This window comes from Salmonella sp. K21076 (genome assembly GCF_039650795.1).
In the GTDB taxonomy this organism is placed as follows: domain Bacteria; phylum Pseudomonadota; class Gammaproteobacteria; order Enterobacterales; family Enterobacteriaceae; genus Salmonella; species Salmonella enterica.
Genome location: NZ_JBCLYA010000051.1, coordinates 288358 through 343808, shown reverse-complemented (window position 1 = coordinate 343808; position 55451 = coordinate 288358). Strand labels below are relative to the sequence as shown.

At 51.5% G+C, this 55451-nt stretch carries 59 protein-coding genes, 3 tRNA genes and 6 pseudogenes (2 of these 68 only partly in view); 32 read left to right on the top strand and 36 right to left on the bottom strand.

All coding sequences use genetic code 11. The features are described from left to right. The 5 genes from cheA to flhD form a co-directional block, all read right to left on the bottom strand. A protein-coding gene (gene cheA, locus AAYN39_RS22495; protein WP_000061308.1) for a chemotaxis protein CheA crosses the window boundary here: on the bottom strand, nt 1-1810 show its 5' portion. Its footprint begins 206 nt before the window's first position; the window shows 1810 of its 2016 coding nt (coding positions 1-1810); it begins with the start codon at nt 1808-1810; its stop codon lies off the left edge, out of view. A gap of 4 nt (nt 1811-1814) precedes the next feature. After that, the gene (gene motB, locus AAYN39_RS22490) at nt 1815-2744 is read right to left on the bottom strand and encodes a flagellar motor protein MotB (RefSeq protein WP_000795656.1); all 930 of its coding nucleotides are present in this window, start codon (nt 2742-2744) and stop codon (nt 1815-1817) included. Next, nucleotides 2741-3628: a flagellar motor stator protein MotA gene (gene motA / locus AAYN39_RS22485; RefSeq protein WP_000906317.1), complete on the bottom strand. Its 888-nt coding sequence runs from the start codon at nt 3626-3628 to the stop codon at nt 2741-2743. Before motA ends, motB begins: the two co-directional genes overlap by 4 nt. A 127-nt stretch (nt 3629-3755) precedes the next feature. Further along, on the bottom strand, nt 3756-4340 hold the full coding sequence (gene flhC, locus AAYN39_RS22480) for a flagellar transcriptional regulator FlhC (RefSeq protein ID WP_000605989.1): 585 nt from the start codon (nt 4338-4340) through the stop codon (nt 3756-3758). Further along, nucleotides 4337-4678 carry a flagellar transcriptional regulator FlhD gene (gene flhD / locus AAYN39_RS22475; protein WP_001518146.1) on the bottom strand — a complete coding sequence of 114 codons (342 nt, stop codon included), beginning with the start codon at nt 4676-4678 and terminating at the stop codon, nt 4337-4339. Before flhD ends, flhC begins: the two co-directional genes overlap by 4 nt. 682 nt (nt 4679-5360) lie before the next feature. Here flhD and AAYN39_RS22470 point away from each other — a divergent pair. Together AAYN39_RS22470 and uspC are read left to right on the top strand one after the other, a co-directional pair. Continuing rightward, nucleotides 5361-5477, top strand: coding sequence for a hypothetical protein (locus AAYN39_RS22470; protein ID WP_001617301.1), 117 nt, complete (start codon nt 5361-5363; stop codon nt 5475-5477). After that, a pseudogene (gene uspC, locus AAYN39_RS22465) lies at nt 5474-5901 on the top strand (universal stress protein UspC). Before AAYN39_RS22470 ends, uspC begins: the two are co-directional and overlap by 4 nt. Nucleotides 5902-5918: 17 nt before the next feature. Here uspC and otsA read toward each other — a convergent pair. The 4 genes and pseudogenes from otsA to AAYN39_RS22445 all read right to left on the bottom strand — a co-directional run bounded on the left by otsA (nt 5919) and on the right by AAYN39_RS22445 (nt 9309). Further along, the gene (otsA, locus tag AAYN39_RS22460; RefSeq protein WP_000089042.1) at nt 5919-7340 is read right to left on the bottom strand and encodes an alpha,alpha-trehalose-phosphate synthase; all 1422 of its coding nucleotides are present in this window, start codon (nt 7338-7340) and stop codon (nt 5919-5921) included. Beyond that, complete coding sequence (gene otsB, locus AAYN39_RS22455) at nt 7315-8118, bottom strand: trehalose-phosphatase (RefSeq protein ID WP_000840119.1); 804 nt, start codon at nt 8116-8118, stop codon at nt 7315-7317. Before otsB ends, otsA begins: the two co-directional genes overlap by 26 nt. Before the next feature lie 222 nt (nt 8119-8340). Next, nucleotides 8341-8517 (bottom strand): annotated as a pseudogene (gene araH, locus AAYN39_RS22450) (L-arabinose ABC transporter permease AraH); the annotation flags it as partial. Between the two features lie 234 nt (nt 8518-8751). Then, the gene (locus AAYN39_RS22445) at nt 8752-9309 is read right to left on the bottom strand and encodes a DJ-1/PfpI family protein (RefSeq protein WP_000754799.1); all 558 of its coding nucleotides are present in this window, start codon (nt 9307-9309) and stop codon (nt 8752-8754) included. A 549-nt stretch (nt 9310-9858) separates the two neighbouring features. Between AAYN39_RS22445 and AAYN39_RS22440 the strand changes: the two genes are divergently transcribed. The 3 genes from AAYN39_RS22440 to ftnA all read left to right on the top strand — a co-directional run bounded on the left by AAYN39_RS22440 (nt 9859) and on the right by ftnA (nt 11765). Continuing rightward, on the top strand, nt 9859-10362 hold the full coding sequence (locus tag AAYN39_RS22440) for a non-heme ferritin-like protein (protein WP_000741707.1): 504 nt from the start codon (nt 9859-9861) through the stop codon (nt 10360-10362). Nucleotides 10363-10692: 330 nt separating this feature from the next. Beyond that, complete coding sequence (locus AAYN39_RS22435) at nt 10693-11028, top strand: YecR-like lipofamily protein (protein ID WP_000803230.1); 336 nt, start codon at nt 10693-10695, stop codon at nt 11026-11028. A gap of 239 nt (nt 11029-11267) precedes the next feature. Next, nucleotides 11268-11765, top strand: a complete 498-nt coding sequence (gene ftnA / locus AAYN39_RS22430) for a non-heme ferritin (protein WP_000920615.1) — start codon at nt 11268-11270, stop codon at nt 11763-11765. A 45-nt stretch (nt 11766-11810) separates the two neighbouring features. Here the strand turns inward: ftnA and AAYN39_RS22425 are convergent, their stop codons facing one another. After that, on the bottom strand, nt 11811-12050 hold the full coding sequence (locus tag AAYN39_RS22425) for a YecH family metal-binding protein (protein WP_000377238.1): 240 nt from the start codon (nt 12048-12050) through the stop codon (nt 11811-11813). 226 nt (nt 12051-12276) lie between these two features. On the opposite strand from AAYN39_RS22425, the gene tyrP reads away from it, so the two are divergent. Then, complete coding sequence (gene tyrP / locus AAYN39_RS22420; RefSeq protein WP_001562965.1) at nt 12277-13488, top strand: tyrosine transporter TyrP; 1212 nt, start codon at nt 12277-12279, stop codon at nt 13486-13488. 74 nt (nt 13489-13562) lie between these two features. Here the strand turns inward: tyrP and AAYN39_RS22415 are convergent, their stop codons facing one another. The 10 genes and pseudogenes from AAYN39_RS22415 to uvrY all read right to left on the bottom strand — a co-directional run bounded on the left by AAYN39_RS22415 (nt 13563) and on the right by uvrY (nt 20779). After that, a complete protein-coding gene (locus AAYN39_RS22415) occupies nt 13563-14228 on the bottom strand; it encodes a YecA family protein (RefSeq protein WP_000781529.1) in 666 nt (221 codons plus the stop codon). Nucleotides 14229-14466: 238 nt separating this feature from the next. Beyond that, nucleotides 14467-14792: pseudogene (locus AAYN39_RS22410) on the bottom strand (glucose-6-phosphate dehydrogenase). A 212-nt stretch (nt 14793-15004) separates the two neighbouring features. After that, nucleotides 15005-16444: an SH3 domain-containing C40 family peptidase gene (locus tag AAYN39_RS22405; protein WP_077905069.1), complete on the bottom strand. Its 1440-nt coding sequence runs from the start codon at nt 16442-16444 to the stop codon at nt 15005-15007. Between the two features lie 213 nt (nt 16445-16657). Continuing rightward, nucleotides 16658-16988, bottom strand: a pseudogene (locus AAYN39_RS22400) (hypothetical protein). Between the two features lie 249 nt (nt 16989-17237). Continuing rightward, nucleotides 17238-17324 (bottom strand) — tRNA-Leu (locus AAYN39_RS22395). Between the two features lie 11 nt (nt 17325-17335). Then, a tRNA-Cys gene (locus tag AAYN39_RS22390) sits at nt 17336-17409 on the bottom strand. Nucleotides 17410-17461: 52 nt separating this feature from the next. Beyond that, nucleotides 17462-17537, bottom strand: a tRNA-Gly gene (locus tag AAYN39_RS22385). Nucleotides 17538-17688: 151 nt separating this feature from the next. Next, the gene (gene pgsA, locus AAYN39_RS22380; protein WP_001160192.1) at nt 17689-18237 is read right to left on the bottom strand and encodes a CDP-diacylglycerol--glycerol-3-phosphate 3-phosphatidyltransferase; all 549 of its coding nucleotides are present in this window, start codon (nt 18235-18237) and stop codon (nt 17689-17691) included. A 56-nt stretch (nt 18238-18293) separates the two neighbouring features. Beyond that, nucleotides 18294-20126 (bottom strand): excinuclease ABC subunit UvrC, encoded by a 1833-nt coding sequence (uvrC, locus tag AAYN39_RS22375; protein WP_001289473.1) that lies wholly within the window; start codon nt 20124-20126, stop codon nt 18294-18296. Then, a complete protein-coding gene (gene uvrY, locus AAYN39_RS22370; RefSeq protein ID WP_044790242.1) occupies nt 20123-20779 on the bottom strand; it encodes a UvrY/SirA/GacA family response regulator transcription factor in 657 nt (218 codons plus the stop codon). The genes uvrC and uvrY overlap by 4 nt, the downstream gene beginning before the upstream one ends. Nucleotides 20780-21090: 311 nt before the next feature. On the opposite strand from uvrY, the gene AAYN39_RS22365 reads away from it, so the two are divergent. Next, nucleotides 21091-21246 carry a hypothetical protein gene (locus tag AAYN39_RS22365; RefSeq protein WP_000546185.1) on the top strand — a complete coding sequence of 52 codons (156 nt, stop codon included), beginning with the start codon at nt 21091-21093 and terminating at the stop codon, nt 21244-21246. Then, nucleotides 21243-21467 (top strand): DUF2594 family protein, encoded by a 225-nt coding sequence (locus AAYN39_RS22360; protein ID WP_000106483.1) that lies wholly within the window; start codon nt 21243-21245, stop codon nt 21465-21467. The genes AAYN39_RS22365 and AAYN39_RS22360 overlap by 4 nt, the downstream gene beginning before the upstream one ends. Before the next feature lie 66 nt (nt 21468-21533). On the opposite strand, the gene sdiA is transcribed toward AAYN39_RS22360, so the two are convergent. From sdiA to AAYN39_RS22315, 9 genes and pseudogenes are all read right to left on the bottom strand, one after another. Further along, nucleotides 21534-22256: a transcriptional regulator SdiA gene (gene sdiA, locus AAYN39_RS22355; RefSeq protein ID WP_001157173.1), complete on the bottom strand. Its 723-nt coding sequence runs from the start codon at nt 22254-22256 to the stop codon at nt 21534-21536. A 232-nt stretch (nt 22257-22488) separates the two neighbouring features. Then, nucleotides 22489-23241 (bottom strand): L-cystine ABC transporter ATP-binding protein TcyN, encoded by a 753-nt coding sequence (tcyN, locus tag AAYN39_RS22350; RefSeq protein WP_001273033.1) that lies wholly within the window; start codon nt 23239-23241, stop codon nt 22489-22491. Then, the gene (gene tcyL / locus AAYN39_RS22345) at nt 23238-23906 is read right to left on the bottom strand and encodes a cystine ABC transporter permease (RefSeq protein WP_001158238.1); all 669 of its coding nucleotides are present in this window, start codon (nt 23904-23906) and stop codon (nt 23238-23240) included. The genes tcyN and tcyL overlap by 4 nt, the downstream gene beginning before the upstream one ends. 20 nt (nt 23907-23926) lie before the next feature. Then, on the bottom strand, nt 23927-24913 hold the full coding sequence (gene dcyD, locus AAYN39_RS22340; RefSeq protein ID WP_001128192.1) for a D-cysteine desulfhydrase: 987 nt from the start codon (nt 24911-24913) through the stop codon (nt 23927-23929). 153 nt (nt 24914-25066) lie between these two features. Next, nucleotides 25067-25867, bottom strand: a complete 801-nt coding sequence (gene tcyJ, locus AAYN39_RS22335; RefSeq protein WP_000761628.1) for a cystine ABC transporter substrate-binding protein — start codon at nt 25865-25867, stop codon at nt 25067-25069. 146 nt (nt 25868-26013) lie between these two features. Further along, nucleotides 26014-26565 carry a flagella biosynthesis regulatory protein FliZ gene (gene fliZ / locus AAYN39_RS22330; RefSeq protein ID WP_000218080.1) on the bottom strand — a complete coding sequence of 184 codons (552 nt, stop codon included), beginning with the start codon at nt 26563-26565 and terminating at the stop codon, nt 26014-26016. 58 nt (nt 26566-26623) lie between these two features. Further along, nucleotides 26624-27343: an RNA polymerase sigma factor FliA gene (locus AAYN39_RS22325; RefSeq protein ID WP_001087453.1), complete on the bottom strand. Its 720-nt coding sequence runs from the start codon at nt 27341-27343 to the stop codon at nt 26624-26626. A 196-nt stretch (nt 27344-27539) separates the two neighbouring features. Next, nucleotides 27540-28744, bottom strand: a pseudogene (fliB, locus tag AAYN39_RS22320) (flagellin lysine-N-methylase). A gap of 78 nt (nt 28745-28822) precedes the next feature. After that, nucleotides 28823-30343, bottom strand: a complete 1521-nt coding sequence (locus AAYN39_RS22315; protein ID WP_000079784.1) for a FliC/FljB family flagellin — start codon at nt 30341-30343, stop codon at nt 28823-28825. Between the two features lie 256 nt (nt 30344-30599). Here AAYN39_RS22315 and fliD point away from each other — a divergent pair, with 256 nt between their 5' ends. The 4 genes from fliD (at nt 30600) to amyA (ending at nt 34349) form a co-directional block, all read left to right on the top strand. Further along, nucleotides 30600-32003, top strand: coding sequence for a flagellar filament capping protein FliD (gene fliD / locus AAYN39_RS22310; protein WP_000146805.1), 1404 nt, complete (start codon nt 30600-30602; stop codon nt 32001-32003). Between the two features lie 14 nt (nt 32004-32017). Next, nucleotides 32018-32425 (top strand): flagellar export chaperone FliS, encoded by a 408-nt coding sequence (gene fliS / locus AAYN39_RS22305; RefSeq protein WP_000287765.1) that lies wholly within the window; start codon nt 32018-32020, stop codon nt 32423-32425. Continuing rightward, on the top strand, nt 32425-32793 hold the full coding sequence (gene fliT / locus AAYN39_RS22300; protein ID WP_000204899.1) for a flagella biosynthesis regulatory protein FliT: 369 nt from the start codon (nt 32425-32427) through the stop codon (nt 32791-32793). Before fliS ends, fliT begins: the two co-directional genes overlap by 1 nt. 71 nt (nt 32794-32864) lie before the next feature. Beyond that, nucleotides 32865-34349 (top strand): alpha-amylase, encoded by a 1485-nt coding sequence (amyA, locus tag AAYN39_RS22295; RefSeq protein WP_000795470.1) that lies wholly within the window; start codon nt 32865-32867, stop codon nt 34347-34349. A 39-nt stretch (nt 34350-34388) separates the two neighbouring features. Here the strand turns inward: amyA and yedD are convergent, their stop codons facing one another. Beyond that, nucleotides 34389-34802: a lipoprotein YedD gene (yedD, locus tag AAYN39_RS22290; RefSeq protein WP_000754694.1), complete on the bottom strand. Its 414-nt coding sequence runs from the start codon at nt 34800-34802 to the stop codon at nt 34389-34391. Between the two features lie 149 nt (nt 34803-34951). Between yedD and yedE the strand changes: the two genes are divergently transcribed. From yedE to AAYN39_RS22275, 3 genes are all read left to right on the top strand, one after another. Next, the gene (gene yedE / locus AAYN39_RS22285) at nt 34952-36214 is read left to right on the top strand and encodes a selenium metabolism membrane protein YedE/FdhT (RefSeq protein WP_322960076.1); all 1263 of its coding nucleotides are present in this window, start codon (nt 34952-34954) and stop codon (nt 36212-36214) included. Then, nucleotides 36211-36444 carry a sulfurtransferase-like selenium metabolism protein YedF gene (yedF, locus tag AAYN39_RS22280; RefSeq protein WP_000790504.1) on the top strand — a complete coding sequence of 78 codons (234 nt, stop codon included), beginning with the start codon at nt 36211-36213 and terminating at the stop codon, nt 36442-36444. The genes yedE and yedF overlap by 4 nt, the downstream gene beginning before the upstream one ends. Before the next feature lie 264 nt (nt 36445-36708). Then, nucleotides 36709-37095 (top strand): hypothetical protein, encoded by a 387-nt coding sequence (locus tag AAYN39_RS22275; RefSeq protein WP_077905068.1) that lies wholly within the window; start codon nt 36709-36711, stop codon nt 37093-37095. Nucleotides 37096-37214: 119 nt separating this feature from the next. Here the strand turns inward: AAYN39_RS22275 and fliE are convergent, their stop codons facing one another. Further along, entirely contained in the window at nt 37215-37529 is a 315-nt protein-coding gene (fliE, locus tag AAYN39_RS22270; RefSeq protein WP_000719033.1) for a flagellar hook-basal body complex protein FliE, read from the bottom strand. Between the two features lie 216 nt (nt 37530-37745). On the opposite strand from fliE, the gene fliF reads away from it, so the two are divergent. The 14 genes from fliF to rcsA all read left to right on the top strand — a co-directional run bounded on the left by fliF (nt 37746) and on the right by rcsA (nt 49269). Next, nucleotides 37746-39428, top strand: a complete 1683-nt coding sequence (gene fliF, locus AAYN39_RS22265) for a flagellar basal-body MS-ring/collar protein FliF (RefSeq protein WP_001276827.1) — start codon at nt 37746-37748, stop codon at nt 39426-39428. After that, nucleotides 39421-40416 carry a flagellar motor switch protein FliG gene (fliG, locus tag AAYN39_RS22260; RefSeq protein WP_000067735.1) on the top strand — a complete coding sequence of 332 codons (996 nt, stop codon included), beginning with the start codon at nt 39421-39423 and terminating at the stop codon, nt 40414-40416. Before fliF ends, fliG begins: the two co-directional genes overlap by 8 nt. Continuing rightward, nucleotides 40409-41116 carry a flagellar assembly protein FliH gene (fliH, locus tag AAYN39_RS22255; protein WP_000064158.1) on the top strand — a complete coding sequence of 236 codons (708 nt, stop codon included), beginning with the start codon at nt 40409-40411 and terminating at the stop codon, nt 41114-41116. Before fliG ends, fliH begins: the two co-directional genes overlap by 8 nt. Then, nucleotides 41116-42486 (top strand): flagellar protein export ATPase FliI, encoded by a 1371-nt coding sequence (gene fliI / locus AAYN39_RS22250; RefSeq protein WP_000213259.1) that lies wholly within the window; start codon nt 41116-41118, stop codon nt 42484-42486. Before fliH ends, fliI begins: the two co-directional genes overlap by 1 nt. Nucleotides 42487-42507: 21 nt before the next feature. Beyond that, nucleotides 42508-42951, top strand: coding sequence for a flagellar export protein FliJ (gene fliJ, locus AAYN39_RS22245; protein WP_000046981.1), 444 nt, complete (start codon nt 42508-42510; stop codon nt 42949-42951). Continuing rightward, on the top strand, nt 42948-44177 hold the full coding sequence (gene fliK, locus AAYN39_RS22240) for a flagellar hook length control protein FliK (protein WP_000631663.1): 1230 nt from the start codon (nt 42948-42950) through the stop codon (nt 44175-44177). The genes fliJ and fliK overlap by 4 nt, the downstream gene beginning before the upstream one ends. Before the next feature lie 104 nt (nt 44178-44281). Continuing rightward, entirely contained in the window at nt 44282-44749 is a 468-nt protein-coding gene (gene fliL / locus AAYN39_RS22235; RefSeq protein WP_000132172.1) for a flagellar basal body-associated protein FliL, read from the top strand. Nucleotides 44750-44753: 4 nt separating this feature from the next. After that, nucleotides 44754-45758 (top strand): flagellar motor switch protein FliM, encoded by a 1005-nt coding sequence (fliM, locus tag AAYN39_RS22230; protein ID WP_000502815.1) that lies wholly within the window; start codon nt 44754-44756, stop codon nt 45756-45758. Next, the gene (fliN, locus tag AAYN39_RS22225; protein WP_001282109.1) at nt 45755-46168 is read left to right on the top strand and encodes a flagellar motor switch protein FliN; all 414 of its coding nucleotides are present in this window, start codon (nt 45755-45757) and stop codon (nt 46166-46168) included. The genes fliM and fliN overlap by 4 nt, the downstream gene beginning before the upstream one ends. Then, nucleotides 46168-46545, top strand: a complete 378-nt coding sequence (fliO, locus tag AAYN39_RS22220; protein WP_000978276.1) for a flagellar biosynthetic protein FliO — start codon at nt 46168-46170, stop codon at nt 46543-46545. Before fliN ends, fliO begins: the two co-directional genes overlap by 1 nt. Continuing rightward, nucleotides 46545-47282 carry a flagellar type III secretion system pore protein FliP gene (fliP, locus tag AAYN39_RS22215; RefSeq protein ID WP_001253411.1) on the top strand — a complete coding sequence of 246 codons (738 nt, stop codon included), beginning with the start codon at nt 46545-46547 and terminating at the stop codon, nt 47280-47282. The genes fliO and fliP overlap by 1 nt, the downstream gene beginning before the upstream one ends. Before the next feature lie 9 nt (nt 47283-47291). Further along, entirely contained in the window at nt 47292-47561 is a 270-nt protein-coding gene (gene fliQ, locus AAYN39_RS22210) for a flagellar biosynthesis protein FliQ (RefSeq protein ID WP_000187355.1), read from the top strand. Nucleotides 47562-47569: 8 nt separating this feature from the next. Then, a complete protein-coding gene (gene fliR / locus AAYN39_RS22205; protein WP_000616875.1) occupies nt 47570-48364 on the top strand; it encodes a flagellar biosynthetic protein FliR in 795 nt (264 codons plus the stop codon). A gap of 281 nt (nt 48365-48645) precedes the next feature. Continuing rightward, nucleotides 48646-49269: a transcriptional regulator RcsA gene (gene rcsA / locus AAYN39_RS22200; RefSeq protein WP_000103972.1), complete on the top strand. Its 624-nt coding sequence runs from the start codon at nt 48646-48648 to the stop codon at nt 49267-49269. A 38-nt stretch (nt 49270-49307) separates the two neighbouring features. Here the strand turns inward: rcsA and dsrB are convergent, their stop codons facing one another. Then, complete coding sequence (gene dsrB, locus AAYN39_RS22195; RefSeq protein WP_000867218.1) at nt 49308-49502, bottom strand: protein DsrB; 195 nt, start codon at nt 49500-49502, stop codon at nt 49308-49310. A 128-nt stretch (nt 49503-49630) separates the two neighbouring features. Between dsrB and yodD the strand changes: the two genes are divergently transcribed. Together yodD and AAYN39_RS22185 are read left to right on the top strand one after the other, a co-directional pair. Then, a complete protein-coding gene (gene yodD / locus AAYN39_RS22190) occupies nt 49631-49858 on the top strand; it encodes a YodD family peroxide/acid resistance protein (protein ID WP_000844798.1) in 228 nt (75 codons plus the stop codon). A gap of 309 nt (nt 49859-50167) precedes the next feature. Beyond that, entirely contained in the window at nt 50168-50983 is an 816-nt protein-coding gene (locus AAYN39_RS22185; protein ID WP_000948794.1) for a mannosyl-3-phosphoglycerate phosphatase-related protein, read from the top strand. Here AAYN39_RS22185 and dgcQ read toward each other — a convergent pair. The 3 genes and pseudogenes from dgcQ to AAYN39_RS22170 all read right to left on the bottom strand — a co-directional run bounded on the left by dgcQ (nt 50962) and on the right by AAYN39_RS22170 (nt 54009). After that, on the bottom strand, nt 50962-52665 hold the full coding sequence (gene dgcQ / locus AAYN39_RS22180) for a cellulose biosynthesis regulator diguanylate cyclase DgcQ (RefSeq protein ID WP_001119838.1): 1704 nt from the start codon (nt 52663-52665) through the stop codon (nt 50962-50964). The two genes, AAYN39_RS22185 and dgcQ, sit on opposite strands and share 22 nt — an antisense overlap. Before the next feature lie 164 nt (nt 52666-52829). Beyond that, the gene (locus tag AAYN39_RS22175; RefSeq protein ID WP_000232161.1) at nt 52830-53015 is read right to left on the bottom strand and encodes a YodC family protein; all 186 of its coding nucleotides are present in this window, start codon (nt 53013-53015) and stop codon (nt 52830-52832) included. 76 nt (nt 53016-53091) lie between these two features. Next, nucleotides 53092-54009, bottom strand: a pseudogene (locus AAYN39_RS22170) (DUF808 domain-containing protein). Nucleotides 54010-54178: 169 nt separating this feature from the next. Between AAYN39_RS22170 and yedA the strand changes: the two are divergent. Next, a complete protein-coding gene (yedA, locus tag AAYN39_RS22165) occupies nt 54179-55099 on the top strand; it encodes a drug/metabolite exporter YedA (protein WP_001212262.1) in 921 nt (306 codons plus the stop codon). Here the strand turns inward: yedA and AAYN39_RS22160 are convergent. Beyond that, a protein-coding gene (locus AAYN39_RS22160) for a very short patch repair endonuclease (RefSeq protein WP_000785981.1) crosses the window boundary here: on the bottom strand, nt 55088-55451 show its 3' portion. 107 nt of this gene lie beyond the right edge of the window; the window shows 364 of its 471 coding nt (coding positions 108-471); its start codon lies off the right edge, out of view — the gene reads right to left on this strand; it ends in the stop codon at nt 55088-55090. The two genes, yedA and AAYN39_RS22160, sit on opposite strands and share 12 nt — an antisense overlap.

Below are 55451 nucleotides of genomic sequence, written 5' to 3'. Positions count from 1 at the left end.
TTTGCAGGATCACAACAATGCCCTGCGTGGATTCGGTTTTCGCCCCGTCCACGTCAAACACTTTCCACAATTCGACCAGCGGCAAATACTCGCCGCGAACTTCCAGAACCCGTTCGCCGCCCGCCAGCGGATGAAGATCCTCTTCACGCGGTTGCAGCGACTCCATCACCGCATTTAACGGCAGGATAAAAACTTCCCCCGCCACGCGAACCGACATCCCATCGAGGATGGCCAGCGTCAGCGGCAGCAGAATACGAATCGTGGTGCCGGAGCCTTGTTTTGACTGGATCTCAACGTGACCGCCCATCTCCTGAATGTTACGTTTCACCACATCCATGCCAACGCCGCGACCGGAGACATCCGTGACCTGTTCCGCAGTTGAGAATCCCGGCGCGAAGATCAACATGCCTACTTCATCGTCGGTCATGTTTTCATTCACCGCCATCCCCTGCGACATGGCCTTCGCCAGGATACGCTCACGGTTAAGCCCCGCGCCGTCATCGGTCACTTCAATACAAATATTCCCGCCCTGATGTTCTGCAGAAAGGATCAGATTGCCGACAACATTTTTCCCCGCCTCAAGGCGTTTTTCCGGCATTTCAATCCCGTGGTCGAGACTGTTGCGCACCAGGTGCGTCAGCGGGTCGATAATGCGTTCGATCAGGCTTTTATCAAGTTCAGTGGAGCTCCCCACCAGCGTCAGCTCTACCTGCTTGCCCAGTTTGCCCGCTAAATCGCGTACCAGACGCGGGAAACGGCTGAAGACGTACTCCATAGGCATCATACGAATCGACATCACCGACTCTTGTAAGTCGCGGGCGTTACGTTGTAACTGCCCCATACTGGTAATGAGATCGCCGTGGTTTACCGGGTCCAGCTCGTTAGAACGCTGGGCCAACATTGACTGGGTAATCACTAACTCGCCGACCAGGTTTATGAGCTGATCCACTTTCTCTACCGCCACGCGAATGCTGGTGGACTCGCGTTCACGCGCAGGTTTTTCACGCCCCGCATGATGTTCATGGGCCGCGCTTTTGGCGGCTGGCGCAACGACTGCCGGAGACGCTACCGGTGCTACCTCGGTTTTCTCTTGCGCTTTTTCAACCGGCGCGGTGACCACTTTTTCAAAAGCGATCTGATCGGCCTCGATGACAAAACAGAGCACCGCGACAATGTCATCTTCCGCGACGCTGCCATCCAGAGTTGCCGACAGTGAATCCGCCCCCTTAACGACATCCGTCAGAGTAGCCAGATTGCCCAACTCTTCTTCAAGCAGATCGACCTCATTGGCTTTCAACCGTGAAAGTACAATGCGCAGTTTACTCTCGTCACGAGGCGATTCGGTTTCGGCTACGCTCTCTTCCTGGATCGCCGCACTTAGTGCCGCGGTTTCTACGACCGCCGGCGTGGTTTCGCCTTTCGCCTCCAGCGCCAACTGGCGTAGCGCATTGCAGATATATTCGAAGCTTGCGGCATCCGGCTCTTCGGAGTTTTTATAGGCGTCGAGCTGTTCCTGCATAATATCTTTCGTTTCCAAAAACAGGTTGATAATGTCGGTATTGAGCTGCATTTCACCGCGTCGGGCTTCATCCAGCAGGTTTTCCATTAAATGTGTGGTTTCCTGCAGAATAGTGAAGCCGAATGTGCCCGCGCCGCCTTTAATGGAGTGCGCCGCGCGAAAAATGGCGTTCAGTTGTTCAGCGTCCGGGGATTCCGGCACCAAATCCAGCAGATGCTGCTCCATATCAGCCAACAGCTCGTCAGCTTCATCAAAAAATGTCTGATAAAAATCGCTAATATCCATGCTCACGCTATCACCTCGGTTCCGCTTTTGGCGATGTGGGTACGCTTGCCGGCGGGGCTGCCGCAGGCTGTTGTAATACACTTACCGGCTCATTCTGGCTTTCAGCGTTTTCATGCAAAATGGCCTGTTCCGCCTGTTTGTTTAACACCAGCAGGCTTATACGGCGGTTGATGGCGTCATCAGGACCGCGATCGCTCAGCCGCATCGTGGCGGCCATGCCAACCACCCGTAATACTTTTCCGTTATCCAGCCCGCCAGCGACCAGTTCGCGACGAGAGGCATTGGCGCGATCGGCGGATAACTCCCAGTTGCTATAGCCTTTTTCGCCGTTCGCGTAGGGAAAGTCATCGGTATGGCCGGCCAGGCTAATGCGATTAGGTATACCGTTTAACACTGGCGCAATCGCACGCAGGATATCGCGCATATACGGCTCAACTTCGGCGCTGCCGGTTTTAAACATCGGGCGGTTCTGGCTGTCGATAATCTGGATGCGCAACCCCTCCTGAACTAAATCAATTTTCAGATGCGGACGTAACGCGCGCAGTTTGGGATCGGATTCGATCAGTTGATCCAGATCGCCGCGCAGTTTGTTTAACCGACTCTGCTCCATCCGTTTTTTCAGCTCGTCGATATTCGGCTGCTTTTCCACTTCACCCTGCTGTTGGGTGTAATCATCGCCGCCGCCTGGTATCGGGCTCTTGCTATTGGCAATCCGATTTCCCCCCGTTACCGCGGTGGCCAACGGCGTACGAAAATATTCGGCAATCTGAATTAATTCTTTAGGGCTGGAGATGGAAATCAGCCACATCACCAGAAAAAAAGCCATCATCGCCGTCATAAAATCGGCGTAGGCAATTTTCCAGGAACCGTGCGCCCCGCCGCCGTGCGGTTTGTGCCTGCGGCGTTTTACGACGACAATGGGATGAGCCTGATTTTTCATGCTTCCTCAGTCGTCTGCTGCTGGTTTGGGTTTCTCACTGCGCGAACGTGTTCTTCCAACTCAATAAACGATGGACGCTCACTGGAATAAAGCGTTTTACGACCAAATTCCACGGCAATCGGCGGCGCATAGCCGTTCAGATTAGACAGCAGTGTAATTTTTACGCACTGCATCATCTTAGTGGTTTCGGCGCTCTTCTGGCGCAAAACGGTCGCTAACGGTGAAATGAATCCATAAGCCAGTAAAATACCGAGGAACGTACCTACCATGGCATGGGCAATCAGCGCCCCCAACTCCGCTGCCGGACGATCGGCTGAAGCCAGAGCGTGAACCACCCCCATTACCGCCGCGACGATACCAAAGGCAGGCAGCGAATCCCCCACCATCGCCAGACTGTTGGCCGGGACTTCCGCCTCGCTTTCATGGGTTTCAATCTCTTCATCCATCAACGCTTCAATTTCGAACGTATTCATGTTGCCGCTGATGATCAGACGCAGATAATCGACAATAAAATCAAGCATTACCGCATCGGCCAGAATACGCGGATAACTGGCGAAGATTTCACTCTCTTTCGGATTTTCAATATCGCGTTCAAGGGAGAACATCCCCTGCTGGCGTGATTTGGCCATCAGGCGATAGAGCAACGCCAGCAAATCCATGTACATAGATTTCGTGTATTTCGAACGGCGAAATAACAACGGGATCGCTTTCATCGTGCCTTTGATGGCCTTCCCGTTGTTGCCGACAATGAACGCCCCCATCCCCGCGCCGCCAATGATGACCAGTTCAGCAGGTTGATAGAGTGCCCCAAGGTGTCCGCCGGTCATGACATAACCGCCGAAAACTGTACCGATAACCACCAAGTAACCTAATAAGATAAGCACGACATCATCCTTCCGCTGTTGACTATGACAGGATGCGCAGTCGGGCGATTAACGCGAAGGCAAGGCAAAAAAAAAAAGCAGCGGTAATGGCTTACCGCTGCTGGAGTGTTTGTCCACACCGTTTCGGTTAAACAGCCTGTTCGATCTGTTCATCCAGCAGTTGTGGAATAATATCGGCAGCATCTCGGGAAAGTTTACGTCTTTTTACTGCGCGGGATGGCGGCTGGCATAAACTACACGCAAAGCTGCCTACGGGCTGATGCGCATGGGTAATAAAGTTCCCACCGCAGCAGTTACAGCTCGACAATTCAAGCAACCCACTTTCAACAAAACGCACCAGCGTCCATGCGCGAGTCAGCGCCAACAACGACCCTTCAGGCGGTTGCGGACACTGCTCAAGATAAAGCCGATAAGCTTTAATCACCGCATCCACACCGCTGCATAAGCCGGTCTTCAGTAAAAATTGCCAGGCGTTGCAGAACATGGAGGCATGAATATTTTGCTCCCAGGTCATAAACCAGTCTGTCGAAAATGGCAGCATCCCTTTAGGCGGCGGGCTACCGCGTAATTCTTTGTACAGCCTGATGAGGCGACCACGGCTGAGCTGTGTTTCGCTTTCCAGCATTTGTAGACGAGCGCCAAGATTAATCAACTCCATCGCCAACTGGATATCGCGAGCTTCCTGAACAATGCTTTTTTCGCTCATTATCATGCCCTTTTCTTACGCGCCGTATCGTCCACTTCATTGAGCAGACGCGTTGAAAGCATGATACCTGTGTGAATCTGCTGTAAGTCATCGACGCGCGAATCCTGAGTCAAACGGGTGATCGTCTGATGATCGTCAAACCGGAAATGACAAACTAACTGGTTCGTCTCCGCCAGTTTGACCATCTGCGGCAGGGTCAACGCGCCCAGTGTGTTTGCCATCTCTTCGTTGATACCGAGGCGGAACATCGCAGATGCTTTATCCTGGACGATCAAACGCTGTGCAAGGAGTAAATATGACAAATTGATGTCATAAATGTGTTTTAGCAACTCGGATGTATGCATTGTTCCCATCCAGAATAACCAACTTTATTTTTGTGCGACGTAGCCGCACCCCGTGATGTCGCCGGGAAGGCCCGGTAAAAGAAGCAAAAAGGTCAAATGCATAGCAGCGCTCAGACATTATGGACATTGTGACGTATAACGCAGCTTCCCACTGGGATTCGCCTTACACGTTTACATCAATTTTTACAAATGCCTAAGATTTTTCCTAATTCGACGCAACTCTACTCGTCAGTTTCGTGACATACAACGGAGCGGGACGGCGATTTTAGAAAATATGCGATGCAGATCACATAATTTAACAGAATACTTACGATAAAACCATCAGTATGGCTTTTACTTTGTTTAATTAATAACCTAATATTCACTTTTTCTATTCCACACTGCTGAATAGGGGTACGTCAACACCAAATTCTTTTTTGTTTCTCTCTGTTAAAATAACGCCAGGATAATAGATAACAGGCTATTATTTCTATTTTAGAAACAATTTTATTTTACCTTTAGTAAACAGTGGCTTAAATATTAAACGTTATTAATTAATCTCGTCACAGCATACGCCCTCCTCTGTTAAAAATAAGCTCATTTGATTTAACTTTTAGCTTTCCTTGTTCACCCGTTTAAATAAAGCATCCTGGTGGTGTGTAAAAAGTGTCTTATGCCACGATTCTTTACATAAGAATAATCAATGATTAATTATGATGTCCTTCACATTAATGTGGCATTAGCGCATTGCAGAAATGCGATAAACAGAGTAAAGCTAAAGCACAATCTCATATTCTTGCAATCAAGGAGCGAGTTATGAGCTACACCCATATTCTTGTCGCCGTTGCCGTCACCCCGGAAAGTCACCAGCTACTGGCTAAAGCGGTCTCTATCGCCCGCCCTGTTCAGGCGAAAGTAAGCCTGATTACTCTCGCTTCCGATCCTGAACTGTATAACCAGTTCGCCGCGCCCATGATGGAGGATTTACGCGCGGTTATGCATGAAGAGACCGAGAATTTTCTTAAAATGCTGGGGGAAAAGGCGGATTATCCGATTGAACAAACTTTCATCGCATCAGGTGAGTTAAGCCAGCATATTTTGGCTGTGTGCCGCAAACACCATGTTGATCTGGTCATTTGCGGCAACCATAACCACAGTTTCTTTTCGCGCGCGTCCTGCTCGGCAAAAGTGTCGTCAGCGCCAGCCAGGTAGATGTGTTGCTGGTGCCGTTAGCGGGCGACTAGTCGCCGCTCGCGATATCTCAGGCCAGCTTAGGGAACGTCGCCACGTTGTTCTGCTGCTGACGCTCAGGGCTACGCGGCGTGACCTCCTTTAGGTCATGAATAAAACGCTCCTGCCAGCGGTTAATGTCATTTTTAACGATCACGTCCAGCATTTCCGCATGACGCGAAATACGCTCGGCAAGGGGCATCGTTAACGCACGATTGAGCGCCGCCGCCACGTCATCCCGATCGTAAGGATTGACGATTAACGCCGACGTCAGTTCATTCGCCGCGCCGGCAAACTGTGACAGTACCAGTACGCCAGGATTAGCGGGGTCCTGCGCGGCGACAAACTCTTTCGCCACCAGGTTCATCCCGTCACGCAACGGGGTGACGAGCCCGACGTCTGAATAACGGAATATCTTCATTAACAGTTTACGGTCGAAATGCTGATTCAGATAATAGAGCGGCGTCCAGCCCAATTGTCCATATTTCCCATTAATCCGGCCTGCTTCTGTCTCAAGCTGGTGGCGAATATCCTGATATGCCTGTACTTCGCCGCGTGACGTAGGCGCAATTTGGGTATAACGAATTTTTCCCCGATGCTGCGGATAGTTTTCCAGTAGCGCTTCATACGCCAGAAAACGTTCCGGCAGCCCTTTCGAATAATCCAGCCGCTCAACGGAAAAAATATTCTTCACATTTTTCAGTTCCGCCTTGAGCTGCGCCAGTTTTGGCGGCAACGGCCCGGCAGCCTGCAGAGCAATCTCATCGGGCTCAATACCGATAGGATACACTTCTGTCTGGAAGTCTTTACCCCACGCGATATGCTGCTTGCCGCTGCGAGTCGTGACTCGCGTTTGACTCGAAAGGCTATCCAGAAAAGCCAGGCGATCATTTTCGGTCTGGAACCCGAGCAGATCAAAGTCACACAACTGCTCCAGCAGTTCATCATGTGGCGGTAAAGCGTTAAAAATCTCCGGGGTCGGGAATGGAATATGCAGGAAAAAACCAATTCGGTTGTTCACGCCGCGTTTACGCAGCTCGCTGGCAAACGGTAACAGGTGGTAGTCATGCACCCAAATGATGTCGTTCTCTTTAATGAGGGGCAATAACTTATCCGCTAATAACGCATTCACCCGCATATAGCCTTCCCATGCAGGACGCTGAAACTGTACCAGGTCCAGACGATAGTGGAACGCTGGCCAGAGAACCGCATTGGAAAATTGACAGTAATAATCTTCGTAATCTTGTTCACTCAGGTTAAACGATGCCCAGGTAATATTACCTTTTGTCACCTTTTTTAATGGCTCATCCTCGTTACCTGTCTCGCCACTCCAGCCGAACCACAACCCGCCAGCCGCTTTTAGCGCGCCAAGCACGCCAACAGCGAGGCCGCCGGCGCCGCCTTTATTATCCGGGGGGGCAATTCGATTAGATACTACGACTAAACGACTCATAGCCATCTCTCCTGTTATTCATTACTTGTTGTTCTTGTTGTGGATAATTGATTTGTTCCAGCCAGCGCCAGACATCGGGTACGCTTTCCAGCCGCCATGCCGCCTGGGTTGCCCCGACGCCCACTTTTACGGAAATTCCGCCAGCGTGATTCACCACGCCAAAGCCAGCCTCATCGGTCAAATCGTCGCCCACAAAAACGGGAATCCGTCCCGTAAAGGGCGCCTCCTGCATAAAGGCGGCAATCGCTTCGCCTTTATTAGTTCCCTTAGGTTTGATTTCCACAACACATTTACCAGGCTGCAACGCCAGTTGCGGCCAGTGCTGCGTAACGTGTTGCGCAAGCGCCAACAGCGCCGCTTCATGTTCCGGAGCCTGACGGTAGTGCAGCGCAAACGCCATCCCCTTTGTCTCCAGCTCCGTTCCGGGCAGCGCTGCAAGCGTCGAACGTAATAACGCCTCCACCTCACGGACTACCGCTTCAGGAAGGCGCACGATATGGGTTTTACCACTGATGTCACGACGCTCTGCCCCGTGAACGCCAGCGAGCGGAAAGCGAAAAGGCTTCGCCAAAGCATCCAGCTCAGTCATTGAACGCCCTGAAATCAATGCCAGTGCCCCTGCGTTGTGCGCCGCGAGACGGTCTAACAACTGAAGGATTTTATGCGGTACCACTACCTGATCGGGATGAGGCTTTATCTCTGCCAATGTGCCATCAAGGTCAAAAAAATACGCATAGTTCGCAGTGAGTTCGGGGGATACGGTTAACGGTTCTGCCACCCTGGTCTCCTCCTTATCATCATATTGAGACTCACAAACGGTCTCATTAGTCATGTAAGTATAGACAGTGTGACGCTGCTCGCCATTTAGAAAGACCATCGCCAGCCGGGGTAGCGGTTGGCGATGACGTGAAGCTATACTGTTTAGTTGAGTGTTAATTCATCAAATCATACGCTTCGCTTTTTGCTTATAATGGTCGAAGATAACTGCTGCCAGAAGGATTCAGCCGCGAACCACGTACTGTGCAAAAGGTGAAATGTTGAGCAGGTTCATCGCGTTCTCCACCGTTCCTGATATCAGTACGCTCGCCACCACATATGAGATTTTTCCGAGGCCGCCTCTCAGGAAAACGCCCCCTAATACGCACGCAGAAATAACGATTAACTCATAACCCAGGGAATTCATTGACCTGCTTTAGCGTTTTTTATGTAGGGTAAAATCAAACGATTCTTGTTAGAGAAGACGTAAAACGGTGCACTGTCTTTCATTCATTAGATAAATGCTGATGGCTGGAATAGTTTTAGCGGAAAATGACATAACCCAGAGCGAATTCATCAGCCAAAAGGCAGGAAAGCCAGCACATTAATCCATAACATCAGCCAGCTAATCCTTACGGCCCTGGGTGAATAACGATTACCAGGGATAATAGATATGTTCAGCTTGTTCGCGAACCAGCGCATCGTCTCCCAGCAGTCTGGCGGAAAGGGTTAGCGCGAAATCAAAGACATGACCCAACCCTTTGCCGCTAATTAAATTACCATCTTCAACCACGGGCGCATCCACATAGACACCTTCCGGAACCGCTTTCCACAGGTCGCCGGAACAGACATAACGACGCCCCTTCAGCAATCCGTGAGCACCCAGCACCCTTGCCGCCGCGGAACAGATAGGACAAATTAATTTGCCTGCCGCATCATGACGCGCAACGAAAGCGATCACCGCCGGATTAGCCGCCAGATTAGCGCTCCCCTGCGGACCGCCCGGCAGCACTACCGCATCAAAAAGCGCCTGCTGGCGTTCACTCAGCGTGCTGTCCGCAACCATAGGAATATCATGGTAACTCACCACCGCCCGTGATTCAGCACACGCCAGCGTTTCGACGTCGATATGCAAACGTCGCAGAATATCAAGAGTAACAATGGCCTCTGCTTCTTCAAATCCTGGCGCCAGTAGCACCGCGACCTTTTTCATTGACTGCTCCTTGTTAACGAGTCACCCAGCAAAACTGCGCTCAACCGAATAACGTGCTCGTATGATTAATGATATTAAAAATGATCTACCGCAAAATCGGCTAGTTTATAAAAACAGGCATATTTGCTCTCAACCGTTTATGCGTGTGATATCCAGACTGGCTAATGTTTATTTTATTGAAATTACCATACTTGAAAGGCCTATCTTATGATCTGAAACAATGTTTCATAAACCAGAAAAAATAGAATATCTTTTATCTTTCAAATAGTTATAAGAATGACATACCAAAAATCATTTCTGATGAAAAAATCACACAGCTGAAAATGTAAAAAAAGATAAACAATTGCATTTAAGGATTTTCTTATTTTCATTGACGCGCTATTCTCATTACCGATCGATAAACAGGAAATGAGATCGCATAAGGGACTGGCGGAACGGAGTTCTTCTGCTAAGAGTATTTATTGTGCATAGAGGTAAGAATGTGACAACGATCCGTTGCATTCTCGTCTGTCATGCACATCAACACTTTCTGGAAATAAGGATATTGTTATGGCAGCTGTAGGAATGGTTCAAAAGCTCAACACGCCAATGAATCTTGAGTTTTACGCATCAAATCTTTACCTCCATCTAAGCGAATGGTGTTCTGAACACAGTTTAACAGGTACAGCCACCTTTCTTCGTACCCAAGCGCAAGGCAACGTGACGCAAATGATGCGCATGTTTAATTTTATGAAAAACGCCGGCGCCACCCCTATCGTTAAAGCCATTGACGTTCCGGGTGAAGAGCTCTGCTCTCTGGAAGAATTGTTCCAGAAAACCCTGGAGGATTATCAGCAACGCGCCAGCACGCTGTCGCGTCTGGCAGATGAAGCGAAAGCGCTGAATGATGCCTCAACGCTCGATTTTCTCCATACCCTGGAAAAAGAGCAGCAGCAGGATGGCGTACTTTTACAAACTATTCTCGAAGAAGTTCGCAGCGCTAAACGAGCAGGGCTATGCCTGGCGCAAACCGATCAGCATCTCCTTAACGTCGTGACCTATCAGCATCACTGATAGCGGCACCCCGAGCGACAATATTGAGACGTTATTAGCCGGATAGCAACGCGAAGCAGCTTATCCGGCCTACACCGTTTCTGGTCTGTTTGCCAGAGGTGGCGCCTGCATAAATCATGACGTTTTGCCTACACTACACATTTACGAACACACATTCAAATTTAATGAAACAAAGTTTCATTAAATGAAAAGACGCTCACACATTTTCTGTTCCCGCTGTAAATCCCCTGCCGTTACCTTTAATCAAGGCGAATCCGTAAGTTATTCCAGCCATTGACGGTGCAAGACACGAGGTAGCATGGTCTGATACCGAACTGTCGGAGCGATTTTATGAAGCCTCTTATTTTTACTCTTTCACTGCTAGCCCTGACGGGATGCACCATTACTCGACAAGCGCAGGTCAGCGAAGCCAGCCCGATAAGCGGCATCGTGCGCCTGACGTATAACCAGCCGCTATTTTTTACTTCACGGACAGATGACTATGTATCTCACGGAACCGCAACACGCGAATGCCAGCAGATGGGCTATGCCGATGCCGTTTCGTTTGGTCAGCCGGTAGGAACCTGTAGCATTTATGCGGGCTCGTTGTGTCTGAACACCCGATTTACCCTCTCCTGGCAGTGCCGGGGCGTTTCCGTCCCGCAAATCATGCCGCTTTATTATTAAGGCGGCTGGCTTAACGCCGACACCATGTACAATAGAGGAGAGTGCAGGGTCGCTATTGCCAGCATGAAGGTGCTGGCTTTCCTTTATTTTTATACGCTATACACTGGCGTTAATGCGTTTTATTCCCATTCGTATTTTTAATAATTAAATTTAATATTTTACCTTTTGCAAATAATAAAATAACAAATTATAGTGGCGCCACATTACCGTATATCTTTTGCTATTTGTGGAGCGGAACCATGCTGAAAACAGAAATGATCGACAAACTGAATGAGCAAATGAATCTGGAGTTGTACTCCTCCCTGCTCTATCAACAAATGAGCGCGTGGTGTAGCTATCACAGTTTTGAAGGCGCGGCCGCATTTCTTCGTCGCCATGCGCAAGAAGAGATGACGCATATGCAGCGCCTGTTTGACTACCTTACCGATACCGGAAGCCTGCCGCGCATTAATAGCGTTTCTTCGCCCTTCGCTGAGTACACCTCACTGGATGAACTGTTCCGCGCGACCTATGAGCATGAGCAGCTTATTACGCAAAAAATTAATGAACTGGCTCATGCCGCAATGACCAGCCAGGATTATCCGACATTTAATTTCTTGCAGTGGTATGTGGCGGAACAGCATGAAGAAGAAAAACTGTTCAAATCTATTATTGATAAATTAACGCTGGCGGGAAAAAGCGGCGAAGGGCTTTATTTCATTGATAAAGAACTCTCCACCCTGGATACGCAAAATTAATCCAGCACGTCCTTACACGGTGAGACGCGCTCTCACCGTGGCGTATTAATGGCGGCAGATTTTACTCTCATGCGTTGAAAAACCGTCCTCCACCGCAATAAACTTTCCTTTCGCCGCCAGAAACGCGACCAGTTCCGCCGCCGTCATATCTGATGCTGAACAGGTGTGAAATCGTGCCCGCTCGCCAAAGCGCGCTTTTATTGCCGCCTCCAGCGAGGTATGCGTGTACTGCTCGCCAGACTCAATCATCATGTTGAGTACTTCGTGACCGTGAATGGAATCCATAAGCCCTCCTGAATAAAACTTGTAGCCTAATGTGTCCTTGTGCGAGCGACTTTGCGCTAGCGCAGGTTTGCGGCGGTTGTCCGCGTCTCCTCCCATATTCGCTTTTATGCCCGGAACTGTAAAATTTCCAGTACACCTATTGTAACGACCATTTGACGAAAATAGCGTAATGCCTTACCCTGCGCCGCGGATATCACCGTTCTTTGTTACCGGGGTAGTAGAAAGCGTGAAAAACAGAACTCTGGGCAGTATTTTTATCGTGGCAGGCACCACTATCGGCGCCGGGATGCTGGCAATGCCGCTGGCAGCGGCTGGCGTTGGTTTCAGCGTCACGCTGGGATTGTTGATTGGTCTGTGGGCGCTGATGTGTTATACCGCGCTACTATTACTGGAAGTATATCAACATGTTCCGGCGGATACCGGGCTGGGCTCGTTGGCAAAACGCTATCTTGGACGTTACGGACAGTGGCTTACGGGATTCAGCATGATGTTCTTAATGTATGCGCTCACCGCCGCCTACATTTCCGGAGCCGGAGAATTACTGGCATCCAGTATTAATAACTGGCTTGGCGCCACGCTCTCGCCCGCTGCCGGGGTGCTGCTGTTCACCTTTGTTGCCGGTGGGGTGGTGTGTGTGGGCACCTCGCTGGTCGACCTTTTTAACCGCTTCCTGTTTAGCGCGAAGATCATTTTTCTGGTCATCATGCTTGCGTTGCTCACGCCACATATTCATAAAGTAAATCTTCTTACGCTTCCTTTACAGCAGGGGCTGGCATTGTCCGCCATACCGGTCATTTTCACCTCGTTTGGTTTTCACGGAAGCGTACCGAGTATTGTGAGTTATATGAACGGCAACATTCGCCGGCTGCGTTGGGTCTTTATGACGGGTAGCGCCATTCCGCTAGTGGCCTATATTTTTTGGCAGCTCGCCACGCTGGGAAGTATCGACTCGCCGACATTCAGAGGGCTACTGGCCAGCCATGCCGGGTTAAATGGCCTGCTGCAGGCGCTCAGAGAAGTGGTCGCTTCGCCACATGTCGAACTGGCGGTCCACCTGTTCGCCGATCTGGCGCTGGCGACCTCTTTTCTGGGCGTAGCGCTAGGATTATTTGATTACCTGGCCGATCTATTCCAGCGCCGCAGTACGGTGTCCGGACGCCTGCAAACCGGGCTGATTACCTTTCTGCCGCCGCTGGCGTTTGCGCTTTTCTACCCACGTGGATTTGTGATGGCATTAGGCTATGCCGGCGTAGCGCTGGCAGTGCTGGCACTACTCATCCCTGCCATGCTGGTCTGGCAATGCCGTAAACAGAGCCCTCAGGCGGGATATCGTGTGGCAGGCGGCACGCCAGCGCTGGCGCTGGTGTTTATCTGCGGCATTGTCGTGATTGGCGTCCAGTTTTCGATCGCACTGGGGTTCCTGCCCGATCCAGGTTAACGCCAGGCAAAGATTACCGGGCCCGGACGCCGTCCAGGCTCGATAATCATCACGCTATGGCCGTTTACGAGCCATTAATGCAGGCAGCACTGCTTAAATTTTTTGCCGCTCCCGCATGGACAAGGATCGTTACGCCCCACTTTCACCTCCGCTTTTATCGGCATCTGTAGCGGCGTCGTGTGCGGATGCGCCATCCACCAGGCATGCAGCTCAAGCGCCGCGATACGGATAGCGTCAACGCTTTTATCGAACGCTTCCGGGCTCATTTTATCCAACAGCGCAAAGTTTTCTTCCGTGCCGTGTAAGGCAATCGCTTCCAGCGCCGGTTTTAGCGTATCCGGCAAGTCAGACCAGTCGGACAGCGACACTCCGCGCATGTAACCAAAGCACCATTCTTCAACAATCGTTAATTCATGGCCATCAACTTCTCGCAGGCCAAACAGCGGCTCGAACTGTTCTGGATAGTCTTCAAGCCGGGCGGCTGTGTCCGCCATGTGCTGGAATACCAGATCCATAAATCGCGTCATTTCTTTTTCAGATGTCCAGCGCGGTACGTACGCGGGTCCCCCCCATATCGCGACCAGCCACTGTTCCGGCTCGATGGGACGCGGAGAACTTAGTACCGCAGTAATCAGACCGTCCAGCTCCGCGACATCCAAAATGACCTGATCGGTATTGTATTTCGTCAGCACATCATCCAGCCATTCCAGCTCGTTCTCGTTTAATGGTTCCATTTTCATAATGCTTTTCCTCAGTGATGACTTCCGCCTGTAGGCCTCTTACATTGCAGCGGATAAAAATAATTTTTTTGCAGGCAGTTTGGATGGCAACCATCAGGGGCCAGATTAACACGAAATGAGGAGGATTCCGGAAGTTAACGCACAAAAGGAGGATCAGGGCGCAGATTTTCCGCCAGGAAGCGCTCGCCCCACACAAAAGTGAGAGATAGGTTTCTCGCTATATTATACTCATGCTAACTTATACCACCGCCGCGGACAGATAAAACCGCCCTCTCAAATAGAGCTTATTTTCAGTAAAAAAGTGTTTAATGAGTTCGTCTACCGCTTCTCTGTCAGCAGAAAAGGTTATTTCCATAAACAGCGTATCGTACCCTATTTTGATATTTTTTTCTTACAGTAAACACGGATCTCATCTTGCACACTCAGCAACGGCAGGCTAAATGTGTATAGCGGTTGCGGTTCTTTTTTCGCCGCTTTCTCAAAAACTTTAGTGACCAGATCCCCAAGATCGCGCTCTGACCGGGCACCGTTATTAAAATGCAATAAATTACGTCTTTTTACCACCCAGCCTCCAGCCAGATACCGCCAACAATAACTCTCACTTCAATGTGTGAGGCACATAATCACATCCAGAATCAGCTCCAGATAGTATTTCAAATAAACAGCCCGCACTATAGCGTATACTTTTTTCAGACACAGTTTACAGGGATACTATCTTTATATCCACGCGCACGGTTGCCTTAATCATGTCTTCCGCGATAACACAGTTTGTCAACCTATTCTATATAACCAAGCTTAAACAGAACCTTACCAGCCAGCGATATCAGCTCAGGATTTTCAGGATAAAAACGCAGTAACGGCAAAAATACCGCCTCACCGATAATGCTCCGGCTATTAGCATGGTTTGGGCGCAATCCCCAGATATTCTGATAAGTCATCGGCACGACCTGCCCATTCATGGTTGTGTTACCGATATACAGCATAATATGCCCTGGAATATAGACCAGCGTAGTAAACGCTTTTCCGTATCTGGTGAGATAATCGATCCGCATTTGGGGATTTTTATGACTAAGATCGACCACCCGTCCAGCAGACTCTACCTGCGCGGATGAATGTCTGGGCAGGAATATGCCAAACGGCATTAACAGGCTGCGGACTTCGGCTGAACAATCATTATAAAAGTTAAAATTTCCCCAACCGTAGGGGGCGCCGTGCATTGCTTTCATTAGCACGGCGATATTTTCCGGCGTCATTTTCCACGGCATAGCCGTAAACTCGTTACCGCTTAGCCAGACCCAATGGATAAACGCGCGACCGTTGCTGCCGCGAACTGGCGCCGCAATCAGGAACTGGCCCGCCCGTTGATGTCGGAACGGTAAAATAGTACCCGGTCGCCCGGTGAAATAATAGACGCCTGCGGCATGGACAGAAACCGGCGCGTTGATAAATGCCCCCAGTTGCTTGTGAGCGAGCAAAACCCACTGTGTTATAAATTTCTGATCCGTACTGGCAATATCTTCACTGTGAACCCAGCCAGTTACCGCTGGTGAAACGACATATTGCCAGCGTTGGTCTTTGCTCTTCGTCAGCGTATAGACCGGCGTACCGGGACGCAGCGAAGACATTTGTAAATTATCAAACGGGTACCCCTCGCCCGCCTGACGGGGATCGTTAAAGAGCGGGTCGTCCGTTGGCAGCGCTCTGACTAAACTTTCTCTGACCATAATGCCTCGCCGGGAGGCATGATAGATATTGTCAATCTGCGTATCCGTATTCCCTCTAACCTCCTCTTTCCAGCGAGAGGTATAAAGTCTGAAGTTTTCCCCCCAATAAGCACTGCCGTCGCTAAGAAACTGCTTAATACTGGCATCCCGGGCCTGTGCTGCGTTTTTTTTCAGCAATGCGGTAATATAAAAATCATTCCACGGCGAGTGCGCTTCACTGTCCATTCCGAAATAATGAGATTTTAGTGCGCTAAAGTAGCGTTGTTGGGTAGCACTATCAATAACCGGAATAGTGTAATCAGCCGAGTCCGGAGGTATCCATTTATCAACCGACTGTGAATAATCCGCTAACGGAAAGCGTGTTTTTGTCGGGTCAATATAGCTCCCTGTGAGAATTTCATCTTTGGCTGTTGATCGGTTGGTCGTCTGGTGGCAAGCGGTGAGGCACAATGGTATCAATAAAACGGCCCAGGTTTTCTTTTGCATCATCATCTCCGTAAAGCGGGGAAAGCATAATATAGAGACTGACCAAAACCGCCATTCACGAAAACCCGAAATTATCTGTAGTTGACCTGTTATTAAGACAATATTGCAAAACGTGATTAAAGCATGAAGCGGATCACATTACCTAGTGATGAATATTAGTTCGCTATCTACCTTTAATTAAATTGTGCAGAAAATACCCCTGAACAGTTATATACTCGTTTAATTTGCATAAATACTCCACTGGCCTGCCCCTGTTTTTTTCAGACAATACATATTGTAGCGCGTCAGTTCTACTTTTTTTATATACTCTGCAAAGTCATTTGCATCGACGTAGCCAATAAAATTATGTGCATCACATGTCGAAGAGGAAAGCTCACCGGGAAGAGAGTAGGTTACGATTGCACTCTCAGGCTCATACAAAATAAAAAAGTAGCAAAGCGCAACTTACAATCCCAATATTAATGAAGCTAATAAATAATTTTGCATTATCGGTATATTTCACTGGCAGACCTACTCTCTTTAATAAAGCAGGCATAAAACATATCAGCATTTTTTATAGAGATTAATGGATTTTATCGGCTGATTTACCCGACGTTTAGTATTTACCAGGCATAAGTTCTTGCGGGTCGGTAGCACATAACTGTTGTACTGGCAGAAATGCCGCTACCGATGTTTTTTACTGTGTATCGCGCTGGAGAGTTCACGCTCGCGGTCGGCATACAAACTGAAAGCACAAAAAAACCACCCGTAGGTGGTTTCACGACACTGCTTATTGCTTTGATTATTCTTGTCTTTCCCATGGTACCCGGAGCGGGACTTGAACCCGCACAGCGCGAACGCCGAGGGATTTTAAATCCCTTGTGTCTACCGATTCCACCATCCGGGCTCGGGAAAAATTGGAGGCGCGTTCCGGAGTCGAACCGGACTAGACGGATTTGCAATCCGCTACATAACCGCTTTGTTAACGCGCCAAATTTTTTTGGCTTTTCAGCCAGCATCCGCTTTACGCCAATGCTTTTAAACTGGAGCGGGAAACGAGACTCGAACTCGCGACCCCGACCTTGGCAAGGTCGTGCTCTACCAACTGAGCTATTCCCGCAGTATCAAGCAACTTTGTTAATCGCTTGATTTTGTTATCGTCTGGCAATCAGTGCTGCCGTCCGATGCGTTGCATTCTACTTACCTGACGCACTGAGTCAACGATATTTTTCGTCACTCACGATCGTTTGCTGAAATTTGCGGCGAAACGATCACTGATCAAGCAAATCTCCGCGTGCAGCGCTCAAATATTGCAACATGGACCACAATGTTAGCACCGCTGCGACAAAGAAAAGCGCGATCCCGGCATACTCTACCCAGATATTCGGACGCCACAAGAGCCACGCCAGCGCCACCATCTGCGCGGTAGTTTTGACTTTACCGATCCAGGAGACCGCTACACTACTGCGTTTGCCCAGCTCCGCCATCCATTCACGCAGAGCAGAGATAATAATTTCGCGGGCGATCATCGTCGCCGCAGGTAACGTCACCCACCAGCTATGATAATGCTCGGTGACCAGCACCATGGCGATCGCCACCAGCACCTTGTCGGCGACGGGGTCGAGGAAAGCGCCGAAACGCGTACTCTGGTTCCAGCGTCGCGCCAGAAAGCCGTCAAACCAGTCGGTAATCGCGGCAATACAGAAAATCAGCGCGCTGACCATCGGCGCCCAGGCGAACGGCAAATAAAACACCACGACAAAGAATGGAATCAGGATGACGCGAAACAGCGTGAGCAACGTAGGGATATTAAATTGCATAGTGACGGGTAACTATCTGTTGTCAGTGAAATTACCCCTATGTTGCTACAGTGGCCTCAATGTTTCAACGACCAGAAGATCTTTTCTGCCAGACCTTGCGAAATACCCGGCACTTTTGCAATTTCTTCTACGCTGGCGTTACGTAATCCTTGCAAACCGCCCATATATTTCAGCAGCATCTGGCGACGTTTAGGCCCAACGCCTTCAATAGTTTCCAGCGTACTGGTATTTTTAACCTTCGCGCGTTTTTTACGGTGCCCGCCGATCGCGTGATCGTGCGACTCATCGCGAATATGCTGAATAACATGCAGCGCCGGCGAGTCCGGCGGCAGGCTAAACCCCTCGCCTTCCGGTTCAAAAAAGAGTGTTTCCAGACCGGCTTTTCTGTCCGCGCCTTTGGCGACGCCGAGCAGCAAAGGACGATGCTTATCCCAGGGGACATCCAGCTCAGCGAAAACGGCTTTCGCCTGGGCGAGCTGCCCTTTTCCGCCGTCGATCAGAATAACATCCGGAATCTTACTTTCTTCTATGGCCTTGCCATAACGCCGACGTAGCACCTGATTCATCGCCGCGTAGTCATCACCCGGCGTGATGCCCGCGATATTATAACGACGATACTCGGCGCGTAACGGCCCGTTAGCGTCAAATACCACACAGGATGCGACCGTTTGCTCCCCCATGGTATGGCTGATGTCAAAACATTCCATCCGCTTGATCGCAGGAAGTTTTAATACCGTCGCCAGCGCGGTCAAACGCTGCGTGATGGTGGACTGCTGCGAAAGTTTAGTGACTAAGGCCGTTGCCGCGTTGGTCCGCGCTAGCTTGAGATAGCGGGCGCGATCGCCGCGCGGTTTTGTCTGGACATGAATACGCCGTCCGGCAAGCTCCGACAACGAATCGGCCAGCAGCGTTTTATCGCTCAGATTAAAATCGAGTAGTATCTCGCCCGGTAGCGTGCGCATCTGGCTACCCTGCAGGTAAAACTGCCCGACAAAGGTTTCCACCACTTCGCCCAGTTCCGTACCGCCAGGCACTTTTGGAAAATAGCTGCGGCTGCCCAGTACCTTACCCTGGCGAATAAACAACACATGCACACAGGCCATACCCGCATCAAAAGCCACACCGATAACGTCGAGATCGTCGCCCGCATTGGAGACAAACTGTTTCTCCGTGACCCGGCGTACCGCCTGGATCTGATCGCGAATACGCGCCGCCTCTTCAAATGCCAAATCCTGGCTGGCCTTTTCCATCCGGGCAATCAGCTGTGTTAAGACCTGGTCGTCCTTGCCGGACAAAAACAACCGGACATACTCCACCTGTTGCGTGTACTCCTCCTCGCTGACCAGTCCTGCAACGCAGGGGCCTAAGCAGCGGCCAATCTGGTATTGCAGGCAAGGACGCGAGCGGTTGCGATACACGCTGTTTTCGCACTGGCGGATAGGGAAAATTTTCTGTAACAGCGCCAGCGTTTCCCTAACGGCATAGCCATTAGGAAATGGACCGAAGTACTCGCCTTTCGCATGTTTGGCGCCACGGTGCATCGCCAGACGCGGATGGGTATCGCCGCTCAGAAAAATAAAAGGATAGGATTTATCATCACGCAACAACACGTTGTAACGCGGTTGATACAACTTGATGTAATTATGCTCAAGCAGCAGCGCTTCCGTTTCGGTATGCGTTACCGTGACATCAATGTGTTGAATTTGCGCAACTAGCGCTTCGGTTTTACGCGAAGCCAGGTTGCTGCGAAAGTAGCTGGAAAGACGCTTTTTCAGGTCTTTTGCTTTACCAACATAGATAACCGTACCGCCGGCGTCATACATACGATAGACACCGGGTTGGCTGGTAACGGTTTTCAGGAACGCCTTTGCGTCAAATATTTCACTCACTGGCTTGTTAACGTCTCCGCATTACACAGGCCATGGCGGATTGCCAGGTGAGTCAGCTCAACATCACCATGAATGTTTAATTTACTGAACATACGATAGCGATAGCTGTTCACCGTTTTAGGACTGAGATTCAGCTGTTCTGAAATCTCATTGACCTTCTGGCCCTTGGTGATCATCAGCATAATCTGCAACTCGCGTTCAGACAAACTGGCGAACGGCGTTTCCGTTTTTGCAGGCTCAATCTGACTGAGCGCCATCTGTTGAGCGATATCGGAGGCGATATAACGTTGTCCGGAATACACCGAACGAATAGCGCTCACCACCTCCTGAGGCGCAGCGCCTTTGCTGAGATAGCCAGCTGCGCCAGCCTGCATCACTTTGGCGGGCAACGGGTTCTCCGTATGGACGGTCAGCATGATCACTTTGATATCCGCTGTCGATCGGGCAATTTTACGCGTCGCCTCAAAGCCGCCAATACCGGGCATGTTCATATCCATCAGCACGACGTCAACGGCGTTAGTACGGCACCATTTTACCGCATCCTCTCCGCAGCACGCTTCACCGACAACTTTAATGCCCTTTATATCTTCAAGAATGCGTCGTATCCCTGCGCGCACCAGTTCGTGGTCATCAACAAGAAGAACGTTGATCAAAGGAATATCTCCAGAATAGGGATAACGCTACTGATAGTTAATCGCCCTTATATTAGCTGGTTTTATCTCAACTTTGAAACGTAAAAAAACACCGGGTATTCGATTTTGCTCTCGTTTTTGGAAATTATGTTGTACGTCATGTGGCAACTGCCAACGTTGTAGCCCCTTCTGACGGCGCTGTTCCGGGCTGCTATTTCATAATGGTGACAAAAATTTCACGTTCCGCTGTCTAAACACTAATTAGGGAATCAACTTTGTAACAATAATTAACGAGTAAAATACGCGTAATAAACAAAGAATGAAGAAAATATATGCATCACGCGGCAACGTTTATTTTGTGGGTAACCCCTCTGCTTTTTGATCAAAAAACAACCACTGCTATTTTTAGCGTAGCTTATGGTATACTCCGCCGCCTTAACATCTGCTATCGCACATTTTCACTGAAACATAACGAGGAAAATAAATGAGTACGCCTGATTTTTCCACCGCTGAGAATAATCAAGAACTGGCTACTGAAGTCAACTGCCTGAAAGCCATGTTAACGCTGATGCTGCAGGCGATGGGCCAGGCCGATGCAGGGCGCGTGATTCTTAAAATGGAAAAACAGATCGCGCAGATGGATGATGAAGCACAAGCGGCGGTATTTTCCAGTACGGTTAAGCAAATTAAACAGGCTTACCGCCAGTAGTAAAAAACCGGCTGTTAGCATCGCTTTCAGCCGGTTTCGCGTCTGGCGCGAAGCATCGTCAGCACGTCATATCAGACCTGTCGCCGCAGCGTAGCAGGCAATCTGTGTTTTATTTGGCGCATTGAATTTCTTCTGCATGTTTTTCTGATGGAAGTTAACGGTATTTTCAGAAATCGACAGAATAATGGCGATCTCCGATGAGGTCTTCCCTTCCGCCGTCCACTTCAGAATCTCTTTCTCACGTTTACTGAAACGCATCTCAGGCGCCATCACCATGTCGTCTTCAAGTCTTGTCAGCGCCGAAAGACTCTCCCGCGCCAGCAGTTGCAACCTCAGCTCCACTTCATCGTAGGTAAACGAGGAGCAGCGTAAACTGCTACGGGAGAAAGATAAAAAGCCCAGCGCCCGGTTCGGCAACATCACACACTGGGTTACGCCTCTGCGTAATCCGAAACGCTGGGCGGCATCCCACATCGCCTGCGCTTCATGAAATAGCACGTCATCCCAATGTAAATGACCCTGCCTGAAATTTTCCGGCTTTAATACCGGATCAATCGCGAAATAGTTTTCGGACTGATAATGCGTTACCCACGCCTGAGGATAAGTGGTACGAAGCGATATTTTAGGCCGGGTAAAGGGAACGGGATGACGAACACACAGGGCATAATAATCAAATTCCAGCCGCTGTGTCTGATATTGCAATTCAGTATAAACATCCTCTGCTGCCGCCATCTCCTGAAAGCGTAACAACATTGCGCGTCGCCAGGTGAAGAAATCATTTTCCTGCATATTTTATGGTCACGCCTTTGATATTGATAATCATTATTATGAATGACTTAAATTAACACATAAATGGTGTTTATATATAAGGAATATCGGACGAATCATAGAATACTTGAGCGGCATTACAGTTTTTCGACTTCCGCCAAAGAGCGAGGTTAATAATCTGGCAGAATGACTTCATAATTATTCATTGCGCTCGCCCGAGGCACGGCTAATTCGGGCGAGCGTTGAAAAGGTATTATTTCACTAAAAATTTCTCAAGGAACTGGCGAGTACGCGGATGCTGAGGATCGGCGAACAAGGTTTTCGCCGGCCCCTGTTCGACGATTTGCCCCTGATCCATAAATATTGCCCGGTCAGCCACGTCACGCGCAAAGCCCATTTCGTGAGTGACGATCACCATCGTGCGCTTTTCCTGCGCCAGCTGGCGAATCGTATTAAGCACCTCGCCGACTAATTCAGGATCAAGCGCCGACGTCGGCTCATCAAACAGAATCACTTCCGGGCGCATCGCCAGCGCGCGCGCAATCGCCACGCGCTGCTGTTGCCCGCCCGACAGGCGGCGCGGATAACGGGTCTCTTTACCGGCCAACCCGACTTTGGCTAACAGTTCCCGCGCCAGCGCCGTCGCCTCAGCTTTCGGCTCTCCCTTTACAATCACCGGACCTTCAATGATATTTTCCAGCACGGTACGATGCGGGAACAGGTTAAAACTCTGAAAGACAAAGCCGACATGCTGACGTAGCTGGCGAATCAACCCTTTTTGCTGGCTGAATGGGCGGGCGGTATCGATGATAATATCGCCTACTTTAATGGTGCCCGCTTCCGGTTGTTCCAGCAGGTTAATACAGCGTAATAACGTTGTCTTCCCTGAGCCGCTCGGGCCGATAATGGCGACGACTTCTCCGGGCTTCACCTCAAGGTCGATACCGTGCAGCACCGTTTGACCATGAAATTTTTTGACCAGGTTGGTGACTTCGATAGCACTCATTTTGGCTCTCTCTCCTGGCGGTTAAGCTGGTTTTCGAAATAGTTTTGCAGTGCCGATAAGACGGTCGCCATTACCCAGTAGATTAACGACGCGGCCAGATACATGGTAAACACCTCCAGCGTTCGCGAGGTAATTAACTGCGCCTGGCGGAACAACTCCGGCACCTGAATCGTCGCGGCGAGCGATGTATCTTTCACCAGGCTGATAAAGCTGTTGCTCAACGGCGGAAGCGCGACGCGGGCCGCCTGCGGCAAAATAGCGCGGCGTAGCGTTTGCCACGGCGTCATGCCAATGCTCGCCGCCGCTTCCCATTGTCCCTTGTCGATAGCCGAGATCGCCGCGCGCAGCGTCTCGGACGTGTAAGCCGCGGTATTGAGCGATAAACCAATCATCGCCGCCGGGATAGGGTCCAGCTCAATACCAAATTGCGGCAGGCCGTAATAGATCATAAATAACTGGGCGATAAGCGGCGTACCGCGAAAAATCGAGATATAAAAGCGCGCCAGCCAGCGAACCGGCCATAGCGGAGACATCCGCATCAGCGCCAGCACAAATCCCAGCAGCAGACCAAAAAACATACCGCCAATACTCAGTTGCAGGGTAAAGACGGCGCCTTTAAGCAAATACGGCAGCGATTCAATAACCAGTTGGATACTTTCTTGCATTCGCGTTGATTACCTGGAGGTTATACATGAGGATGGTAGGCAAACAGCGCAGGCGCCCCACCGGTATGAATAAAGAGAATCGGCCCGTCATCGTTAAAGCGTTTCTGGCTGATGCCATCTATCAGACCCGCCATCGCTTTACCGGTATATACCGGATCCAGCAGCACCCCCTCCAGGTTCGCCAGCAGTTTCACCGCCTCCATCCCCGCGTCATTTGGCACGCCGTAACCCGGGGCAAAATAGTCATCCCATAAATGAATATCCGCCGTCGCCGTCAGCGCCAGCTGGCCGGCAATAGCCTGCTGCAAGGCAATCACTTTGGGTTTCTGCTCGGCGACAGAACGTGAAACGGTCACGCCAATCAGTTCGACATCCGGCATCAGATGTTCCAGCCCGACAGCTAACCCGGCGTGCGTTCCGGCGCTGCCGGAGGCCACCACCACCGAAGAGAGCCCGACGACCTCTTCACACTGCTGGACGATCTCCAGGGCGCTCTCTACGTATCCCATTGCGCCCAACGCGCTGGAGCCGCCGACCGGAATCACATAGGGCCTGAACCCTTGCGCTTCAATGCGCGTCGCCAGCGTTTGCAGCTGCGCATCCGGATCGGTTAGCGCATCGCACATCTCAATTTGTGTATTAAATAAATCCAGTAACAGGCGATTACCATTCGTCAGGTAATTTTCCGCGGTGGTACCGATTGGATTTTCCAGCAAGGCGACGCAATGCAGCCCCAATTTGGCCGCAACCGCCGCCGTCTGACGGACATGGTTTGACTGAATCGCCCCTGCGGTTATCAGCGTATCCGCCCCTTCTCGCAGCGCGTCGGCCACTAGAAACTCCAGCTTACGCAGTTTATTGCCGCCCATTGCAATGGGCGTAACGTCATCGCGCTTAATGTAAATCTCACGGCCAAGATAATCAGACAATCGCGGCAGGTATTCGAGCGGGGTCGGCGCGCCAATAAGCTCCAGGCGAGGAAAGCGCGTTAAGTGATGTAGTGGCATTGAGCCTCCGGTAACGTTGTGGTGTGTTCTTTTTATTATGCACGTTGATCTAATGGAAATAAAAAAGGCGCCGATTCACGCGCCTCCGTTTGCTGACATAGTATGAGGTTGATATTGCCCGGCGGCGCACTACCTGCCGGGCAACGTAGAGCATTATTGGGTCACGTCAGCGCCAAACCATTTTTCGGAGAGCGCTTTTAAGGTGCCATCTTTTTGCATTTCCGCAATGGCATTATCTACCGCCTTCAGCAAATCTTCGTTGCCTTTACGTAACGCAACGCCGGACTCCTGACGCGAAAACGCATCACCGGTGACGGCCAGCGTACCTTTGGTTTTTTTCACCAGATCCAACGCCGCCAGACGATCGACTAAAATCGCGTCAATACGGCCTACGCGCAGATCCTGATATTTTGTAGGATCATCGTCATAGGTGCGGATATCCACGCCCTGAACATGTTGACGTAGCCACTCTTCATAGTTAGTCCCCAGCCCAACGCCGACTTTTTTGCCCTGCAGATCGGCCGCCGTTTTGATCGTGCCTTCATTGCCTTTTTTCACCAGCGCCTGAACGCCGGAGACAGTATAAGGCGTAGAGAAATCATATTTTTTCTTGCGGACGTCTGAAATCGTGACCTGGTTTATCACTACATCAATGCGTTTAGAGTCCAGCGACGCCAGCATTCCGTCCCATTTGGTCGGCTTCAACGACGCTTTAACGCCCAGATGTTTTGCCAACGCCTCGGCGAAATCGACTTCAAAACCGGTTAATTTGCCGTCGTCGCCCTGAAAGCTAAACGGCGGATAGGTACCTTCCAGCCCTACCAGCAGCGTGCCGCGTTCTTTAACTTTGTTCAGCAAACCCTCATCGGCAAAGCTCTTCGCGCTCATTCCCGCCACCAGCGCTACAGCCATTACTCCCATCAGTGCCTGACGTCCCAGCAGTGCTAATTTCATAGTAACCCCGAATATTGCCGTTAATGACCATAGACTGTGTCCCGCCATGGCGCATCGTCACGTCTCGCGAACCTTTGGGGGACTCAGCCTAATGTAGAAGGTTTGCCACGTTTCACCAACACGACTCTGCTACATCTTATGCTTTTTTAATATATATCAGAACTGGCGGTAAAGGGGGATTTCTGTCTGGGCGCAATCTGCTGATGCGCTTTATATTGCTGGTATTTACGCAGTGCGATACGGTAATTATTGGTGCTGGTTTCCGGCAACCATGGCGCCAGGCTTTCATCGAGAAAACCGTCCTGCAGCAGATCGTGGGAAATGTTTTGCTCGCTGAGGTAATTGCCAAGACGTCGTAAACGCACGACATATTCCCGCACCGTGCCATGGCTCATCTCGGTTTGTTCAAACAAATACTGCTTGAAACCGATAATATCGAAAAAATCACTCTGCTTTTTGCAGTGCAAATCGCCGCAAAAGCGACACAACGCCACCCACTCCTTCTGCTCCCGCTGCCAGGCAGCGTCGTCAAGTAGCATATCCAGCTGTGAAATAGCGATTTTATTAACGATCTTGCCACGGCGAACCAGCGTAATGCGGTCGAGCAATTTGTGACAATGCGCGCAATGCGTCTGGCTGTGTTTAAAGTCTTTAAGATAGCGGCTCAAGGGCCGCCTTTTAGGTTGCTGCACCGTCATGAGAACTCCTGGTAGTCTATATGTTGTGCGGCACTTTTCGGGTGCGATCATGCGCTACCTATAACTTACCCAGTTTGGTGCGTAATCGTTTGATGGCCTGACTATGCAACTGGCTGACCCGCGATTCGCCGACTTCCAGTACCGCGCCAATCTCTTTGAGATTGAGCTCTTCCTGGTAATACAGCGTTAACACCAGTTGCTCGCGTTCCGGCAGCGATTCAATCGCATCCATTACCCGCTGTCGCAGGTCGCCCTCCAGCAGTTGATGTAACGGGTTTTCCTGTTGATGTTCTTCAGTCACCAGTTCGATGCTATCGCCATGCTCTTCCCGCCACTCATCGTAAGAGAAAAGTTGGCTGTTGTTGGTATCGAGCAACATCTGACGATACTCCGCAACAGGGATGCCAAGACGTTCCGCCACTTCGGTTTCCGTCGCATTACGCCCCAGTTCCTGCTCCAGTTGTCCCATCGCCTGCGCCACTTCGCGGGCATTACGCCGGACGCTACGCGGCACCCAATCGCGGCTGCGTAATTCATCCAGCATCGCCCCACGAATACGCTGCACTGCGTAAGTGGTAAATGCCGTTCCTTGCAAAGCGTCATATCGGTCGACCGCATTTAATAACCCGATGCCGCCCGCTTGTAGCAGATCGTCCAGTTCCACGCTCGCCGGCAATCGCACCTGCAGGCGCAATGCTTCGTGACGCACCAGCGGTACATAACGCTGCCACAGCGAGTGTTTATCCATTACACCTTCAGCGGTATACAGTGAATTCACGATAAACAGCCCTGCGTTAAATGAGTTATCGGCATGATTATCCGTTTCTACAGAGGGTTCTATCGAAGGAATAAGGCTATAAAAGAAGGGTTATTTCACTTATGTAACCTGTAGCGCCTTTTTAGCGGTTCAAAGAGCAGAATAAAATCAGCCAGATAGGATAAACGGGATGCGCAAAAGCCCACCCCGAACAAAACTATGTCAGAAGATGAATCATCGACAGATCGTCGCCAGTACGCACCGTTTCTATATGGCGATGAAAATTCGCCGCCACCTCGCTGTTATGCTGGCTGCGGGAGTGAAAGCTATACACAATATTGGTAACGTCATCCCACTCAAGCCGCCCGCGCTCATGCACGCTGGCTGCCGTTAATAGCTTAATAAAGGCATATTCCGCCACGATAATATACAGCGCGCGTAACGGGTCGACATTCGGCTGGTTGGGGAAATTATTTTCCCAAATTTTATAGAGAATTAAATTTCTGAAAGCCCAGTTCTTCTGCTGCTCATCCGCCTGTAAACAGCGCGCTAATGAGGACTCAATATCGCTAACCTTCTGCTCCATTGAAACGCCCTCTTCCGCCGTCAGCACCCGCAGAAGACACTGGATATAGTGATCGAGGATAACACTGCCACGACTAAGCGGGAGCGAGCGGAAATAGTTCTGCATCTGCAATACCAGCGAGGTTTTTACCTTGCTGTCCGGCGCGATATTCATCAATTCCTGCGCCAGCACGCCGGTCTGCAACTGCTCAAGTAACGCGGCATACACCTGTTCCAGTTCACCCAGCGCGGCATCATCAATTTTGGCAAATTTATGTGCATACATGACGAATTTAATCAACCCATAGAGCGCCGTTTCCGTACTGCTGTTGGCATGGTTGATCAGACTCAGGCAAAACAGATTGAGTAACTTTTGCTGCGGTGAGAATAACGGCGCAGTATTGAATGTCTGCTGAATGATTGTTTTTTCGCCGAGCGCCATTGCGTCAGGATCGTTTAAAATGCGGGACGTTACCTCCGGACAGGCAAGACTCAGGGAGTTACGTACCTCATTTTTATAGGTATGGTGCGCCCGTGGGAAAGAGGAACAGGTATGACTTAATGCCTTTGCGCCTAACGTTTTTGTACCCGGCACAAACGGTCCTCATCCAGATAAGGGCAACTTCCCAGCGCCGAAGGCAGTTTAATTTCCCCCCAATGATTATTGTTCTTTTTCAGCAGAATAATATGGTCTTGCGCGATGGTACGAATCGTCGTGTCTTTACTGGCGAGATACTTTTTAACCGTCGTCTTATCCAGCGTGATTTTCCAGCCCTTACAACAATGGTCGCGACAGGCCGAGCCAGAACAGGAAAAGCGGGTGACAAAGGCAGGTTCAGTGACGGTGATTTCTTTCATTACACAGGCTCCGGAATTAAAAAAGGCAGCTTTCGCTGCCTTGATTGTGTACCACGTGTCGGTGAATCAATCGCCGGATTAACGCAGTAAAGAGAGGACGTTTTGCGGAACCTGGTTCGCCTGCGCCAGAACGGAGGTACCGGCCTGCTGCAGAATCTGCGCGCGAGACATGTTGGAGACTTCGGTTGCGTAGTCGGAATCTTCGATACGGCTACGGGCAGAAGACAGGTTATTTACGGTATTGCCCAGGTTGGTGATAGCGGAGTTGAAACGGTTCTGAACCGCACCCAGGTCAGAACGAAGTGTATCAACCTGTGCCAAGGCAGCATCAATTTTCTGCAGTGGGTTTTCAGTCTTATCTGTATTAACCTCTTTAAGCTCACCGCCTGTTCTGAAGTTATGTTTGTCAAGGTCGCTTGCTAAGTAAGTCTTACCATCGGTAGCAGTAACAACTTCAGATTTACCATTTGCGCCACCAAATTTCACAGCTCCAGTTTGAGCAACGCCAGTACCATCTGTATAAGTAGTGGTTTTAGCAGTAATTGCACCTGTTTTCTCATCATATGTAGCGGCATAGAAATCGTCGCCCATTTTCACTGCATAGCCACCATCAATAACCTTACCGTTTTTATCCTCAAACGATAGTTTTACAAGGCTAGTATTGTCCTTATCGGCGCCAGTAACCCCTGCTGCAGCAAGTTGAGCCGCAACTGTGGTCGTATCAACACCCTCTTTTGTTACTTCAGCAATTTGGTTGTGGGTTATAGTGGCCGTTCCCCGAATAGCTGTAGCTTCCGCAGTTGCCAACGGAGTTTTATCAGTCGTATCAATATTAACTTTCTTTGTAGTTTCATCATAAGTGGCTTTATAAACACCAGCAGAAGCACCGCCTTTAACATCTAAATAGTATTGACCATCTTTAAATTTGATATCAGCCCCAGTAACCCCCGTTGCACCACCGCCAATTGCAGTTTGGATATCAGTATTGCTCTGGGCTGTAATAGGATCTGTACCATTTTTATAGGTAGTTTTATCAACGGTTACAGCAGTTTCTTTCGGGGTGTAGGCATCTTGGACATTAAGCTTATCAAGTCCCAGTGTTTTAGAGCTGATTTCTTTTAAATCAATATCGATAGTTTCACCGTCGTTGGCACCAACCTGGATGGTCAGGGTGTTGTCCTGCGCCAGGACTTTCACGCCGTTGAACTGAGTCTGGCCGGATACACGGTCGATTTCGTTCAGGCGCTGGGTGATTTCAGCCTGGATGGAGTCGAGGTCAGACTGGGAGTTAGTACCATTCGCAGACTGAACCGCCAGTTCACGCACACGCTGCAGGTTGTTGTTGATTTCGTTCAGCGCGCCTTCAGTGGTCTGCGCAATGGAGATACCGTCGTTAGCGTTACGGGAAGCCTGAGTCAGACCTTTGATGTTCGCGGTAAAACGGTTAGCAATCGCCTGTCCTGCCGCATCGTCTTTCGCGCTGTTGATACGCAGACCGGAAGACAAACGCTCGATAGCAGTGCCCAGTGCGGACTGGGATTTGTTCAGGTTATTCTGGGTCAACAGCGACAGGCTGTTTGTATTAATGACTTGTGCCATGATCTTTTCCTTATCAATTACAACTTGATGTTATTGGGCTGTTGCCCACGGTTTCTCACCGTAACCCTTGTATCGGCACCTGAATTTCGAACTTTAGAAAATTTTTCACTTCCCCCGATCTTTTTCTTAGGCGGCGAAATAGCCGCTTTATGCATCATTATTCCGCGCATTATTTTTGCAAAATTATCATTAAACTTTGCCTCCAGATTGCCGATAACGCGCTTAACTACTGTTTGCAATCAAAAAGGAAGAAGGCATGGCTTCAATTTCATCATTAGGTGTGGGATCAAACTTACCGTTAGACCAGTTGTTGACAGACCTGACAAAGAACGAAAAAGGACGCTTAACGCCAATTACCAAACAGCAGAGCGCGAATTCGGCAAAGCTAACCGCCTATGGCACATTGAAAAGCGCATTAGAAAAATTCCAGACGGCAAATACCGCGTTAAATAAAGCGGATTTATTTAAGTCTACCGTGGCGTCCAGCACGACAGAGGACCTCAAAGTCAGTACTACCGCAGGCGCTGCCGCAGGGACTTATAAGATTAGCGTAACCCAGCTTGCCGCCGCGCAGTCGCTGGCGACAAAAACCACCTTCGCAACCACCAAAGAGCAGTTGGGCGATACGTCGGTCACATCCCGGACAATTAAAATTGAACAGCCGGGACGTAAAGAGCCGCTGGAAATTAAGCTGGATAAAGGCGACACCTCCATGGAGGCGATCCGTGACGCCATTAATGACGCCGACAGCGGTATCGCCGCCAGTATCGTTAAGGTCAAAGAGAACGAATTCCAGTTGGTGCTTACCGCCAATAGCGGTACCGACAATACGATGAAGATCACGGTGGAAGGCGATACAAAACTTAACGATCTACTCGCTTATGACAGCACCACCAATACCGGCAATATGCAAGAGCTGGTGAAAGCAGAAAACGCGAAGCTGAACGTAAACGGCATCGACATTGAGCGTCAGAGCAATACCGTAACCGACGCCCCTCAGGGAATTACACTCACCCTGACCAAGAAAGTGACCGACGCGACCGTGACGGTGACGAAAGATGATACCAAGGCGAAAGAGGCGATTAAATCCTGGGTGGATGCCTATAACTCGCTGGTGGATACTTTTAGCTCATTAACTAAATATACCGCCGTTGAGCCGGGCGAAGAAGCCAGCGATAAAAACGGCGCGCTGTTAGGCGATAGTGTGGTTCGTGCTATCCAGACCGGGATTCGGGCACAATTTGCCAATAGCGGCAGTAATTCTGCGTTCAAAACAATGGCGGAAATTGGCATCACCCAGGATGGGACTTCCGGCAAACTGAAGATTGACGATGATAAGCTGACCAAGGTACTGAAAGATAACACGGCCGCAGCGCGTGAGCTGCTGGTAGGCGATGGTAAAGAAACGGGTATCACCACCAAAATTGCCACCGAAGTGAAAAGTTATCTGGCGGATGACGGCATTATTGATAATGCGCAGGACAACGTTAACGCCACGCTGAAAAGCCTGACAAAACAGTACCTGTCCGTTAGCAACAGCATCGATGAAACCGTTGCCCGTTACAAGGCCCAGTTTACCCAACTGGATACCATGATGAGTAAGCTGAATAACACCAGTAGTTATTTGACCCAGCAATTTACAGCTATGAACAAGTCCTGATAACAGAGGTCACCATGTACACCGCGAGCGGTATCAAAGCTTATGCGCAAGTCAGCGTGGAAAGCGCCGTGATGAGCGCCAGCCCGCATCAGTTGATTGAAATGTTGTTTGATGGCGCGAATAGCGCTCTGGTGCGCGCTCGCCTGTTTTTAGAACAAGGCGATGTTGTCGCGAAAGGTGAAGCGTTAAGCAAAGCCATCAATATTATCGATAACGGGCTGAAAGCCGGCCTCGATCAGGAAAAAGGCGGTGAGATTGCGACGAATCTTTCCGAGCTATACGACTATATGATTCGCCGTTTACTGCAGGCTAATTTGCGTAACGACGCTCAGGCCATCGAAGAAGTGGAAAGGTTACTCAGCAATATTGCAGAAGCCTGGAAGCAGATTTCACCGAAAGCATCTTTCCAGGAGTCTCGTTAATGACCTCAACCGTGGAGTTTATCAACCGTTGGCAGCGTATTGCGCTGCTCAGTCAATCGCTGCTTGAACTTGCGCAGCGAGGTGAATGGGATCTCTTACTGCAACAAGAGGTCTCCTATCTGCAAAGTATTGAAACGGTGATGGAAAAGCAAACTCCACCGGGCATTACGCGAAGTATTCAGGATATGGTCGCCGGATACATCAAACAAACGCTGGATAATGAGCAGCTCCTGAAAGGGCTGCTGCAACAGCGACTGGATGAACTGAGTAGTTTGATCGGACAATCCACCCGCCAAAAATCACTCAACAACGCTTATGGCCGTCTTTCCGGTATGTTACTCGTGCCAGACGCACCTGGCGCCTCATAATATTTTCCCGTCTCGTATGAAAATTCTTCCATACTCCAGAGGTCGGCTAAACGACTTCTGGAGCACGGAAGATGAAAAACCCCACGTTATTGCAGTACTTCCACTGGTATTATCCCGACGGAGGAAAACTCTGGTCTGAGCTGGCGGAACGTGCTGATGGGCTGAATGATATCGGTATCAATATGGTCTGGCTACCGCCCGCCTGTAAAGGCGCCTCCGGCGGCTATTCCGTAGGCTATGATAGCTACGACCTGTTTGACCTCGGCGAATTTGACCAAAAAGGAACTATCGCGACAAAGTACGGCGATAAACGCCAGTTACTGACGGCGATAGACGCGCTCAAAAAAAATAATATTGCGGTGCTGCTCGACGTCGTCGTGAACCACAAAATGGGCGCAGACGAAAAAGAACGTATTCGCGTTCAGCGCGTGAATCAGGATGACCGCACGCAAATTGATGACAACATCATTGAATGCGAAGGCTGGACGCGCTACACCTTCCCTGCCCGCGCGGGCCAGTATTCCAACTTTATTTGGGACTATCACTGTTTCAGCGGCATTGATCACATCGAGAATCCCGACGAAGACGGCATTTTTAAGATCGTCAATGACTATACCGGCGATGGCTGGAACGATCAGGTTGATGATGAGCTGGGTAATTTCGACTATCTGATGGGGGAAAATATCGATTTTCGCAATCACGCGGTTACGGAAGAGATTAAATATTGGGCTCGTTGGGTCATGGAACAAACCCATTGTGACGGCTTTCGCCTGGACGCGGTAAAACATATACCCGCCTGGTTTTATAAAGAATGGATTGAGCATGTACAGGCGGTTGCGCCAAAACCGCTGTTTATTGTCGCAGAATACTGGTCGCATGAAGTGGATAAACTGCAAACGTACATCGATCAGGCCGACGGGAAAACCATGCTGTTCGACGCGCCGTTGCAGATGAAATTTCATGAAGCCTCGCGCCAGGGCGCGGAGTATGACATGCGCCACATTTTCACCGGCACGCTGGTAGAAGCCGACCCTTTTCATGCGGTGACGCTGGTCGCTAACCACGATACACAACTGTTACAGGCGCTGGAAGCGCCGGTAGAACCCTGGTTCAAACCATTGGCCTATGCGCTGATCCTGCTTCGTGAAAACGGCGTACCGTCGGTGTTTTATCCCGATTTATACGGCGCCAGCTATGAGGATAACGGCGAAAATGGCGAGACCTGTCGGGTCGACATGCCGGTGATTAACCAACTGGATCGGCTGATCCTCGCTCGTCAGCGTTTTGCGCACGGTATACAAACACTCTTTTTCGATCATCCCAACTGTATCGCCTTTAGTCGCAGCGGTACTGAAGAGAATCCAGGCTGTGTGGTCGTACTTTCCAATGGCGACGACGGTGAAAAAACCCTCCTGCTCGGCGACAATTACGCTAACAAGACCTGGCGTGATTTTCTGGGAAACCGCAGTGAGCATGTTGTAACTAATGATCAAGGCGAAGCGACGTTCTTCTGCAACGCAGGCAGCGTCAGCGTGTGGGTCATTGAGGACGTGTGATGAGCGTTCCCGGCGGCAGAGCGCTGCCGGGAAGCGAAATTACGGCAGCGGCGTCGGCAGCGGCGTTTTTTCTAACGCGGCGGCGCACTCCGGCGTCGGACGAGCGACCCGTTGCAGCGTCATGCCATCATATTCCAGGGTATTCCCGTCGCGCTCAATCTCATAGAGCTCACGCTTAACCGTAACATTGGTTAAGTCATCGGAGAGCATGGTCAGCTTGCCCGGCAGAGCAATAACGCGCTGCCACTGGCGGCAGTCCAGCGTATCGCCTTCTTTAGTCACCACCAGGCTGGCGATAGCTTCAGGGCTCACCAGCTTACGTTGCGGGCCTTTTGACTGCCAGTACCCTTCCAGACCGGCCGGCGCGGGCGTTTTCACCACATCATTATAGTTTTCCACCTCGGCGCATCCGGCCAGAACCAGCAATGCGCCAACGATCGCTACTTTTTTCATCATTCATCCTGCATCAGAAGAAAGAAGAAAGAAGAAAGAAGAAAGAAGAATTGTGGCATTAAAGCCCTGACGCCGCCAGCCTTTCCAGGCGCTGGCCGCAATTTGATCCAGTCGGTATTACCGCTTATTAGGTGTAGGCAAATTCTGTGATCGGTGTAGTATGCGCACTTCTTGTTTCACACCTTCTGAGTTCAGAGGCTAAACACATGTCATGGCAACACTTCAAGCAAACCTGGTTAATTAAATTCTGGGCGCCGGCCCCTGCGGTGATCGCAGCCGGTATTCTCTCTACCTACTATTTTGGCATCACCGGCACGTTTTGGGCCGTGACGGGCGAATTTACCCGCTGGGGCGGGCAAATTTTGCAGCTTTTTGGCGTTCATGCCGAACAGTGGGGCTACTACAAGCTGATTCATCTGGAAGGTACGCCGCTGACGCGTATCGACGGCATGATGATCCTCGGCATGTTCGGCGGCTGTTTCGCCGCGGCGCTGTGGGCCAACAACGTAAAACTGCGTATGCCGCGCAGCCGAATCCGTATCGTACAGGCGGTGGTCGGAGGCATGATCGCTGGCTTCGGCGCGCGTCTGGCGATGGGGTGTAACCTGGCCGCCTTTTTTACCGGGATCCCGCAGTTCTCCCTACACGCGTGGTTCTTTGCGCTGGCGACCGCTATCGGTTCCTGGTTCGGCGCCCGCTTTACGTTGCTGCCGATATTTCGCATACCGGTGAAAATGCAAAAGGTCTCCGCGGCTTCGCCACTGACGCAGAAACCGGATCAGGCAAGACGGCGTTTCAGGCTCGGTATGCTGGTCTTTATCGGCATGATTGGCTGGGCGTTATTAACGGCAATGCATCAGCCGAAACTGGGGCTGGCGATGCTGTTCGGCGTCGGGTTTGGGCTGCTGATCGAGCGCGCGCAAATCTGCTTTACCTCGGCCTTTCGCGATCTGTGGATCTCCGGACGCGCCCATATGGCGAAAGCGATTATTTTTGGCATGGCGGTCAGCGCCATTGGTATTTTCAGCTACGTGCAGTTGGGCGTTGCACCTAAAATTATGTGGGCTGGCCCGAATGCGGTCATTGGCGGACTGCTGTTCGGTTTTGGCATCGTGCTGGCGGGCGGCTGCGAAACCGGCTGGATGTACCGCGCCGTAGAAGTCCAGGTGCATTACTGGTGGGTGGGCCTCGGCAATGTCATCGGTTCGACCATCCTGGCTTACTACTGGGATGATTTCGCGCCCGCGCTGGCGACCAGTTGGGATAAAGTTAACCTGCTGAATACCTTTGGTCCGCTGGGGGGTCTGCTGGTCACCTATCTGTTGTTATTTACCGCGCTGATGTTAATCATCGGCTGGGAAAAACGTTTTTTCCGCCGTGCGGGGCTGACGCCTGCTAAGGAATCTGTATGAAAAATATCGTCCCTGATTACCGTCTGGATATGGTTGGCGAACCTTGCCCGTACCCGGCGGTCGCCACTCTGGAAGCGATGCCGCAGCTAAAAAAAGGTGAGATCCTGGAAGTGGTCAGCGACTGTCCGCAGTCCATTAATAATATTCCACTGGATGCGCGCAATCACGGTTATACGGTGCTGGATATTCAGCAGGATGGCCCGACAATTCGTTATCTGATTCAAAAATAAGCGCATACTCCCGCTGTACGTTACGGCGGGAGACCTTTTACGGCATAACCGGCAAAAATCTAAAACGCATAAAAGAAATCAGACAAGGTCGTCTTGTGCGCCGTGGCATAAATCTATTATATAACGTATACCGTTTTAATTTTGTCTGAGCCGATGAAAAAACCATGACTATTTTAAGCAAAACATAAAATAATTATTATTTTCCCTCTACGTCATAAAAGACTATCAGGTATTTATATTTTTACTCACTGACATTATCAGGTGATGATTTATTTATGCACAGCAGAAGCCAAAAAAATGATAAAAATTATTTTCATCTCCATTATTGGAGTCGTCTGTCTTGCCGCTGCCCGTTACTCACCCGTCACAGTAGTCAATGCACATCCGAGCGCCATTGCCCGCTGTCTCGCTGATAATCTGTCCCCGTATGGGTATATACTGGATCTCCATGAAACAGATATTCCAGGTATTAGTAAAGAATTTACCGTGTATTATCGCAACGGCGCATATATTGCAGGAACATTCTGGATTGCAAACTCAATGACAATAGCCTCAGAACTAATAGTAGGAATGAATGGCGTCAGTAAACAGGCGTACCCTATTTTTAATAAGTCCCTGCAACAATGTGCAACCCGCTTATCAATAAAATGAGCGCGCCTCGCAAAAACAAGCCCACATAATCACGCACTGGTTGCATGGGCGTCGCGTCCCCCGCCACTGACTTAGGTAAGCGCCCGGGAGTTCGCTGCGGATGTGTTGTCAGCCCTGGCTTAAACCTGCATGGACATGACTTCCTGATACGCGGCGACCAGCTTATTGCGCACCTGAATCCCCATTTGCATAGAGACGGACGCTTTTTGCATATCAGCCATCACGTCATTAAGCGCAATGCCCGGCTCACCCAGAGTGAATTTTTCCGCCTGAACGCGCGCCGCCGTTTGTCTGTCGCTAATACGATCCAGCGCAGCATGTAGCTGGCCGGCAAAACTCACCGTCGACTGCGAGTGTGTTTCTTGCCCGTTTGCGGCCATCGCCGTCGCCTGTAACTGGCTAATACCCCCTTCAATCCCCTGTATTGCTGCCATGTTATTCCCCTGGATGATTTTTTACGCAGCAGAGATTACCAGTTTGTCAATAAGATAAAGGCGTTAAATAACGATAAAAAACCTCGGTTTTTAGCGCATAGAAAAATTCGAAACCACAAATAATGAGACCGTCAATTTTTCGAGTTTGCTGACCCGGGAGTGAGTCTTGTTCCACTTTGCAAAAAACGCCGTCCACGATCAGTCACGAGGTGCGAGATGAGTGCGACTGCATCGACTGCAACCCAACCTAAACCTCTCGAGTGGCTTAATCGCCTACGCGCGAATCCCCGAATTCCGTTAATTGTGGCGGGTTCCGCCGCCGTGGCGATCGTCGTTGCGATGGTGCTGTGGGCCAAAACGCCCGATTACCGCACGCTATTTAGCAACCTTTCCGATCAGGACGGCGGCGCGATCGTCGCGCAGTTGACCCAGATGAATATCCCCTATCGCTTTGCCAATGGCAGCGGCGCGATTGAAGTGCCCGCCGACAAAGTGCATGAACTGCGTCTGCGTCTGGCGCAGCAGGGGCTGCCTAAAGGCGGCGCGGTAGGCTTTGAACTGCTTGATCAGGAAAAATTCGGTATCAGTCAGTTCAGCGAGCAGGTGAATTATCAGCGCGCGCTGGAAGGTGAACTGGCCCGGACGATCGAGACGCTGGGTCCGGTAAAAAGCGCCCGCGTTCACCTGGCGATGCCAAAGCCGTCGCTATTTGTGCGGGAACAAAAATCCCCTTCCGCCTCCGTCACCGTCACACTGGAACCGGGCCGGGCGCTGGATGAAGGACAAATTAGCGCCGTGGTACATCTGGTTTCCAGCGCTGTCGCCGGTTTGCCGCCAGGAAACGTCACTCTGGTCGATCAATCCGGTCATCTGCTCACGCAATCCAATACCAGCGGTCGCGACCTTAATGACGCGCAATTAAAATTTGCTAATGATGTGGAAAGCCGCATCCAACGCCGTATCGAAGCCATTCTGTCGCCTATCGTCGGGAACGGTAATGTTCACGCTCAGGTAACCGCCCAGTTGGATTTTGCCAATAAAGAACAGACGGAAGAGCACTACAGCCCGAACGGCGATGCGTCGAAGGCCACTCTGCGTTCACGTCAGTTGAATATTAGCGAACAGGTAGGCGCGGGCTATCCCGGCGGCGTGCCTGGCGCGCTGTCGAACCAACCAGCGCCGCCTAACGAGGCGCCGATCGCCACACCGCCGACCAATCAACAAAACGCGCAGAATACGCCACAAACCAGCACCAGTACCAACAGTAACAACGCTGGCCCGCGCAATACGCAGCGTAATGAAACCAGTAACTACGAAGTGGACCGCACCATTCGTCACACCAAAATGAATGTGGGCGATATTGAGCGTCTCTCTGTAGCTGTCGTGGTGAATTACAAAACGCTGGCGGATGGCAAACCGCTGCCATTGACCGCCGATCAGATGAAACAGATCGAGGATTTAACCCGTGAAGCGATGGGTTTTTCTGATAAACGCGGCGATACGCTAAACGTGGTGAATTCACCGTTTAGCGCAGTGGATAACACCGGCGGCGAACTGCCCTTCTGGCAACAGCAGTCCTTTATCGATCAGTTGCTCGCGGCAGGTCGCTGGTTACTGGTGCTGGTGGTGGCCTGGATTCTGTGGCGCAAAGCGGTACATCCACAGTTGACGCGCCGCGTTGAAGAAGCGAAAGCGGCGCAGGAACAGGCGCAGGTTCGCCAGGAAACCGAAGAAGCCGTGGAAGTACGCCTTAGCAAAGACGAGCAGCTCCAGCAACGCCGGGCTAACCAGCGTCTGGGCGCTGAGGTGATGAGCCAGCGTATTCGCGAAATGTCAGACAACGATCCGCGCGTGGTGGCGCTGGTCATTCGCCAGTGGATGAGTAACGATCATGAGTAATCTTAGCGGTACCGATAAAAGCGTCATTTTGTTGATGACCATTGGCGAAGACCGGGCGGCAGAGGTGTTTAAACACCTCTCCACCCGCGAAGTACAGGCGTTAAGTACGGCGATGGCTAACGTGCGTCAGATCTCCAACAAACAACTGACGGACGTACTATCAGAGTTTGAGCAAGAAGCGGAGCAGTTCGCCGCGCTGAATATCAACGCCAACGAATACCTGCGCTCCGTACTGGTTAAAGCGCTGGGCGAAGAACGCGCCTCCAGCCTGCTGGAAGATATTCTGGAAACGCGCGATACCACCAGCGGTATCGAAACGCTCAACTTTATGGAACCGCAGAGCGCCGCCGACCTGATTCGCGACGAACACCCGCAGATTATCGCCACCATTCTGGTCCACCTCAAACGCAGTCAGGCCGCCGATATTCTGGCACTGTTTGACGAACGACTGCGTCATGATGTGATGCTGCGTATCGCGACATTTGGCGGCGTACAGCCGGCGGCGCTGGCGGAGTTGACCGAAGTGCTGAATGGCCTGCTCGACGGTCAGAACCTGAAACGCAGCAAAATGGGCGGCGTAAGAACCGCGGCAGAAATTATCAACCTGATGAAAACGCAGCAGGAAGAAGCGGTTATTACCGCTGTGCGCGAATTCGACGGCGAACTGGCGCAGAAAATCATCGACGAGATGTTCCTGTTCGAAAATCTGGTGGATGTGGACGATCGCAGTATCCAACGTCTGCTGCAGGAAGTGGATTCCGAGTCGCTGCTGATCGCTCTGAAAGGCGCCGAACCGCCATTACGCGAGAAGTTCCTGCGCAATATGTCCCAGCGCGCCGCCGATATCCTGCGCGACGACCTTGCCAACCGTGGCCCGGTTCGTCTGTCTCAGGTGGAAAACGAGCAGAAAGCGATTCTGCTTATTGTGCGTCGTCTGGCGGAAACCGGCGAAATGGTGATTGGCAGCGGCGAGGATACCTATGTCTAATGAATTGCCGTGGCAAGTCTGGACCCCCGACGATCTCGCTCCGCCGCCGGAGACGTTTGTGCCGGTTGAGGCTGATAACGTTACCTTGACAGACGATACGCCGGAGCCCGAACTCACTGCCGAACAGCAGCTGGAGCAGGAGCTGGCGCAGCTAAAAATACAGGCCCATGAACAAGGTTATAACGCCGGGCTGGCGGAGGGACGGCAAAAAGGACACGCGCAGGGATACCAGGAAGGGTTAGCGCAAGGGCTGGAGCAAGGACAAGCCCAGGCGCAGACGCAGCAGGCGCCGATTCATGCCCGTATGCAGCAGTTAGTGAGCGAGTTTCAGAACACGCTTGACGCGCTCGATAGCGTTATCGCCTCACGGCTGATGCAAATGGCCCTGGAGGCCGCACGTCAGGTCATCGGCCAAACGCCGGCGGTGGACAACTCAGCGCTGATTAAACAGATCCAACAACTGTTGCAGCAAGAGCCGCTCTTTAGCGGCAAGCCGCAGTTGCGCGTGCATCCGGACGACTTACAGCGGGTGGAAGAGATGCTGGGCGCCACGCTCAGTCTTCACGGATGGCGGTTGCGCGGCGATCCAACGTTGCATCACGGCGGGTGTAAAGTCTCTGCCGATGAGGGCGATCTGGACGCCAGCGTCGCCACTCGCTGGCAAGAGTTGTGTCGCCTGGCGGCGCCGGGAGTGCTCTGATGACCACGCGCCTGACCCGCTGGCTTACCGCGCTCGACAACTTTGAAGCAAAAATGGCGTTATTGCCGGCGGTGCGCCGTTATGGACGTTTAACCCGCGCCACTGGCCTGGTACTGGAGGCCACCGGTCTCCAGCTTCCGCTGGGCGCCACCTGCATTATTGAGCGCCAGGACGGCCCTGAAACCAAAGAGGTGGAATCGGAAGTCGTCGGTTTTAACGGCCAGCGTCTGTTTTTAATGCCGCTGGAAGAGGTCGAAGGCATTCTGCCCGGTGCCCGCGTTTACGCCCGTAACGGGCATGGCGACGGTCTGCAAAGCGGCAAACAGTTACCGCTCGGCCCGGCCCTGCTTGGTCGGGTGCTGGATGGCGGCGGTAAACCGCTCGACGGACTGCCTGCGCCGGATACGCTGGAAACCGGCGCGTTAATCACGCCGCCGTTTAACCCGCTACAGCGAACGCCAATCGAACATGTGCTGGAAACCGGCGTACGCGCCATCAACGCGTTGTTAACCGTAGGGCGCGGTCAGCGTATGGGACTCTTTGCCGGTTCCGGCGTCGGTAAATCGGTTCTGCTTGGCATGATGGCGCGCTACACACGGGCGGACGTGATTGTCGTGGGTCTTATCGGCGAACGTGGCCGCGAAGTTAAAGATTTTATCGAAAATATTCTCGGCCCCGACGGTCGCGCGCGTTCGGTGGTGATCGCCGCCCCGGCGGATGTTTCGCCGCTGCTGCGAATGCAGGGCGCCGCCTATGCCACCCGCATCGCCGAAGACTTTCGCGATCGCGGACAGCATGTGTTGCTGATTATGGATTCGCTGACGCGCTATGCGATGGCGCAGCGTGAAATTGCCCTGGCAATCGGCGAACCGCCAGCCACCAAAGGTTATCCGCCCTCGGTGTTCGCAAAGCTGCCAGCGCTGGTCGAGCGTGCCGGTAATGGCATCCACGGCGGCGGCTCTATCACCGCGTTTTATACCGTATTGACCGAGGGGGACGACCAACAAGATCCCATTGCCGACTCGGCACGCGCAATCCTCGACGGGCACATTGTCTTGTCCCGCCGCCTGGCGGAAGCCGGGCACTACCCGGCCATTGATATCGAGGCGTCAATCAGCCGGGCGATGACCGCGCTCATTACCGAGCAGCACTATGCGCGGGTACGGCTATTTAAACAATTGCTTTCCAGTTTCCAGCGTAACCGCGATCTGATCAGCGTCGGCGCCTATGCCAAAGGCAGCGATCCGATGCTCGATAAAGCCATTACCTTATGGCCGCAATTAGAAGCGTTTTTACAGCAAGGCATTTTTGAACGGGCCGACTGGGAGGACTCTCTTCAGGCGCTCGATTTAATTTTCCCGACGGTGTGATAAATCAGGAGGGCGACGATCATGGCACAACATGGCGCTCTGGAAACACTCAAAGATCTGGCCGAAAAAGAGGTAGATGACGCGGCGCGTTTACTGGGCGAAATGCGTCGCGGCTGCCAACAGGCGGAAGAACAGCTCAAAATGCTGATCGATTATCAGAATGAGTATCGCAGTAATTTGAACACCGATATGGGCAACGGCATCGCCAGTAATCGCTGGATCAACTATCAGCAGTTTATTCAGACACTGGAAAAGGCGATAGAGCAGCATCGCCTCCAGCTTACGCAGTGGACGCAAAAAGTCGACCTGGCGCTGAAGAGCTGGCGTGAGAAAAAGCAGCGACTTCAGGCCTGGCAAACCTTACAGGACCGACAAACCGCGGCAGCGCTGTTAGCTGAAAACCGCATGGATCAGAAAAAGATGGATGAATTTGCTCAGCGTGCAGCAATGAGGAAACCCGAATGATCACCCTGCCCCAACTGATCACCACCGATACCGACATGACCGCGGGTCTGACGTCAGGAAAAACCACCGGTTCAGCCGAGGACTTTCTGGCGCTCCTGGCGGGCGCGTTAGGCGCAGACGGCGCACAGGGCAAAGACGCCCGCATCACGCTGGCCGATTTACAGGCGGCAGGCGGCAAGTTATCGAAAGAGCTACTGGCCCAACATGGCGAGCCGGGCCAGGCGGTGAAGCTTGCCGACCTGCTGGCGCAAAAAGCGAATGCGACGGATGAAACGCTTACCAATCTGACACAAGCGCAGCATCTACTGTCTACGCTAACGCCATCGTTGAAAACCAGCGCTCTGGCCGCATTGAGTAAAACGGCGCAGCATGATGAGAAAACGCCCGCGCTGAGCGATGAGGATCTTGCCAGTCTGAGCGCCTTATTCGCCATGCTGCCCGGACAACCTGTCGCGACGCCTGTCGCCGGAGAAACGCCGGCTGAAAATCACATCGCCTTGCCGTCACTGTTACGCGGCGACATGCTATCGGCGCCGCAGGAAGAGACACATACGCTCTCTTTTAGCGAGCATGAAAAAGGGAAAACCGAGGCGTCGCTTGCGCGCGCCAGCGACGATCGCGCCATGGGGCCATCACTGACGCCGCTGGTGGTCGCTGCCGCCGCGACCAGCGCGAAAGTGGAGGTGGAGGTGGATAGCCCGTCCGCGCCAGTAACGCATGGCGCGGCAATGCCGACGCTCAGCAGCGCCACGGCGCAACCGCAACCGCTACCTGTCGCCTCAGCCCCGGTACTCAGCGCGCCGTTAGGCAGCCATGAATGGCAACAAACGTTCAGTCAGCAGGTCATGTTATTTACGCGTCAGGGACAGCAAAGCGCGCAGCTTCGATTGCATCCGGAAGAGTTAGGTCAGGTGCACATTTCGCTCAAGCTGGATGACAATCAGGCGCAGCTCCAGATGGTATCGCCGCACAGCCATGTCCGCGCCGCGCTGGAAGCCGCCCTGCCCATGTTACGCACCCAGTTGGCGGAAAGCGGCATTCAGTTGGGACAAAGTAGTATCAGTAGCGAAAGCTTTGCCGGACAGCAGCAGTCTTCATCGCAACAACAGTCTGCCCGCGCCCAACACACAGACGCGTTTGGCGCTGAAGATGATATAGCGTTAGCGGCGCCGGCCTCGCTTCAGGCCGCCGCGCGCGGCAATGGCGCAGTGGATATCTTCGCCTAACGCCAGAGGTAGCATGATTATCCGCGTCTTTTCCACGCTTTGTCGTGGACAGGACACGGGATAATCAGCCAATAAGCAGTACCGAAACAGGAAGCCCGTATCAGATGACTGACTCCGCGATTAACAAAAAGAGCAAACGCTCGATTTGGATACCTTTGCTGGTGTTGATTACCCTCGCCGCCTGCGCGACTGCCGGTTATAGCTACTGGCGTATGCAGCAGCAACCGACCACGAACGCTAAAGCGGAACCGGCTCCGCCGCCCGCGCCGGTATTTTTTGTGCTGGATACGTTTACCGTCAATCTGGGCGATGCGGATCGCGTGTTGTATATCGGCGTGACCCTGCGTCTGAAAGACGAAGCGACGCGCGCACGATTAAATGAATATCTGCCGGAAGTGCGCAGCCGTCTGCTGTTGTTATTTTCCCGTCAGAATGCCGCCGAGCTCTCAACAGAAGCTGGCAAACAAAAACTGATTGCCGCCATTAAAGAGACGCTGGCCGCGCCGCTCGTTGCCGGACAACCAAAACAGGTCGTCACTGACGTGCTTTATACAGCTTTTATTCTGCGGTAACGATATGGGCGATAGTATTCTTTCTCAGGCTGAAATCGATGCGCTGTTGAACGGCGACAGCGACACCAAAGACGAACCCACTCCCGGTATCGCAAGCGATAGCGATATTCGCCCTTACGATCCCAATACCCAGCGTCGCGTCGTGCGTGAACGCTTGCAGGCGCTGGAGATTATTAACGAGCGTTTCGCACGCCAGTTCCGGATGGGATTATTTAACCTGCTGCGCCGCAGCCCGGATATTACCGTGGGCGCCATACGTATTCAGCCGTATCACGAATTTGCGCGTAACCTGCCAGTACCGACCAACCTGAACCTGATCCACCTGAAGCCGCTACGCGGCACCGGGCTGGTGGTGTTCTCGCCGAGTCTGGTGTTTATTACCGTCGATAACCTGTTCGGCGGCGACGGTCGTTTTCCGACCAAAGTCGAGGGCCGCGAGTTTACCCATACGGAACAGCGGGTCATCAACCGTATGCTGAAACTGGCGCTGGAAGGCTATAGCGACGCATGGAAAGCCATTAATCCGCTGGAAGTGGAGTATGTGCGTTCCGAAATGCAGGTGAAATTTACCAATATCACCACCTCGCCGAACGATATCGTCGTCAATACGCCGTTTCATGTGGAGATCGGCAATCTGACCGGTGAATTTAACATCTGTCTGCCATTTAGCATGATCGAGCCGCTGCGTGAGCTGCTGGTGAATCCGCCGCTGGAAAACTCGCGCCATGAAGATCAGAACTGGCGTGATAACCTGGTGCGCCAGGTTCAGCACTCTGAACTGGAGCTGGTGGCCAATTTTGCCGATATTCCGTTACGTCTTTCCCAGATTTTGAAGCTGAAACCCGGCGATGTACTGCCGATTGAAAAACCCGACCGCATTATTGCTCATGTGGACGGCGTTCCGGTACTCACCAGCCAATATGGCACCGTAAACGGACAGTATGCGCTACGCGTAGAACATTTGATCAACCCAATTTTGAATTCGCTGAATGAGGAACAGCCCAAATGAGTGACATGAATAATCCGTCCGATGAGAATACTGGCGCATTGGATGATCTGTGGGCTGACGCGTTAAACGAGAAAAAAGCGACCACCAATAAAAGCGCCGCCGACGCGGTTTTCCAACAGCTTGGCGGCGGCGATGTCAGCGGTGCTATGCAGGATATCGATCTGATTATGGATATCCCGGTCAAACTGACCGTAGAGCTGGGCCGCACGCGAATGACCATTAAAGAACTGCTGCGTCTGACGCAGGGGTCGGTCGTCGCGCTGGACGGGCTGGCGGGCGAGCCGCTGGACATCCTGATTAATGGCTACCTGATTGCCCAGGGTGAAGTGGTCGTCGTGGCGGATAAATACGGCGTACGTATCACCGATATTATTACGCCATCCGAGCGTATGCGTCGTTTGAGTCGTTAATGATGAAGACAGAGGCCACGGTTTCTCAGCCCACCGCGCCAGCCGGATCGCCGCTCATGCAGGTGAGCGGCGCATTAATTGGCATTATTGCGCTCATTCTGGCGGCGGCCTGGGTGATTAAGCGTATGGGATTCGCGCCAAAAGGAAATAGCGTCCGGGGACTGAAGGTGTCAGCCAGCGCCTCGCTTGGCCCGCGCGAACGCGTGGTGATTGTCGAGGTCGAAAATGCGCGCCTGGTACTGGGCGTGACCGCCTCGCAGATCAACCTGCTGCACACCCTCCCGCCCGCGGAGAATGACACGGAAGCACCCGTTGCCCCACCGGCGGATTTCCAGAACATGATGAAGAGCTTACTCAAGCGTTCCGGGAGATCCTGATGCGCCGTTTGTTATTCCTTTCTCTGGCGGGTCTGTGGCTTTTTAGTCCCGCCGCCGCTGCGCAACTGCCGGGGCTTATCAGCCAACCATTAGCGGGCGGAGGCCAAAGCTGGTCATTATCCGTCCAGACGCTGGTTTTCATCACCTCGCTGACGTTTCTGCCGGCGATTTTACTGATGATGACGAGCTTCACGCGTATCATCATTGTTTTTGGCTTGTTGCGTAACGCGCTGGGCACGCCCTCGGCACCGCCAAATCAGGTGTTACTCGGACTGGCGTTGTTTTTGACCTTTTTTATTATGTCGCCCGTCATTGACAAGATTTACGTGGATGCTTACCAGCCGTTTAGCGAGCAGAAAATTTCTATGCAGGAAGCGCTGGATAAAGGCGCGCAACCGTTACGCGCGTTCATGCTGCGCCAAACCCGCGAAGCCGATCTGGCGCTGTTTGCCCGTCTGGCCAATAGCGGTCCGTTACAGGGACCGGAAGCAGTACCGATGCGTATCCTCCTGCCCGCTTATGTCACCAGCGAATTAAAGACGGCGTTTCAGATCGGTTTTACGATTTTCATCCCTTTTTTGATTATCGACCTGGTGATCGCCAGCGTACTGATGGCGTTAGGGATGATGATGGTGCCGCCAGCGACAATCGCCCTGCCGTTTAAGCTGATGCTGTTTGTGCTGGTCGATGGTTGGCAATTGCTTGTGGGGTCGCTGGCCCAAAGCTTTTACAGTTAGAGGCGCAAAATGACTCCTGAATCCGTCATGATGATGGGGACCGAGGCGATGAAAGTTGCTCTCGCCCTGGCTGCGCCGCTGTTACTCGTCGCGCTGATTACCGGCCTCATTATCAGCATCTTGCAGGCCGCGACTCAGATTAATGAAATGACGCTGTCGTTTATCCCTAAAATCGTCGCGGTATTCATCGCAATTATCGTTGCCGGCCCGTGGATGCTCAACCTGCTGCTGGACTACGTACGCACTCTGTTCAGCAATTTACCTTATATCATCGGATAAACAGAACGATGATACAGGTTATAAGCGAGCAATGGCTATACTGGCTGCATCTCTATTTCTGGCCTTTGCTGCGCGTACTGGCGCTGATTTCAACGGCGCCCATTCTCAGCGAGCGCGCTATTCCCAAGCGGGTAAAACTGGGGTTGGGAATAATGATTACCCTCGTTATCGCGCCGTCGCTACCAGCAAACGATACGCCGCTTTTTTCTATTGCCGCCTTATGGCTGGCGATGCAACAAATTCTGATCGGTATTGCGCTGGGATTTACCATGCAATTCGCCTTTGCGGCGGTGCGTACCGCAGGTGAGTTTATCGGTCTGCAAATGGGGCTTTCCTTTGCCACCTTCGTCGACCCGGGCAGCCACTTGAATATGCCGGTTCTGGCGCGTATTATGGATATGCTCGCCATGCTACTGTTTCTCACCTTTAATGGCCATTTGTGGCTTATTTCGCTGCTGGTCGATACCTTCCATACTCTGCCCATCGGTAGTAACCCGGTGAACAGTAATGCATTTATGGCGCTCGCCAGGGCCGGAGGGCTCATTTTCTTAAACGGACTGATGCTGGCATTGCCGGTCATTACCCTCCTGCTTACGCTCAACCTGGCGCTGGGGCTATTAAACCGCATGGCGCCGCAGCTCTCGATATTTGTTATCGGTTTCCCGCTTACCCTCACCGTCGGCATTATGCTGATGGCCGCGCTAATGCCATTAATTGCGCCGTTTTGCGAACATTTATTCAGCGAAATTTTCAATTTGCTTGCTGATATTGTTAGCGAGATGCCGATAAATAATAACCCATAATTTTTATCCTGTTTTACTAAGGTTTATCCGAAAATAAATTTTAAAAAACATTCACCAGGATATATCCGCTGCCCCTTATTTGTTTTTACTTCACTCACATAACGCAACATTCACTTTACTTTAAGATGATTCCTGGCAAATTATATGTAACTTTACGGGATAGTAAGTTCGCCTGAAAAACCGCGTAAGCGTTGTCTAAGGTGACTATTCGTGTTCCGTCTGATTATGGTGAGTTATTCAGGTAAGGGGAATTATCGTTACGCATTGAGTGAGGGTATGCCATGTCAACGATTATTATGGATTTATGCAGTTACACCCGGCTAGGGTTAAGCGGGTATCTGGTCAGCAGAGGGGTGAAAAAAAGGGAAATCAACGACATCGAAACCGTTGACGAACTCGCTATCGCTTGTGGCGCACATCAGCCTTCGGTGGTGTTTATTAATGAGGACTGTTTCATTCATACGCCTTCAGACAGTCAACAAATAAAGCAAATCATTAATCAGCATCCTGACACGTTATTTATTGTTTTTATGGCAATTGCTAATGTGCATTTTGATGAATATTTATTAGTAAGAAAAAACTTATTGATTAGCTCTAAATCGATTAAACCTGACTCGCTGGATACCCTTCTTGGCGATATTCTGAAAAAAGAGTCGGGTATTTCAGGAACCATAAATTTACCAACATTATCGTTAAGTCGAACTGAATCCAGCATGTTACGAATGTGGATGGAAGGTCAGGGAACCATTCAGATTTCTGACAGAATGAATATTAAAGCAAAAACAGTATCCTCCCATAAGGGGAATATAAAAAGAAAGATAAAAACGCATAATAAACAAGTGATCTATCACGTAGTGCGGCTGACAGATAACGTCACTAACGGCATTTTTGCTAACATGCGCTGAGACATCCGGACTGGCAATGTACCTCCAGTCCGGCTCAATTAGTCCTGCTCCGCCTTCTCGACAAAAATACCATCCTGGTGACCTGACTCATTGAAGAACCAGATGCCGAGCGGGTAATCCTCCAGCGAAACCAGGTACATTGTGCCTTCACTAAATTCTTCCACTGCCAGTACCACGCCCGGTCGGCGGGGACCGCCGTCCGTTTTAACGGTTACCCGATCATTCACCTTCATCATTTTCCTCCTGTCGCTTTGTGCCAGTGTAGAACAATTTTCTGCGTCTGACAGCGCCTTGCCGGCGTGTTTGCTGGTTTTCTCAACGGTCTATACTTAGGCTGTCAGGAACCCGTGAGGTAGTGAAGATGAAAACGGCAAAAGAGTACAGTGATACGGCCAAGCGCGAAGTGAGCGTCGATGTAGATGCGCTACTGGCGGCCATCAATGAAATCAGCGAAAGCGAGGTTCACCGTAGCCAGGAAGATCCTGAGCGGGTGAGCGTAGACGGACGGGAATATCATACATGGCATGAATTAGCTGAAGCATTCGAGCTGGATATTCATGATTTTAGTGTAACAGAAGTAAACCGTTAAAAATGGCCGAAAAAAATCCCGGCCCTACGGGTCGGGATCAAACTTGCTTATGCAAGAAGCACTTGAAAATTCGTTACACCAGGAAATCTGATGTGAGATTTACTTTATCTGCAATTTTTTTGCATGACAAGTAAATATTTTTTACATGAATGATTAAGCGCGCTAATAGTTCGGTAGCAAAAGTGTGACAACGCATGTGCTGCCTGGAAGCGACGGGATCGGTTCCAGTTAGCGTTCGACTTCTTTCGGATGTGCTTTAGGATTTTTCCTGGAAATAAGCCCGCCGTTGCAACGGAAAATGAGGAAAAAATGCTCTCAATCCATGACCCCTTGCTGATTTTTACCGATCTGGACGGCACATTGCTGAACAGCCACACTTTTGAGTGGCAGCCCGCGGCCCCCTGGCTTACACGCCTGCATGAAAGCGGCGTGCCTGTGATCCTCTGTAGCAGTAAAACCGCGGCTGAAATGCTCCAGCTCCAGACGACGTTAAATCTACAGGGACTGCCGCTGATTGCGGAAAACGGCGCGGTGATCCAACTGGACGTTCATTGGGAAGACCATCCCAACTATCCCCGCCTGATAGCCGGTATTTCTCACAACGAAATCCGCCTCGTCCTGCATAAGTTGCGTGAAAAGGAACAGTTTAAGTTCACCACGTTTGATGACGTTGACGATCAGGTGATAAGCGAATGGACGGGCCTAAACCGGGCACAGTCTGCCCTAACCCGTCTGCATGAAGCGTCGGTGTCGCTGATCTGGCGCGATAGCGATGAACGCATGGCGCAGTTTGTCGCCCGTTTAAATGACCTGGGACTGCAATTTGTCCATGGCGCCCGTTTCTGGCATGTGCTGGACGCCTCCGCCGGTAAAGATCAGGCTGCCAACTGGCTAATTGAAGCATATCGTCGGCAGTGGCGCGCGCGTCCTCTGACGTTGGGGCTAGGAGACGGCCCCAATGATGCGCCCTTACTGGATGTGATGGATTATGCGGTTGTCGTTAAAGGGCTAAACCGGGAGGGTGTACATTTGCGTAACGACGATCCTCAGCGCGTCTACCGTAGCCAGAACGAAGGGCCGGATGGCTGGCGCGAAGGAATGGACTATTTCTTTTCCCGCTCCTGAGTCGCGTCGCTGGCGCAAATACGGTTACGTCCGGACTGTTTGGCGTAATAAAGCCGTTTGTCGGCCAGCGACTGCAACTGCTCAAAATCATAGTCGCCGTATTCCTCCGCGCTACTGATCCCCATTGACGCGCTGATACGAAGCGTCGTGCTTTTCGTCACCAGAATCTCTTTGTCATTAATGCGCTGGCGTATGCGTTCGGCAATCTGCAGCGCCTGCGCTTTCGTCGCGCCGGGCAGCACGATACAAAACTCTTCGCCCCCTACCCGTCCGGCGATGTCGTGCGCTCGAATGGTGCTGCCAATGAGCCCAGCGGCATGGGACAACACGCGATCGCCTGCCTGATGGCCAAAGCGATCGTTAACGCTTTTAAAATAATCTAAATCCAGCTGTATCACAGAAAATGGCTGGCGGGCTTCCCGATAGCGCTTTGCCAGCCTGGACGCTTTTTCAAACAGCGCGCCACGGTTATATAGCCGGGTCAGCGGATCGTGCCATGCCTGCCATTGCGGCGAATTTTGCAGAACAAACATATTTTTGACCATATGTCGAATAACGCCCCAGGAGATCAACAGCATCGCCGTAAAAAGCCCCCATAACAGCGTCAGCGCGATACTAATACTGCCAAAATTCCCTTGTATACCTTCACGTAATGTATGCACGCGCAGCAGGACGCCATCAAAATGATCCAGCCGCTCCCAGCTTACATAATGCGTTCCTAAACGCAGCCCGCCCAGGGTATCTTTTTCTATTTCACGCGCCAGTAAGGCGCGCTCACGGTCATTTAACGTATTCTCGGTTTGTTGTTCCGGCGCGGAGTCCGTCAACAAACGGAGATGGTTATCGTATAGCTGATATTCCCCTTCAATATCCTTTTCGGCCGCATCGCGCAGAAACTGCTGTAATGACGCGACGGGAATATCCATTGCCAGTACGCCATACCAGTAATTATCGTGATCCAGCGGTAGACTGGCTGTCACTTTTTTCTGCTCGTCAGCAACATAGGGCTGTGCGGAGGTAAACCACCGCACGCCGCGCTGTGGATTACGCCGTTGGCTTTGCTCGATAAACCAGGGCTGGGTCACGTACTGATAGTAACGGGAAACAATATCGCTACCGTACGCCGTAGGGAGAGTTGAGAGGTAAAACCCTGAGCGAGAAACATACATCGTCTCCAGCGTCAGCATGGCGGATGAGCGCGCCAGATACCCTAACTCCAGCGTGGCGGTTAATTCATTTGCCAGGTCACGACTCTCCCGCGAAAGAAGCGTCGTCCGGGCGACAAATTGATCGGAAACGCCATATAACGGCAATGTCCGCCGTTTATCCAACTCCAGTTGCCAGAAATGTCTGACGCGTCGTTGCTCAAACTGCGTCACCGCGCTTTGCAATGCGGAAAAAGCCAGCGGCGCCACCAGCGCTTCATGCATACCGTTGCGTAAAAAGATCAACCTGTCCATGTTGAATTGCAGTTGGCGGTCAAGGACATTCGCGACGCTCCCCAGATGATTGCGCTGACTGGCGACATACGCGTCTTTCAGTATCATAACTTCCCGCCAGGTAAGTAGCGTCGAGAACAGCATCACGATCAGAAAACAGGTGTTGACGACATGACCGGGACCAAAACGCCGCGCCAGCTTTTTAAACCAGCCTTGATTGTCTAACAGTGTTTCGTGCGGCACCCTGGTAACTCCTGGTTATTGATACAACGCCCCCTGATGGCTTACGGTAGCCAGACCTCATCAAGGGATACCACTCAATCCTGGCATAACCAGGTAGCAGCATGTCGCAGCGCGACGACTCTTTTTCTCCACAGCAAAACGCCCGGCATTAACCGGGCGTTTTGTCATCGGGCTTCATCCCGCACGCGCCTTTCCTTGCCTGGCACGAGCTCATTCTCATGGAATGCCTCCCGCTTTACGCCAAAACCATCATACCAGCGACACTCTACCATTCCGCTGGAATAACCGGTGACGATCATCCGGGGTCCACCCTCTTTCACGGTAACTTCCTCACTGACAGAAAAGACCATACCTGCCTCCTGTATCAGATGAAACGTTTTCACCTTAGACGAGGATGGACAATTTTGCATAATTCATTGTAGAAAATCAGTGCGAAACACCGCGAATTTTCGCCACACCTTTCACCAGCGCCACCACAATGGCGCCGATAATAAAGCCGAGCACCAGATTCAGCCCCGCAGGGATCGTATGCGCCATGAAAGCCCCCTGCTGCTGCGCAAAATGTTCAATGGCATGGTGTAGCGGCGCAATACCGTGTACGACAATTCCGCCGCCAACCAGAAACATCGCCAGCGTACCGACAATGGATAATGCTTTCATTAACCAGGGCGCGATAATCAGTAATCCTTTACCGACGCCCTGCGCCAGCACGCTACGCTTTTCCGCCAGCCAGTACCCCATATCATCCAGTTTGACAATAATACCCACCAGGCCATACACGCCAATGGTCACAACCAACGCAATCCCCGCCAGCACCAACACCTGATTAAGCAGCGGTGCCTGCGCGACAATCCCCAGGGTAATTGCCACAATTTCAGCGGAAAGAATGAAATCGGTACGGACCGCCCCTTTTACTTTATCTTTTTCAAAGGCCAAAGGATCTTGCGTAGCCAGCGCCTCAAGACGTTTTTGCCGCTCCGCCAGGTCTTCTTTGTGTTTTCGCGCCTCAAAGGTATGCAGGACTTTTTCTACCCCTTCAAAGCAGAGAAACGCGCCGCCTAACATTAATAAAGGCGTAATGGCTCACGGGATAAATGCGCTTATCAACAGCGCCAACGGCACCAGAATAACCTTGTTGATTAATGATCCTTTCGCCACGCTCCATACCACTGGCAGCTCGCGATTAGCGCGAACGCCGGTCACCTGCTGCGCATTGAGCGACAGGTCGTCCCCCAGTACGCCTGCGGTTTTTTTCGCGGCCAATTTGCCCATTACCGAAATATCGTCCAGCAGCGTGGCGATATCGTCGAGTAATGTCAGTAAGCTACTTCCTGCCAAAATGATTTCCTCGGTCTTTTCTTCTAAGACGTTAAGTATGTAGCAAAACGCGCAATGCCGAAACCGGCGGCGCGGGTCAACGCCTTTTTATTCCAAAAGGACAATTATAATGCTCGCCAGCATAATAATTTTGACGTTTACTATATTCACCCTTTTTATTTCACCGTGAGTGATTATGCGTTTCCGGCAGTTATTACCTCTTTTTGGCGCGCTTTTTGCCTTGTACATCATTTGGGGGTCTACCTATTTTGTTATCCGCATAGGCGTTGAAAGCTGGCCGCCGCTAATGATGGCAGGCGTACGTTTTCTCTCGGCGGGGATGTTGCTCATGGCGTTTTTGCTGTTGCGCGGCGAAAAACTTCCGCCGCTGCGCCAGACCATCAACGCCGCGCTGATTGGCCTACTGCTGCTGGCGGTGGGTAACGGTCTGGTGACGGTGGCGGAGCATCAAAACGTGCCATCGGGCATTGCTGCCGTCGTGGTCGCCACTGTCCCGCTATTTACGCTGTGCTTTAGCTACTTTTTTGGTATTAAAACGCGCAAATTAGAATGGGTGGGGATTGCCATTGGACTTGCCGGGATTATTCTGCTGAACAGCGGCGGTAATTTAAGCGGCAATCCGTGGGGCGCGATTTTGATCCTGATAGGTTCGATGAGCTGGGCATTTGGTTCCGTTTACGGCTCGCGCATCGCCCTGCCTGTGGGCATGATGGCGGGCGCGATTGAAATGCTGGCGGCGGGCGTGGTATTGCTTTGCGCGGCGTTTCTTTCCGGCGAAAAGCTCGCCACGCTGCCTGGTTTATCGGGGTTTATGGCCGTCGGCTACCTGGCGTTATTCGGTTCTATTATCGCCATTAATGCCTATATGTACCTGATTCGCAACGTCAGTCCGGCGCTGGCGACCAGCTACGCCTATGTGAATCCGGTTGTCGCCGTGTTGCTTGGCACTGGCCTAGGCGGTGAGAGGTTATCGCCCGTTGAATGGGCCGCGCTGGGCGTGATTGTGTTTGCCGTAGTGCTAGTGACTCTGGGTAAGTACCTGTTTCCCGCCAGGGCGGTGATCACACCGTGTAAAACGGAAGATTCACGCCAGTAGATGAATCCCCTGGGTGTCGATCTGCGCGCTGGCGCCGCCGCCGCAGATCCACTCTTCCAGGCGCTCCGCCAACGCCGCGTCGCTCAATTTCGCTCGCCCGCGCAAGGCGCACTCCCAGACGATCAGTACCCGCCAGCCAAGCGCCTGTAAACGCTGAATATCACGCTCATCGCGCTCAACGTTCTTACCGATTTTTTCCAGCCAGAAAGCCGTTCGCGTGGCCGGTACTTTGAATAGATAACAGTGGTGATGATGCCAAAAGCAGCCGTGAGTAAAAATCACACAATCATAGTCATTCACCACAAAGTCCGGCTTGCCCGGTAATGTCGTGTCCTGAGTATGAAACGTAATC

Excerpts from the sequence above, each read along its gene's own strand:
- fliH (WP_000064158.1), top strand. The coding sequence starts at position 40,409 with ATGTCTAATGAATTGCCGTGGCAAGTCTGGACCCCCGACGATCTCGCT.
- fliO (WP_000978276.1), top strand. The coding sequence starts at position 46,168 with ATGATGAAGACAGAGGCCACGGTTTCTCAGCCCACCGCGCCAGCCGGA.
- AAYN39_RS22315 (WP_000079784.1), bottom strand. The coding sequence starts at position 30,343 with ATGGCACAAGTCATTAATACAAACAGCCTGTCGCTGTTGACCCAGAAT.
- motB (WP_000795656.1), bottom strand. The coding sequence starts at position 2,744 with ATGAAAAATCAGGCTCATCCCATTGTCGTCGTAAAACGCCGCAGGCAC.
- fliQ (WP_000187355.1), top strand. The coding sequence starts at position 47,292 with ATGACTCCTGAATCCGTCATGATGATGGGGACCGAGGCGATGAAAGTT.
- fliJ (WP_000046981.1), top strand. The coding sequence starts at position 42,508 with ATGGCACAACATGGCGCTCTGGAAACACTCAAAGATCTGGCCGAAAAA.
- tcyJ (WP_000761628.1), bottom strand. The coding sequence starts at position 25,867 with ATGAAATTAGCACTGCTGGGACGTCAGGCACTGATGGGAGTAATGGCT.
- AAYN39_RS22185 (WP_000948794.1), top strand. The coding sequence starts at position 50,168 with ATGCTCTCAATCCATGACCCCTTGCTGATTTTTACCGATCTGGACGGC.
- fliS (WP_000287765.1), top strand. The coding sequence starts at position 32,018 with ATGTACACCGCGAGCGGTATCAAAGCTTATGCGCAAGTCAGCGTGGAA.
- fliE (WP_000719033.1), bottom strand. The coding sequence starts at position 37,529 with ATGGCAGCAATACAGGGGATTGAAGGGGGTATTAGCCAGTTACAGGCG.
- otsA (WP_000089042.1), bottom strand. The coding sequence starts at position 7,340 with ATGAGTCGTTTAGTCGTAGTATCTAATCGAATTGCCCCCCCGGATAAT.
- dcyD (WP_001128192.1), bottom strand. The coding sequence starts at position 24,913 with ATGCCACTACATCACTTAACGCGCTTTCCTCGCCTGGAGCTTATTGGC.
- AAYN39_RS22360 (WP_000106483.1), top strand. The coding sequence starts at position 21,243 with ATGAGTACGCCTGATTTTTCCACCGCTGAGAATAATCAAGAACTGGCT.
- AAYN39_RS22415 (WP_000781529.1), bottom strand. The coding sequence starts at position 14,228 with ATGAAAATGGAACCATTAAACGAGAACGAGCTGGAATGGCTGGATGAT.
- yedD (WP_000754694.1), bottom strand. The coding sequence starts at position 34,802 with ATGAAAAAAGTAGCGATCGTTGGCGCATTGCTGGTTCTGGCCGGATGC.
- yedF (WP_000790504.1), top strand. The coding sequence starts at position 36,211 with ATGAAAAATATCGTCCCTGATTACCGTCTGGATATGGTTGGCGAACCT.
- fliI (WP_000213259.1), top strand. The coding sequence starts at position 41,116 with ATGACCACGCGCCTGACCCGCTGGCTTACCGCGCTCGACAACTTTGAA.
- AAYN39_RS22425 (WP_000377238.1), bottom strand. The coding sequence starts at position 12,050 with ATGGATTCCATTCACGGTCACGAAGTACTCAACATGATGATTGAGTCT.
- tcyN (WP_001273033.1), bottom strand. The coding sequence starts at position 23,241 with ATGAGTGCTATCGAAGTCACCAACCTGGTCAAAAAATTTCATGGTCAA.
- AAYN39_RS22470 (WP_001617301.1), top strand. The coding sequence starts at position 5,361 with ATGATTAATTATGATGTCCTTCACATTAATGTGGCATTAGCGCATTGC.
- fliF (WP_001276827.1), top strand. The coding sequence starts at position 37,746 with ATGAGTGCGACTGCATCGACTGCAACCCAACCTAAACCTCTCGAGTGG.
- fliK (WP_000631663.1), top strand. The coding sequence starts at position 42,948 with ATGATCACCCTGCCCCAACTGATCACCACCGATACCGACATGACCGCG.
- AAYN39_RS22435 (WP_000803230.1), top strand. The coding sequence starts at position 10,693 with ATGAAGCCTCTTATTTTTACTCTTTCACTGCTAGCCCTGACGGGATGC.
- fliG (WP_000067735.1), top strand. The coding sequence starts at position 39,421 with ATGAGTAATCTTAGCGGTACCGATAAAAGCGTCATTTTGTTGATGACC.
- AAYN39_RS22365 (WP_000546185.1), top strand. The coding sequence starts at position 21,091 with ATGCATCACGCGGCAACGTTTATTTTGTGGGTAACCCCTCTGCTTTTT.
- AAYN39_RS22440 (WP_000741707.1), top strand. The coding sequence starts at position 9,859 with ATGGCAGCTGTAGGAATGGTTCAAAAGCTCAACACGCCAATGAATCTT.
- AAYN39_RS22275 (WP_077905068.1), top strand. The coding sequence starts at position 36,709 with ATGATTTATTTATGCACAGCAGAAGCCAAAAAAATGATAAAAATTATT.
- rcsA (WP_000103972.1), top strand. The coding sequence starts at position 48,646 with ATGTCAACGATTATTATGGATTTATGCAGTTACACCCGGCTAGGGTTA.
- flhC (WP_000605989.1), bottom strand. The coding sequence starts at position 4,340 with ATGATAATGAGCGAAAAAAGCATTGTTCAGGAAGCTCGCGATATCCAG.
- fliT (WP_000204899.1), top strand. The coding sequence starts at position 32,425 with ATGACCTCAACCGTGGAGTTTATCAACCGTTGGCAGCGTATTGCGCTG.
- fliR (WP_000616875.1), top strand. The coding sequence starts at position 47,570 with ATGATACAGGTTATAAGCGAGCAATGGCTATACTGGCTGCATCTCTAT.
- fliM (WP_000502815.1), top strand. The coding sequence starts at position 44,754 with ATGGGCGATAGTATTCTTTCTCAGGCTGAAATCGATGCGCTGTTGAAC.
- sdiA (WP_001157173.1), bottom strand. The coding sequence starts at position 22,256 with ATGCAGGAAAATGATTTCTTCACCTGGCGACGCGCAATGTTGTTACGC.
- dsrB (WP_000867218.1), bottom strand. The coding sequence starts at position 49,502 with ATGAAGGTGAATGATCGGGTAACCGTTAAAACGGACGGCGGTCCCCGC.
- tcyL (WP_001158238.1), bottom strand. The coding sequence starts at position 23,906 with ATGCAAGAAAGTATCCAACTGGTTATTGAATCGCTGCCGTATTTGCTT.
- fliZ (WP_000218080.1), bottom strand. The coding sequence starts at position 26,565 with ATGACGGTGCAGCAACCTAAAAGGCGGCCCTTGAGCCGCTATCTTAAA.
- amyA (WP_000795470.1), top strand. The coding sequence starts at position 32,865 with ATGAAAAACCCCACGTTATTGCAGTACTTCCACTGGTATTATCCCGAC.
- AAYN39_RS22445 (WP_000754799.1), bottom strand. The coding sequence starts at position 9,309 with ATGAAAAAGGTCGCGGTGCTACTGGCGCCAGGATTTGAAGAAGCAGAG.
- yodD (WP_000844798.1), top strand. The coding sequence starts at position 49,631 with ATGAAAACGGCAAAAGAGTACAGTGATACGGCCAAGCGCGAAGTGAGC.
- fliP (WP_001253411.1), top strand. The coding sequence starts at position 46,545 with ATGCGCCGTTTGTTATTCCTTTCTCTGGCGGGTCTGTGGCTTTTTAGT.
- ftnA (WP_000920615.1), top strand. The coding sequence starts at position 11,268 with ATGCTGAAAACAGAAATGATCGACAAACTGAATGAGCAAATGAATCTG.
- flhD (WP_001518146.1), bottom strand. The coding sequence starts at position 4,678 with ATGCATACATCCGAGTTGCTAAAACACATTTATGACATCAATTTGTCA.
- pgsA (WP_001160192.1), bottom strand. The coding sequence starts at position 18,237 with ATGCAATTTAATATCCCTACGTTGCTCACGCTGTTTCGCGTCATCCTG.
- AAYN39_RS22175 (WP_000232161.1), bottom strand. The coding sequence starts at position 53,015 with ATGGTCTTTTCTGTCAGTGAGGAAGTTACCGTGAAAGAGGGTGGACCC.
- fliL (WP_000132172.1), top strand. The coding sequence starts at position 44,282 with ATGACTGACTCCGCGATTAACAAAAAGAGCAAACGCTCGATTTGGATA.
- AAYN39_RS22405 (WP_077905069.1), bottom strand. The coding sequence starts at position 16,444 with ATGATGATGCAAAAGAAAACCTGGGCCGTTTTATTGATACCATTGTGC.
- fliN (WP_001282109.1), top strand. The coding sequence starts at position 45,755 with ATGAGTGACATGAATAATCCGTCCGATGAGAATACTGGCGCATTGGAT.
- yedA (WP_001212262.1), top strand. The coding sequence starts at position 54,179 with ATGCGTTTCCGGCAGTTATTACCTCTTTTTGGCGCGCTTTTTGCCTTG.
- fliD (WP_000146805.1), top strand. The coding sequence starts at position 30,600 with ATGGCTTCAATTTCATCATTAGGTGTGGGATCAAACTTACCGTTAGAC.